Here is a 57,671-nt window from a genome sequence, read left to right on the forward strand (position 1 = left end):
CTTTCGGTCCACCTGTGGAACATGCCAGCGCTACCAGTTTCTTTCCCGCTGCTACTGCTGATTTAGATGCGGAAACACTTTTTGTTATTACTGTTTTCGCTACCGGTTTTGCTGGTGCTGTAAAACTCTTTTGTGCATTTCCACTCTTCAATACAGCTTGTAGAACACTTAACAACTTTTGTTTGAAATCTTCGCCTTTGGCCTCTATGATATTATATGGTTTGGCAACAAAATCAACCGCTCCACGTTCCATTGCAAGCATGGTCACTTCTGCATCTTCTGTCGTAGTGGTGCTTACCATAATAACGGTTGCGTTAATATGCTCTTGTTGCAATTTTTCTAGTAATTCCAGTCCATCCATTCGCGGCATATTTACATCTAAAACAACTGCATCGTATTTCGTTGTTTTTAATTTTTCGTATGCCTCCAAGCCATCTCTACATACGTCATTTGCCTGAAATATACTATCTGTGTTTATTATATCACATATAACCCTTCTCATGAGTGCAGAGTCATCGACAACCAAAATATTCTTCTTCATATTATCATCCTTTTTGCCTATTTTTGCGCTCCTGTTCAAAAATATACTTTATGATTGCTTCTCGTTTTTTCTGATCTCTTGTTAAAAATTGTACTCGGTATTCATATTTTTTCTTCCCCCTGTCTCCCTCTACTCTATTACAGGAAAGTACTCTTCCTGCAATTTCCAATAACTGATTATTATCCAAACTTCTCAATAGCATACTGATAAACAGATATTCGCCCTTTTTCCCTTCTTCTTCTGCCATAAATCGAATCCCACCACCACTTAAATCTACAGCAATCGCATGGTTTATTTCCATTTCCGGTTCATATTCTTTATGATGACGTTTTAATTCTTCTATTTCTTCTATTTTTGCTTCATCTTCTGTGATTTTATAATATTCAATATCCATGGCACATTCAAAACGAAAATACTCTCTTCGCTGGAACTTCTCTAATGGACTTTTAGGCTCCAATAAAAGCATGTACAGTCCATCCACTTTATAATGCTCCTTCACCTGAGCAACGCAGCGGTATAGTCCGTTTTTTGTATAAAAAATGCATTCATAGCGAATTCCAACAGAAAGTATTACCATCTTCCCTGCATAAATCGGCATAGATACCTCTAACAGATTATCTTTTTTGATATTCTGTACGCGGCTTTTATAAACTTTTGCCATAATACCTTCGTTCTTTTCTTTTTCTACCTGTTGTAGAATTCGAATATCAATTTTATCTCCTATGTTAATAAGATTGGAAACCATTTCACACCTCTATTTTACTTTCTTCTATGAAGCAAATTGGAAAATAATCGTGCAACTCCTTTTTTCATTTGAAATTGAACATCTTTTTCTTCCAATAAATTTTCAGTCAATACTGCAAAAGCTTTGGATACATTCGCCTCTGGATAAGAAAGAACAACAGGCTGTTGTTGCCTTACTGCTCGTTCTAACATAGCATCTTGTGGAAGTACTCCTAAATATTCTAATTTTCCATTCAAAAACTGCTCTACTACTGTATTTATCTTATTAAATATTGCAGTGCCTTCCTCAACGGAATCCACTCGATTGGAAATCACTTTAATTCTTTTTTCATTCCATTGAAATTCGGGATTTCGATACAATACCTTCAATAATGAATAAGAATCTGTCAGAGAACTTGGCTCCGGTGTTGTTACAAGTATAATCTCCGGACTTGCCAATACAAACTCCAAAACGCTATCTGAGATTCCCGCTCCTGTATCAATAATGATAACATCTGCCATTTGATCTAATTCTTTCATACTGCTAATCAAATAATCAATTTGGTCTTTTGTAAGATTATTTACCCCTGTAATTCCAGAACCCCCGGATATAAATCCAATTCCCATTGGTCCTACTGTTATAATATCACGAATATTCTTACCGTGGTAGATTAAATCTCCAAAATTATATTTAGGAATTGTTCCAAACATAACTTCTACATTTGCCAATCCAAAATCTGCATCAACAATAATTACTCGTTTTCCGGATTTTTGCATCTGAATTGCCATATTTACTGCTATGTTTGATTTTCCAACTCCCCCTTTTCCGCTGGTAACTGTAATCACTCTTGCACTAGGTACAAGCTGTTGATTTTTTTGTTTTACAATATTTCTTAGCTGCTCTGCCTGATCCATATATTATTTTCCTCCAAGCAGAATCTTTACTATTTTCTGCATATTGAAAACTTCTATATCCTCCGGCACATTCTGTCCATATGTAACATAAGATAAATCTGCCCCAGTATATAATTTCATATTCAGCATATTTCCATAGCAGTTTGTTTCATCCAGCTTTGTAAATATCAATTTGAATTTAAACTCTTTTTGATATACATCTACAATATCTTTTAAATCGCGATATTTTGTAGTAGCACTTAACACTAAATAAATTTCCTTTTCATACTCTTCTGATGCGCCTGTAATTAAATTTTTAATATCATTACGCTGTTCTTCATTCTTATGGGATAATCCTGCCGTGTCTATCAGAATCAAATCATAATCTTTCCATTCTTTTAATGTATCATTTAATTCTTCCGGAGAATAAATAACCTTAATCGGAGTATCTAGAATATTGGCATAAGTTCTAAGCTGATCAGCAGCCGCAATACGATATGTATCCGCTGTTAACAATGCTACTTTTTTCCCTTTTTCCACTTTAAATCTTGAAGCAATTTTAGCGATTGTAGTTGTCTTTCCTACTCCCGTAGGTCCTACAAAAAATACAAGTTTTGGTGCATTTTCCGCTAATTCTATTGGCTGGGGTTGCCCAAACTTTAATATCATTTTTTGATAAATGCTGGAAAGCATATGATCTACACTGGAACCTTTTTTTCTTACGGTTTCAACTTCATCTATAATCTGATTTACATATTTTTCATCTACTTCATTTTCTAACAAAACACTGTAAATCATTTTCATGAATTTAAAGCCTTCGTCTTCTGGTTCTTCCGGTAATTCTTCCTTTTTTGTCTCTTCCGGTGCCAATTTCTTTTCCAAAAAGTTCTGTAAGCTTTCTAACTTTTCTTCTAAATTATTTTCAGCTGCTACTTCCTTCTTGGTTTCATTTTTCATTTTTTCTTCTAAGGATGCCCACATATTTTCTACGGTTTGTGAGGTTTCCTTTATTTGCTCTTTAGGTTCTTCTTTTTTAACCGGTTCAGGTGCAGGAATTCGAATTGCTTCATCCGCTGAAACATCTATTTTCCCAACTTTAGGCATTTCCGGTGCCTTTACCTGAGCAGTCTTCTCATTTTCTTCTATTGCAGCCGTTACCTCGTAAGTACTGTTCTTGAATGCTTTAAAAAGCCCCTTCGGTTTTACTTCTTTTACATTCATGATAACGGTTCCTACACCTAATTCCTGTTTTGCCTTTAAGGTCGCTTCTTCTTCTGTTTTTCCCTGAAATTTCTTTATTGTCATGAAAGGCTCACCATCCCTACTGATTGTAATTCAATGTTAGACTCGACTTCATTGTAGGAAACAACTATTAAGTCTTTAAAATAATCTTCTGTTAACTTCTTAAAGTACATTCGCACAATTGGCGATGTAATAATAATGGCATTTTTTCCGAGATTTTCCAACTTTGCAATTTCTGTTTCCAGTGAAGCCATAATTGCTTTTGTCTTTTCCGGATCTAATGTCAAATATGCGCCTTGTTCTGTCTGTTTTACAGATGCCATAATTTCCTGCTCTACTTTAGGATCCAATGTAATTACACTGGTAACTTCATTTGCAGGGAAATACTTACTGGAAATTGCACGTTTCAAACTTTGTCTTGCATACTCCGTTAATACATCGGTATCTCTTGTAGTTGCAGCATGGTCTGATAAAGTTTCCAAAATTGTAAGCAAATCTCGTATTGAAATACCCTCACGCAACAAATTCTGCAAAACTTTTTGTATTTCACCAATTCCTAATAATTTTGGTATTAACTCATCGATTAATACAGGATTATTTTCTTTTACGTTATTAATCAAATTCTGTACATCCTGTTTTGTTAATAGTTCATCCACATGACTTCGGATAACTTCTGTCAAGTGAGTTGCAATAATAGATGGTGGGTCTACAACTGTATATCCCAAACTCTCCGCACGTTCTCGCTGACTTTCTGTAATCCATAATGCTGGTAAGTGGAAAGAAGGTTCAAAGGTTGGTATACCTGATATTTCTTCTTCTACAAACCCTGGATTCATAGCCATGTAGTGGTCGAAAAGAATTTCTCCTTCGGTTACCTGTATTCCCTTAATTTTAATAATATATTGATTTGGATTTAACTGAATATTATCTCGCAAACGAATAATCGGCACTACCATACCTAATTCTAAGGCTATCTGCCTTCGAATCATAACTACACGATCTAGTAAGTCTCCTCCTTGGCTAACATCTGCCAACGGAATAATACCATATCCAAATTCTAATTCGATTGGATCTACTTGTAGTAACGAGTTTACATTTTCTGGTTTTCGAATTTCTTCTGCCTGTTCTTCTGCCGTATCAACTTCCTCTTCTATAGATTCAATGGCAATATTCTTTTCTACGCTCTTACCGGTTACAATAAATGCAACACCTAATGCAAGGAATAATTTCCAATCCAATGGTGTGGTAATTCCTAAGAAAATTAAAACTGCTCCTACTATATACAATACTTTCGGTATTCCAAAGAGCTGTTTTACCAATACCTGACTGAAATCAGCTTCCTTAGATGCCTTGGTTACAAGAATACCTGTTGCTAATGAAATTAATAAAGAAGGAATCTGGCTGGATAATCCATCACCAATTGTAAGGATTCCATACTGACTTAACGCATCCCCAATTGCAAGTCCCTGACGTACCATTCCCATAGCAGTACCACCCACTAAGTTGATAAAGGTGATGATAAGACCTGCCATGGCATCTCCCTTTACATACTTAGTAGCACCGTCCATAGCTCCAAAGAAACTTGACTCCTGCTGTATCTTTTCACGTCGTTCCCTTGCTTGTTTCTCATTAATAATACCTGTATTTAAGTCTGCATCAATTGCCATCTGTTTACCTGGCATTGCATCCAATGTAAATCTTGCTGTTACTTCTGCTACTCGCTCAGAACCTTTATTAATTACTACGAACTGAATAATTAATAAGATTACAAAAATAATTGCACCGATAATTAAATCATTTCCACCTACGAACTCACCAAAAGTTCGAACGACATTTCCCGGATCTCCCGTATTTAAAATCAAACGTGTAGAGGAAACATTTAACGAAATTCTAAAAATGGTGGTAAACAACAATAGTGTTGGAAAGAACGACATGTCCAACACTTCCTTTACAAATAATGCATTTAATAATATTACTAACGCAACTGCAATATTAAAAGCCAGCATAACATCTAATAAAATAGAAGGAATGGGAACAATAAAGAAAATGACGGCTGCCAATATATATATAGCCACTCCCAAATCTGCCTTTTTCATGCTTTTTCCTCCTCTGTCTTCTTTATTAATCATTTATTCTTCAAACTGTATACAAAAGCTAACACTTCTGCTACCGCTTGATATAACTCTGGTGGAACTTCTGCTCCTATATCTACATTCGCATATAACATTCTCGCCAAAGGCTTATTTTCTACAATTTCAATATTATTTTCTCTTGCAATTTCTCGAATCTTCATTGCAAGGAAATCTTCTCCTTTTGCAATTACAATGGGGGCTGAATTTTTATCTGCATCATATTTAATTGCCACTGACAAGTGTGTCGGGTTTGTAATAACGACATCAGCTGTCGGAAGATTTTGCATCATACGTCTTTGAGAAGCTTCACGCATCTTAGAGCGTTGACGACCTTTTATTTCCGGATTTCCTTCTGTATTCTTGTATTCATCCTTTACTTCCTGCTTGGTCATCTTCATGTCTTCTTTAAACTTATGTTTTTGATATAGCCAATCCACAATACCAACCACCAAATAGACGATTGAAATTTTTAATCCTGCATCTATTACGATGCTTCCAATTAAAATAATAACCTGCATTAAAGGTATATCATATAGCAAAAATAAATCGTTCTGATGGTCTTTTACTGATGTATATGCCACATAAGCAATCAAAGCAATTTTAGCAATTGATTTTACCAATTCAAAAAGGGATTCTTTGGAAAAAATTCTTTTAAATCCACTCATAGGATTTATTTTACTAAACTTAGGTTGCATGGGCTTTCCTGTTACTTTCCACCCTACCTGCAAAATGTTAATCAAAACACAACACGTTACACCTATGGCAAATACCGGTGCTAAAATTTTCAAAATAACCAACATTACATTATTTACTACGGTTGTGACCGTGAAGACGGATAACCCACCTGCACTATTATTTATAATATCCGGCATTTTATGATAAATGACCGGGAATACACTGATAAGATTTTCACCAATGTAAGAAACAAAAATTTTTAACACTAAAAATAATGCTATCAATTCGACAGCAGCACTTAATTCCTTACTTTTTGCTACCTGTCCTTCTTTTCTGGCATCTTGTAATTTTTTTGCAGTTGCCGGTTCGGTCTTTTCCCCACCTTCACCGTCTTTTGCAAACCACTGAAGATTATATTCCAAAAAAAAATATGTTTTTTCTTCCACGCTAATACATTCCTTCAATTATTGAAACTATCATTTTTTTCATTTCTGTAAATATAAAGTTTGAAATATTAGGTAATAACCCAACCGTAACAAACATAATAGTAAGTCCCACCAAAAGCTTTAATTGTATCCCCACCGCAAACATATTCATCTGTGGTGCAACTTTTGCCATAACTCCCAAAATACAATTTAATATCATACTTGTTGCAAATACCGGTAACACGATTCGGAATCCAATAACCATTAAATGTGTCATATAATCTGTCATTGACCCCAGTAAGTGATTCCATTGAAAAACGGTTCCGTTTACAGGTATTACCTGATATGAATCTACCAATGCTCGCAAAATGTAATAATGCATATTGGTTACTATTAACAATAATAAAATCAAGTAGTTATATAACTGTGCTGTGATTGATACTTGTTGATTAGAAGATGGATCAAAAACATCTACCATAGCAAGTCCAATCTCCATATCAATCATTTTACCTGATAATAAAACAATGGAATTACAAATATTTGCTGCAAACCCAATGAGCAATCCTGTAATTCCTTCCTTCAAGACGATGATGGCGAACTCTATTACTCCGGAATATTCCAGTGGATTTTTCGGCATAATCAATTGATATATAATCAAAGATGTAAATACCGACAATCCGATTTTTATGCGGTTCGGGGTGTTATTCATTCCAAAAAACGGTGCAATAAATACGAATGATGCAACCCTTACCAATATCATCAGAAAATATTCAAATGTATATATTGAAAATCCATAGTTTACCATAACTGTCGTCAACCTATCGCAAATACAGGCTGAAGCTATTCCATAATTCTGTCATAAAGCCTGTTATATTTTCTAACATCCATCCACCTACAAGCATCATTCCTAAGAACACTGCTATAATCTTTGGCACGAATGTTAATGTTTGTTCCTGTATAGATGTAACTGTCTGAAAGATACTAACAATTAAACCTACAATCAAAGAAATTAAAAGCAGAGGTGCTGACGTTTTAATAATAAGATACAACGCCTCTTTTGCTATATCCAGAACCTGTCCTTCTGTAATCATATCTGTTCACCTCTACTTAATAAAATGTCTTTACCAGACTGCCTATTACCAAATCCCAACCATCTGCTAAAACAAATAGCAACACTTTAAACGGTAGGGAAATTGTTGTAGGCGGTAACATCATCATACCCATAGACATAAGCACTGATGCTACTACCATGTCAATCACAATGAACGGGACATATATCAAAAATCCCATAATAAATGCTGTTCGCAGTTCGCTTAAAATAAAACTCGGAATAATAATTGTCATAGAAAGTTGATCTACCTGCGCTTCATCGCTTGTATCAATATCATCGATTCCTGCGATATCGCAAAATAAATTCAAATCCTTTTGCTGTGTTTCTTTATACATAAACTTTCTTAACGGCTTTGCGCCTTCTTCCAACGCCTGCTCTTGTGTAATTTCGCCAGCATCAAATGGTTTAATTGCATTTTCATTAATCTCTGTAAAAACAGGATTCATAATGAATAATGTCAGAAATAATGCCAATCCAATCAATACTTGGTTTGGTGGGGCTGTCTGTGTACCAATTGCATTTCTCACAAAGTGTAACACGATGATAATCCTTGTAAATGAGGTCATCATAATGAGAATTGATGGTGCAAGTGATATTACAGTAAGTACTAATAAAATTTTAATATTTCCTGAAACATCCCCATTTTCATTATTCCAAGTTACATGCAGCCCATTTGTATTATCTGTAGTTGCTTCTTGGGCATGTTTTTGTGTACTGTCATCCAACTGTCCAACTTGACTTGTTGTCTGATCCGTCAAATCCTGATTAGCTCCCGTAGCATGTACACTGCGTCCAAGACACAGAACCAATGCTAAAATCAAGGTAATCGTTCCAAAGGCAAAGGAAAAGCCACAATATATTTTTTTTCCTCTATTCATCACTCTTTGCCTACTTCCTAGGGAATTTTCCCTTTAGTTTTTCCAAAATCTCCTGAAAATTCGGAGCTTTCGCAGCTGTTGTTTCATCTTCTGTTGGAAGCCATGTCAATTGCTCTTTTGTCAACTCTGTTAAAACATTAATGCTATCCTTACAAATGGAAATTGCCAAATACTTTTCTCCCACTTGAATAATCTGAATAAACTTATTATTGTTCACTCGAAAGCTTTCAATAACCTTAATGTTCTTATTCGACATTGTTCCTTTCTGGTAACCGGCAATCCACTTCGTTGTAAAATATGTGATTGCCAGTACAAACAGGAAGATAAGTAATACACCGATTAGTTGAAAAAAACTATCCCAACCAGAAGATATCTCCATTAAAATCATATTAGCCAACTACTTTTTTCACTGCTTCTAAAACACGTTCTGCCTGGAATGGTTTTACAATAAAGTCTTTTGCTCCGGACTGAATTGCTTCAATAACCATAGCCTGCTGTCCCATTGCAGAACACATAATAACTGCTGCGGATGGATCTGATACTTTAATATCTTTCAAAGCTTGAATTCCATCTTTTTCCGGCATAGTAATATCCATAAGTACAAGATCTGGTTTTGTTTCATTGTACTTTTCTACTGCCTTTACTCCATTTTCTGCTTCTCCAGCAATTTCATAACCATTTTTAGTTAAAATGTCCTTAATCATCATTCGCATAAATGCTGCATCATCACAAATTAAGATACTCTTTGCCATCTGTTTTTCTCCTTAACTTCTTTTTTCTTAGTTGTTTATTATCTCTGTAATACGGATACCAAAACTTTCTTCAATTACCACTACTTCTCCTTTGGCAATATATTTTCCGTTTACTAGCACATCAATAGGTTCCCCAGCAATCTTGTTCAATTCAATGATTGTTCCTGGTGCAAATTCCAAAATATCTTGAATGGATTTGCTTGTTCTTCCTAATTCTACAGTTACTTCCAACGGTACATCCATAATCAATCCTATATTTTCTTGTTGAGTAACTGGATTAACACCTCCAGTAAATGTCTGGAATTGTGCCGGCTGTACATTTACCGGTTGCTGTGTATACATCTGTTGTGTCATATTGTTATCCATAGGCGCTCCCATTATTGATTGTCCCATCATCGGTTGTGCTTGTACTTGTGGCTGCATCTGTGGAGCCGGTTGCGGCACCGCTCCTCTTGCAGCTTGCGAAGCTGTTTCAGTAGAAGACGCATCTTCCTCCATTGTTTTCGCAACTCCCGCGCACATTTCTTTTGCAAAAGAAAATGGGAACAACTGCATTATTTCACTGTTTACCAAATCTCCAATTTCCATTTTAAAGGAAATTTTAACGAATTCTCCTGTTAAAAACTCTGCTATATCTGCTTCATCCACAGAATCTTTTAAATCAATCAAATCCGCTGATGGCGGGCTAATGTCAATCAACTTATTCAACATTGATGACAATGATGTGGCCGCTGAACCCATCATCTGATTCATCGCCTCACTAATCGCGCTCAAGTGCAACTCGCCTAACTCTCCATCAGTATTAGTGCCATCGCCTCCCATCATCAAATCGGTAATTACCTTAACATCTCCCTCTTTTAAAACTAAGAGGTTGCTTCCATCCAACCCTGTAGTATATGCAATTCGTATAAACACACAAGGTTTTTCATAGGAATCTACAATATCTTCCCACCGTGCAAATGTGACAACCGGTGTCGAGATATCAACCTTACGATTTACTAATGAAAATAATGTTGTAGCAGCAGTACCCATGCTAATATTAGAAATTTCTCCAATAGCATCCATTTCTTCTGTTGTCAATCTTCCTTCATTATCCTCTACTGTCTTTACAGCATCTTCACTAGCATCATTCTTCAACAGCGCTTCAATTTCTTCTTGTGACAAAACACCGTCCATCTTCTCACTGCTCCTCTCTGATTACTGATGTAACTCTTACTGCGTATTGTTCTCCCGAAGCTCCGGGCAGAGCAGTAAATTTTTTGATATTACCAACATATACATCTAATTCTTGATCTACCTTCGTATCAAGCCTGATAATATCTCCTACTTGTAGATTAATGAAATCATTGACTGAAATACTACTATTTCCCAATACAGCCTTTACCGGCATTGGTGCTTTCGCTATCATGGCTTCGATTGCCGTTGTATATTCTTTTTCATCGCGCTCCTGCATTGTAGAGTACCAATACTTTGTATTTAATTTGTCCATAATATCTTCCAAAGTCATATATGGAAGACATACATTCATTAATCCTTCAACTTCTCCAATTTTTAAATTAATAGTAATAATTGCTATCATCTCACTTGGAGAAATAATTTGTGCGAACTGTGAATTTGTTTCTATTCGTTCCAATCGTGGATGAATATCTACTACATTTTCCCATGGTTCTCGTAACAAATTGATACACACATTCATGATTCTTTCAATAATCAATAACTCGATTTCTGAAAAATCTCTTGTTCTCTCCAATGGTACTCCCGTACCACCTAACATGCGGTCAACCATTGCATATCCTAAATTTGATGCCAGCTCCACAATAATATTTCCCGGCATCGGTGCAAAGTTTACTATTCCAAGAAGCACCGGATTGGATAAGGCATTTGAAAATTCCGAGTAAGTAACTGCTTCAGAATTCATCACCTCTACCTGGATATTTTTTCTCAAATACACCGGAAGATTGGTAGATAACAATCTTCCATAATGTTCAAAAATAATCTCCATGGTTCTAAGATGTTCTTTGGAAAACTTCGCAGGTCTTGCAAAATCATAATTCTTTACTTGTTTTTCCCCGGTGTCCTTCATCTCATCTACGTCCAGTTCACCAGTGCTGAGCGCATTCAGAAGACTGTCTATTTCATTTTGCGATAAGACCTCGCCCATTTTCTTTCACCACCTGACATTACACTTTTTTTCTTCTCTATTGATAATTTATATCCGAGAATACTACGCTAACAATAAAATCAGAATCATACATCTTGCGAAGGCTCTTTAAAATTTCATTTTGGATTCCTTTTGTATCATTTCTCATATCATCAATGGTATGACCTGATACAATTTTGTTAATTTCATCCTTAATAATGCCTTCTTTATCAGAAATTACAGTTGCATCTGTATAATCCTTGTTCTTAGTATCTAACGCAAGAGAAACTGACATCATTACATAATGATCTTTTCCATCTGTGTTTTTCAAGTTGATTGTCATTTTTTCTCCATCAGAAAGTTTTACTTCCTCAATCTGACTCATAGGAACATCAATAGCTCCTTCTTCTTTTCCACTCTCTAATTCCAAATCAATTGCTGAGCACACTTTTGTAATTAGCTCATTTGCTTTTTTTGACTGCGGTACTACAGAAATCATAAGAATTGCTGTTAAAATAAGATTTGCAAGTACCAATGCCAGGATTAAAACACTCATTAAATTCTTTTTCATACTGTTTGTTTCCTTTCTAATTAGAATTATAGGAATTATATATTTTAATTTCTACCCGTCGGTTTCTTGCTCTTCCTTCCGGTGTAGAATTATCTGCAATCGGATTATATTCACCACATCCAGTTGCCCGAATCTTTGAAGGATCCAAGGTTGTCTTGGACAATATATAATCTTTTACAGACTGTGCTCTATAAGACGAAAGAATATCATTGCTCTCATACTTACTATTATGTATTGGCACATTATCTGTATGCCCTTCGACATAAATGCTATTACTATTATAACTTTGTAATATGGTTGACAATTTATCTACTAACGGTATTGCATCTTCACGAATTTCTGCCTTTGCAGAATCAAACAGCAACGCTCCATTTAATGTCAGCATTACATATTGTGCATTGGAATCCACTTCTACCTGGTCACCAATTTGAAGCTGTGCTAACTGTTGTTCGATAGACTCAGCCATCTGTTCAGACTCTTTCAATGATGCTTCTTCATACTCTGCTTTCAAATCATTTTCTGTCTGTTGTTGTTCTTCCTGATCCTGATTACTTTCTTGCCCTTCTTCTTGTGAAGAGGAATTAGCACCCTCATTATAATATGTATCCAAGAATTCCAATTGGCTTACCCCAGAAGATACCATCATACCATCTCCAATAGAGGCTCCACCAGAAGGGAAAATACTAAAACTATTTTGCAATGATGCAACTAACATTTCAAACTTCTCCGCATCTACCGTAGACATAGAGAAAAGCAGTACGAAAAAGCACAATAACAAGTTCATCAAATCGGCAAAAGTATTCAGCCAGCTGGCACCACCGCCTTGTGGCTCTTCCTTTTTTCTTCTAGCCACTATGCTTCACCTCCGGCCTGTTCATCAGACATGCTTTCTCTCATTTTCGGTGAAAGGAATGACTTCAGTTTTTCTTCAATAACACGCGGATTTTCACCTGCCTGAATTGATAAAAGTCCCTCTACCGTTACTTCTTTAATCATAATTTCTACATTGTTATTTACTGTTAATTTATTTGCAACCGGACCACATAACCAGTTTGCAAGCAAAGAGCCGTATAATGTAGTAACCAACGCAACCGCCATATTCGGTCCAATGGTAGATGGGTCTGATAACTTCTGTAACATATTAATCAAACCAATCAACGTACCAATCATACCCCAGGCAGGACCTAACTCAGCCCATTTTTGCCAGAATCCAATTACTGACTTATGCCGTGATTCGATACAATTCAAATCCGTCTCCAAAATGCCCCTAACCAACTCCGGATCAGTACCATCCACAACAAGCATAACACCTTTTTTTAAGAATTCATCTTCTATACCGTTTGCTGCTTCTTCCAACGCAAGGAGACCTTCTTTTCTTGCTATATTTGATAAATCAATTATATTCTTAATCACTTCTTCAACATTCGCTTTTGGACTTTTGAAAATCATTGTAAAACTTTTGATTCCTTTCAAAAAATCCTCAAGTGTGTGTGATGCCAATACACCTGCTAATGAGCCACCAATTGTAATTAGTACGGATGCGGGATCCCAAAAGTTTCCCAACGCACTGAATCCATCATCACCACTGGCAACACCGAAAACAAACATTCCGACACCCATGATAAAACCAACTAAAGACGCTATATCCAACTTAGCCACCTGCCCTCTTCATCCATGAAATATATTTTTGTTAATGAGAAATCCGCTCCTTGACTCCTCATTCTAACTGTTCCTTATTCTGGTTTGTTTCTAACCATCCAGGTCCAGTCGTCATAAAATCTCTCTTATATAATATTACTAAATTTTTAATCTCTTGTCTACTTTCTTTTACAATTATCTTCTTTCCTGTGACAAAAGAAATGACTGTATCTGGTGTTTCCTCTACTGATTCGATTAATTCTGCGTTTATTAGCACTTTACTACCGTTTAACTTTGTTACTTCTATCATAGAGCCCACCTCTTAACATAAATTATAGCACATTTTGGGGAATAGTGTCATATAATTCCCCAAAATGTAGCATAGAATTTTAATTTTAACGTTTCAAGTTAATTAATTCTTCCAATAATGTATCGGATGTTGTAATGATTCTGGAGTTTGCCTGGAAACCTCTCTGTGTTGTAATCATTTCAGTAAACTCAGTAGAAAGGTCTACATTTGACATTTCCAAAACCCCACTGTTCATCTTACCACCATCTGCTGTGATATCCTGTCCGATTCCATCAAACTCTCCAGAGTTCAATGTCTTCTGATAACAGTTATCTCCTACTTTTTCCAGACCGGATGGGTTAGAGAATACAGCAACTGCAATCTGTCCTAACAGTACGGTATTACCATTGTCATAGCTTCCGTAAATTTCTCCGTTTTCAGCCACCTGTAATCCGGTTAAAGCACCTAACTTTTTACCTTTTCCCTGGGTACTGTCATTAACATTACCGGTATCAATATCCATGGTACACTTTCCTGCATTATCCATGTTCTTTACAGTTGTAAAGTCTACATTGATATTTTTGAAATTGCCACCTAATGCTGCCATCTTTAAGAGTACGCTTTCCCCACCTGCTGCTCCAATGTAATTGAAAAGTCCAGTATTCTCATCAAAGTCAAGCTCATAGGTATAAGCTGTTGTATCATAGCTATAAGTTGCACTGTTTGCACCAGATGCTGTAACATTTGCCGGATCAAAGTTCTGTGCTTCTGCATCACTTAATCCAAACATACTTGCAACAGTATATTCTGTACCTGTTGCTGTAGTATACTTATGGTTTACTCCATCGTATGTTAACGCGTCACCATTGGCATCTGAAAATGTAGTACCATTATAAGTAAATCCTGCTGCTAAGTTATATGTATGTGTTGTAGTAGTAGGGTTACCGAATAAATCTGTCATTGTTCCACCATTATTTAAATAATCTGTTAAGATGGAATGGTTTGTAGAATCCAAGATATCGGAAAGTTCTACTGTATATGTTTTTGTATCTGCATTTACTGTTTTTACTGCAAACTTAGCTGTATAGCTATATCCTAATGCATCATAAAAATTCAAGTTCATGGTATAACCATCTGCACTGGTAACATTGGTATTATTAGCATCCAAAATACCACCACAAGTTGCTTCTGTTGTAGCTTCCGGGGAAGATGTTAAGTTCTTCTCCTGCATAATTCTAAGTGCAGATACAGTATCTTTTTTAATTGTTCCGGTTGCCGGATCTACTTGCCATCCCATTACATTATAACCGTTTGCCTTTGTCGCAAGGTTTCCAGCTCCGTCAATATAAAATGCTCCAGCCTTTGTGAAAAGATTTTCTGTACCATTATTTACAATAAAGAAACTATCGCCTGTTATCTTTAAATCAAATGCATCTCCTGTAGTCTGAGTTGCTCCCGGAGAAGTAATGTTTACAGATGTAGATCCTGTAGTAACACCAAGACCAATCTGTTTTGCATTGATACCACCCTTTGTCTGGGTTGCACCTGATGCGCTTGAAATTGTCTGATACATAATCTCGCTGAATGTTGTTGAGGATGATTTGAAGGCAACGGTATTTACGTTTGCAATATTGTTACCAATTACATCCATTTTTGTCTGGTGTGTTTTTAATCCTGATACACCAGAATACAATGATCTCATCATAGTGAAATGACCTCCTATACTTGTGCTGTATGGTCTTATCTGTCATTCAAAGACCTTAGCTTCCTTACGGTCCGGCTATATAATTACAGCACCATCAATATTTGTGTAAATGTTTTCTTCTGATTCGCTTTGTTCCATTGCTGTTACCACTGTTTTACTTGGCACATTTACAATAAAGGAATACGAATCTACAATCACAAGGGATTCTCTCATTCCCTTCGCTTCTGCCTTTTCCGCACCTGTCTCTAAGCGTTCTTTTTGCTCATTGGATAATTCAATATTTCTACTTTGTAAACGCTGTGATGCATGTTTGGAAAATTTCAATGTAGAACTTTCATTAACAGCCTGCTTCTGTTTTAATATTTCTCCAAAAGACAAATCCGAATAATTATTAACGGAACTTCTATTGTCCTTTTTCAGATACCGGTCTGTCACCTGTTCTATGGAAGAGAACTGATTTGAAATTTTATTCATAGCAATCTCTCCATTCTATGCTTGGGTAGTATCTCCTGTTGTATCTCCAGAAGCATCGCCCTCTGTATTGTCACCACTTCCGCTGTTGGAATCAGCAAGCATTTTTTTCAATTCTGCCTCCAAAGCTTCTAATTTTTCCAGATATGCCTTATCCAGATTATTCTGAATGTATTGTTTCTGGTAATCTGTTAAACTGTCATAGTAGTTTCGAGCTGCTTCCACTTTGTCTTTGTCTGACAATGATAATCGATTTACATTTGGTAATTTTGCTATCATATACTGGAATGCTGTTGCTGCGTTAGTTGCATCCAAATAATCTGCATCTACAACTGTATCTAAGTCATCCAAAGAATACAATCCGTTATTTATAGACAGATATGTGTTTCCATTTTCTCTTACAATATAATCTACCGGACCAGTCACATAAGTAGTTTCACCGCTTGCACTGGTTACTTTCATAATAACTGTTTTTCCTACTAAATTCGTTGCCTGTGATGTTTCCATGGTAGAATTTAAGTTTTGCATTTCTTCTAATGATGAGAAAGTTGCCAACTGTGAAATATACTCTGTGTTTGAGGTAGGTTCCAATGGATCCTGATACTTCATCTGCGCTACCAATAACTGTAAAAATGCTTCTTTATCTAAGGAACTGTTATCGGATTTTGTTACATTGGATAAAGACTGACTGGAAGCTGATGTATCCACAACTTTACCATCCTGTACTGCCTGTATAATTGCCATATTTTCTCCTTTCCTATGCAGTCAAATCTACACTGTTACCGTTATCCTGCATAATTTTTGCTACTAATGATTCTTCTTCGGACATAAGCCCTTCTAATTCATCCAACTGATTTAAATTGATACTTCTTCTGGATGTTTTCTGTGCTTCTTGTTGCTGGCTAGATGCGTGTTCCTGTTTTCCTTCCAGATTCTGTTCAAACTCATGACTTGCAATGGTAACTTCAATTGCTTCCACCTTCATTCCCTGCTGATTCATATTTTCTTTCAGCACAGCTATCTGGCTTTCCAACACCTGTTTTACTGCTTCATTCTGTGCAGCTATCTGTGCAGTAATTGCTCCTTCTTTTGATACAACCTGTAAATAAACTTTACCTAGATTTTCAGGATTCAACTGCATTTCAATGGATGATTGCGCCTGAGTTACACTGATTTTTGTCATTTGACTAATCTGACGTAAAATGTTTTCCACATCCACCTGTGTCTGTGTTACAGTCTGAACTACTTCTACTGTCTGTCCATTGTTTACCGTCTGTGTAGTTGTCTGGTAACTTACCTGTGTCTGCTGCTGACTTTTTGTTTCTGTCTGGGATTTTACTTCTGCCCCCTCAGTTTTAGAAGCACCTGTTTCTTCTTTTTCCTGACCAGTACTGTCATTTGTTTGATTGTCTGTTGTCTCAGTGGCTTGCTTTACTATTGCCTCTGTATCTGTTTGCTCTGTTGTATCATTCACTTCATTTACAACGTCAGACCCATTTTTCGCTTCTGTCTTTACAGTACTTTGCGCTTCTGTTCCCTCTGTTTCTGTTAAGGCAACATTATCCTGCACTTTTACTTCCGGCTGTAGCTGATTGTCCTCTGGTATTTGCTCTGTCTGTGACTGTTCTGGATTTTCTACAGATATATTTTCTTGTAAGGTTTCCAACTGCTCAGACAATTGCTGCATCTCTTCCGGGGTCAAATTCAGTCTTTCCTCTAACTGTTGAAACAATTCTTGCACCTGATTGGTTAATGCTTGAAAATCCGGATTTAATAGCAATTCACTTCCATCCTGACTTCCGGTCAATTCCATAACCAACTGTGTTAATTTGGTCGGGTCTGTCAAATCCAGCATATTGATTCCCAACTGCTCCATTGCCTGTACCAGCTCTTCTTCCGATACATCCAACTTGTCTTTCAACACATCTTTTATTTCATTGGTGATTGTGTCTATCTGTTTGTTGGCATCTTTTGGCAATTTACTTACAATATTGGAATTACTTTGTTTTACAAAGCTGGTACCCTTGAAGTTATTTTGTGCTGTTTCTTTTTCATAAACAACCTGATTACTTCCAGTAGAAACCGTATTATTGCCAATCTGACTTGTCCATGCATATTGCTGTTCATAGCCTTTGCTGGCAGTTTGTGCTAACATTGTTCCAAATGCAGCTTCTGTTGTTTTTGAAGTCCCGTTTGTAGAGGACATCCCTTGCAATCCCTGCAACATTGCTGATAATTGTGCAACTTTCGTATCTGTCACTTCTTTTCCTCCTTTCTTCTTTATTTTATTTATTCTTAAGGTTCCATGATTTTTGTGATTCGGGCTGCTATCTCCGAATCCATGGCTCCCAGAATAGCACTTCTATCGGCAGTTTTCATATTTTGTAAAATTTTTGCTACTAACTCCAGATTATCTGTCATCTGTTCCATAATAGCTGCTGCCTGTTTTGGTTTCATTTGAGCATAAGTATCTGCATACTCCTGAATCTGGCTGTCTGCCTGTTCCTGCTCTACTACCTGTTTATACAAACTTTCCGCATTTGCCGGATCAATACTTTCGTAATAAGCTTTATACTCACTAATGTCTGGCGCTTTGTCTCCAAAAACAACTTCTTGATAAAACTTTGTTTTTTCTTCTTCAAAAGCCGCTTGCTGTTCTTCATAAGTTTTCAGTCTTGCCACTTCTGCTTCTAAATCTGCCACATTATCAGAGCTTGCATTAGTCTGTGATTGTGCATCTGCTAATTGAACTTCCAGTTCTTTAATTCTTGCGATTGCTTCATCCAATGTTGTATAAGGATATTGTGCATCCACTGTTTCTTCTTTTGCTGTATCCGGAAGAATTTTATTGATATATGGAACGTCTTTTAAAATCGGTTGCAGTACCGTAGAACCAAATCCTCCAATATCAGCCTTGATTACAAGTGCCAGAATTCCAAGCCATACAACAATGAAAGCGATTGTAGCAATAACAACTGCTATCCGACTTCCGCCACTTTCTTCTTCGCCGTCCTCTTTTTCTTTCTTTTTTGCCTTCTTTTCCTCTTTTTTTCTTGCTTTAGCGGCTTTTTTTCCTTCTTTTTTATCTACTTCTACGTTATCTTCTTCCTGTTCCATTACATCTTCTGCTGCCATGTTGCTCACCACCCTATTTATTTTCGGCATGATTATGGGTAAAACTTACCAGTTCATCCACTGCCTTGCTTTCTTCTTTTTCTATTTCTTTTTTAAATTCATCAAAAGCCTTTTCTTTTAACTTTTCATGGGTTTTTCTTTCTATCATTACTTCCTGTAAATGTTTTCTTGCACTTTCCAAATTTCTTTGTGCAATATGTACTGCAAGTGTCTGGCTTCGTATGGCCCCCTTCATATTTTCGATTGCTGCACGATTCACCTTGATTGCCTGAAAATTAAGTCTATCCTTTACCAGCTCTCGTGCTTCCTCTTCATAACTCAGTTTTCGCAAGTTTAATTCCGCCAGCTTTTCTTCTTCTTTATTTAAGTTGGCTGCTGCGATAGAAAAAGAGGTCTTTGCCTGAGTTTCCAGCTTATATTTAACATCAAGAATATTTTGCATTCTATATATAAACTTTGCCATATGTCACTTTCCTTATCATTTTTCCCATTTTAAAACAAGGCTTCTAATTGCTCCAAAATTTCTTCAAAGGAGAATTTTTCATGTGTTCGCTGTAATAAAAACTCATTTACACTATCTATTTTTTCAATAGCATAATCAATGTTGCTATTTGAGCCTTTTTTATAAGCACCAATATTGATTAAGTCTTCCGCTTCCTGATAGGTAGCCAGTACATTTTTCAATTTTCCTGCTGCTTCTTTATGTTCTGAATCTACAATAGAACTCATAACACGAGAAATACTTTGTAATACATCAATTGCCGGATAATGATTTTTATGTGCCAACTTTCTATCTAACATAATATGACCGTCCAAAATACTTCTTGCTGTATCCGTGATTGGTTCGTTAAAATCATCTCCGTCTACTAATACTGTATATAATCCGGTAATGGAACCTTTGTCCGAAGTACCGGCTCTTTCCAAAAGTTTAGGCATTTCTGAATATACACTTGGTGGATATCCTCTGGTTACCGGTGGTTCCCCGGAAGCCAACCCAATCTCTCTTTGTGCCATAGAAAAACGTGTTAAAGAGTCCATCATTAAAAGAACATCTTTTCCTTGGTCTCTGAAATATTCCGCTATGGCAGTAGCTGTTTTTGCAGCTTTGTTACGAATCAATGCCGGTCTATCCGATGTAGCAACAATTACAACGGAACGTTTCATTCCTTCTTCGCCCATATCTCTTTCGATAAATTCTCGAACTTCTCTTCCGCGTTCTCCAATCAATGCAATTACATTGATATCCGCTTTCGTATTACGAGCAAACATACCAAGCAACGTACTCTTACCTACACCAGAACCAGCAAAAATTCCTATTCTCTGCCCTTTTCCTACCGTAATAAGTCCATCTACTGCCTTTACTCCCAGTGGAAGCGCTTCATCAATAATCTTTCGTGCCATCGGGTCCGGCGGGGCAGCTTCTACCGGATATTCGCTTCTGGTAAGTAATTCATCAACATCTGTCGGTCTTCCCATACCATCAAGTGTATGTCCTAACAATTCCTCTCCTACCGGAATAGTTAAAGGATGTCCCGTATTTTCAACGATACATCCTACTCCCAGACCTTCCACATTATCATACGGCATAAGGAGTAAACGCTTATCACGAAATCCAACCACCTCTGCCATTACAGAAATATCTTTTTGTGAATCAATGATAATGCGACATAAGTCGTTTAATTTTGCGCTTGGTCCTACCGACTCTATTGTAAGACCTACAATCTTTACAACTTTTCCCAAATTTTTGTAAAACTTATTTTCTGTTAACTGATGATATTTCTCGATATTATATTCCACGCTATCTATCCTCGCAAACTTAAGCTTCGTAACGCCTTAATCAGATTTTCAAGTTGTACATCTCTTCCACAATCAAAAATGCCTGCATCTGTTTCAATGATACATTGTCCATCTTTCATATTGGCATCTGTCATAAGTTCTACTTTTACCGAAGAACCTACTTTTTCTCGAATTTCATCTATATGTTTCTCTAAAAAGTCAGCATCTTCTTCTCCAACTTTTATTCGAAATTCTTTTGCATCTTCAATCCCCAGAATAGTCTTTTGTATAAGATAAATTAAAATATCTTTCTTGTCATCAAATTGCACATGAAATACTTGTTCAAACACATCTGCAATTACATCTACCAATTTTGGTTCTAATCCCTCTAACTGGCGTTGATAATCTGCCTGCATTTCTTGTTTTTCATTTTCTATTTGGTGGCGAAGTTCGCTTAACTCTTCCTGTGCCTGTTGTCGTCCTTCCGAAAGTCCTTGTTGATGTCCTTCTTCCTGTGCTTGATTGCGAATTTCTTCTGCCTGGCTCTTAGCGGTATTTAAAATTTCTTCCGCCTGTTCATTGGCTTGTTTGAGAATTTCTTCTACTTGAACCGTTTTTTGTTCTGTCGTTTCTTCTGTAGAAGATACTTCTTCCTTCGGGACTACTTCAACCGCTTCCATGTTCAATCCTGCCACAAATCCATCATTTTCTGGCAACGGTTGGAATTCTTGCTGCTTCGCTAATTCTTCTAGTTTTTCCTCTATCAGCGCATTAGAATTAATAATTCTTGCATTTTTCTCGTCAGTCACCACATATCTTTGCTTGTACAAATTAGACAACGATTTCGTCACCTCCACCTCTGGAGATTACAATTTCTGCTGAATCTTCCAGTTTACGGATAATACCAACTATCTTCTGCTGCGCTTCTTCCACGTCTTTCATTCGTACAGGACCCATGAATTCCATATCTTCTTTAATCATAGCCGCCAAACGTTTCGACATGTTTTTAAAGATAACATTTTGTACTTCTTCATTTGCCGCCTTTAATGCAACTCCTAAATCATTGTTATCCACATCGCGAAGTACACGCTGGATTGCTCTGTCATCCAAAAGAAGAATATCTTCAAATACAAACATCTTCTTACGGATTTCATCTGCCAATTCAGGTTCTTCAATTTCCAGAGATTCCATAATGTGTTTCTCAGTTGCTCTATCTACTGTATTCAAAATACCTACAATAGCATCTACACCGCCCACAATGGTGTAATCCTGATTTACTAAAGAAGAAAGTTTTCTTTCCAACACTCTTTCCACTTCCTTGATAACATCCGGTGATGTACGATCCATCAATGCGATACGTTTTGCTACGTCCGCCTGTTTTTCCGGTGGTAACGCACCAATAATCATTGCCGCTTGTCCGGCAGAAAGGTAAGACAAAATCATTGCAATCGTCTGTGGATGTTCATCCTGAATAAAGTTCAACAATTGACTTGGTTCTGTTTTTCGAACAAACTCGAAAGGTCGTACCTGTAAAGATGCTGTCAGTTTTGAAATGACGTTTTGAGCTTTTTCTTCTCCCAACGCTTTTTCCAGTAATTCCTTCGCATAACCAATACCACCTTCTGCAATATACTGTTGCGCCAAGCATACTTGATAAAACTCATTTAAAATATCTTCTTTTGTCTGAGGAGCCACACTTCTGGTATTGGCAATTTCCAGTGTCAACTCTTCAATTTCTTCTTCCTTCAGATGCTTAAAAATAGAGGCTGACTTTTCTGGTCCTAATGTAATCAGCAATATTGCCGCTTTCTGAACTCCGTTAAATTCTTCTGATTTACCTGCCATTGCTTATTCCCACTCCTCGTTTAACCAGTTTCTAAGTAATGAAGCTGCTGCTTCCGGATTTTCATCCACAAATTTTTCTATTAAAATACGCGTTTCAGACTTTTCTGCAAATCCAATATCTTCCAGTGTATCCTGTGCTTCCTTTGTAGAAGAAAGTAATGATTCTACAGAAAGTTCCGGTTCTACTTCTTCCAGTTTTTCTTTTCTTGTACTTCTAAATACTACAAACCCAAGCATCAGCATAATTAGTGCCGCAATAATTACCGGAAGGTAATCCATGATACCTTTTCCGCTATTATCTGAATAATTAAAGAACGGTACTTCATATGCTACAATTTTAATATTATCTTCCGAAAAGCCTGTTGCTCGAGATACCATTTCAATAAAGTCCTGATCCACATCCAGTTTCTTCTTGTCACGATTCTGAGCCACAAATTCATCAAATGTCATGTTATCCAGTTCACCACTTGCTTTCAGGGCATCCTCGTCATAAACATGATACTGTGTTGCTACTAATGTCAAAGAAGAAGCATCATAATCAATATTTCCAATTGCTCCTTTGGTATCTGTGATTTTCTCACTTGTTTTATACTGTCTGGTCTGATCTGTGGTAGTTGATGATTCTACATTGTTATCTTGAATCATGTATGTTGTACCATCATTTGAATCGGTTCCAGGCACTCCACCGGAGCCACCAGTTGTCTCATTTTCATAATTACTTTCAGAATCAATCGGTCCGTGTTCCTCGCCATCTTCTGTATAGTACTGATGATCCGTTGTGTTGGTCTGATTGAAACTCATAACCAAATTTGGTGCTACTGACACATTATCATATACACTTGTTCCAAGTACAACTTCTTTTACTTTGGACTTCAGCATATTTTCTGCTTTACTCTGATAAGAAAGTTGAGAAGTAGCCGTTCCCAATGTACTACTGGAATCAGCTCCCATAAACAATGTATTTCCTGCTGTATCCATAATCGAAACATTGTTAGTGTCATCATCTCCGATTGCTGTTGCAATCCATTTTGCAAGTCCGGCTGCTGTTTCCTCATCAATTGCATTTTTATCTGTTAAAGTCAAAGTAACTGCAGCATATGTATCTTGTTCATTTGCCAAAATCGTCCCATCATCTACCGGCATATTTAATTTTACTTTTGCCGTTTTAACCGCATCCTGTGCCTCCAATTGTTCTGCAATCTGCTCTTCCAGATAAAGCTGATACTTTTTAGACTTATCCGCTTCCGTCGTACTAAAACCACCATCGAACACATTACTCAATTCGTATGTTGTTGCAGGAATTCCGTTTTCACCAAGTAAAATTGCCGCATCTGCCTGATCTTTTGAGCTGACTTTGAATATCAATCCATCATCTGATGTTTCGTAGCTAATTCCTTCATTGGACAGTAAATCTTTTACTTGTCCTGCTTCTTTTGTGTTTTCACATTCTCTGATTGTAACCATCGTAGGTGTTGTAACAACTTTTCCCACAATAACTAATCCGATAATAACAAATACTGCTATACTGGCAATCAATGTTTTTTGTTTTACTGAAAATTTGTTCCACCATTCCAATACTTTCTTTGGAATTTCTTTTATTTTATCCATTTGCTTCTCCTACTCACTTGTTGCATAATTTTATATCTGCATATTCATAATTTCCTTATATGCTTCCAACATTCTATCACGCACTGCGATTGTATAATTTAATGCAATATCTGCCTTTTCCTGAATATTCTGCAAATCATGAGTATTCGTTGCATACCCTAACATAAACTGCATCTCTGCTTCTTCTGCCTGGTTTTGTAAGCTACTCGTTTCATTCAGCATGTCCTTTGCCGACTGTAACACGCTGCTAAAGCTCGTGTCCTCTGTCTTAAGGTTTTGATTTTCAATTGCCGCATTCTTAATGTAGCTGGAATCAATTCCTGTTAATGATGCTATATCCATTTAAAACGCCTCCTAAAAATTATTTTCCAAGTTCGAGTCCCTTTAATGCGATAGCCTTACTTGTCTGGAACGCAGTCACATTTGCTTCATAAGACCGGCTTGCATCTATCATATTTGTCATTTCCGTTACAATATTTACATTCGGATATGACACATATCCGTCTTCATCCGCATCTGGATGTGACGGATCATATTTCTTTATGTAATCAGATGTTGTATCTTCTCTTACACTGGATACTTTTACACCATTTCCTAAATATGATTCTCTCGTATTATTCAGTACTTTACTGAACGGAGTTACATCCTTTTCCTGGAAAGTAACAATTTTTCTTCTGTATGGAGTTCCATCTTCTGTTCTCGTGGTATTTACATTCGCAACGTTTTCTGAAATAACATCCATTCGGAAACGTTGTGCTGTCATACCTGATGCATTAATATTAAAAGATTGAAATAATGACATTTTAAATTCCTCCTAAAACCATATCATCTTACTTATTTGCTACTTAATTACACTTTTAATTCTGGCATATTCACTAGACATACTGTTAATCAAAGCTGTATAGCGAATCTGTGTGGATGCCAACTCTGCATATTCCTGATCCGGATCTACATTGTTTTCATCCAGTCGATAAGAATAATTAGATGAATCTGTATAGGTCTCAACATTTAAATGATTCATATGTAAATTTTTAACTTTGTCATCCAAGGATGTGTATTTGGACTTATTCAATTCTCTTTCAAGAGTTCCTTCAAAATTCACATCTTGTCTTTTGTACCCCGGTGTACTCTGATTGCTTATATTATTACTAATAGCCGTCTGTCTTAACCATGTAGCATCTGCTGCTTTATCCATAACATTAATATAGTTGTAAATATCACTGCTAAACATCCCTCTTACTCCTTTCATCTTTTAGTACTATAAACCTATTTTTATTATAAATTATCTATACAATTTTGCAAGTATTTTTTTCGTTCTTTTTGTTTTTTTTTACATGATATTGTAGTATTTTGTCGATTTAAACACAAGTCGCAGTAAATTATACTCCATACATTTTCTTTTATCTACTATGGAGCTCCATACATATTTATATGGAGTATGGTATGGATTGTATTATGGAGTGAGATATGGAGTATCTTTCAAAGGCTAAAGAATCCTCTTGTCAGACTCTTTTGCACCCCAGCGGTGTTATTTATGACTAATTTCTTCTCTGCGCGGTGTACTTTCTTAGGGGAACGTTTTTTATGCAATAGGACGCAATTTCCTATTGCATAAAAAAGGAGATTCACAGCTATGCCATAAATCTCCAGTCAACACTAATTATGTTTCATATTTTGCTTTTTTACTTTTTCTAATTCATCAAATACTACGTCATTCAATACCTTTATATAAGTACCTTTCATACCTGATGAACGTGATTCTATCACGCCTGCGCTTTCAAACTTACGCAATGCATTTACAATTACGCTTCGGGTAATACCTACACGGTCTGCAATTTTACTTGCTACCAATATTCCTTCCTTACCATCCATCTCGTCAAAAATATGGGTGATTGCTTCCAATTCAGAAAACGAAAGTGTACTAATAGCGGAACGTACAATCTGTACTTTTCGGCTCTCTTCTGCACTCTCTTCATTCACAGAACGCATCATTTCCAATCCCACTACTGTTGTACCATACTCACTTAAAATAATATCATCAATATCATACTGTTTTTCTAAACGATATACAAAAAGAGTTCCAAGTCGTTCTCCCGCAATATCTATCGGTGTAATAATTGCACGATATTTTTTTACATCTTCGGATACAAATCCCAAAGTCTCTAAATTTACATTTTCTTTTGTAGATAAAATTCCAAGAAGACGTTCATTTAATAACGGATCAATAAAGCCGCCTACCTCATCTGCAATCAGCTCTGTAATTTCCTCTGTTCCGTCACAGACACTGGTTCCTAACACTTTTCCTTTCTTACTTATCACTAAGATATTAGAATCCAAAATCTCTGTTAGCACTTCGCAAATATCATTAAATACCACTTTCGAGGAATTATTATTGTGCAACAGTTTATTTATCTTTCTTGTCTTGTCCAACAACTGAACGCTCATAATACACCTCCTATTTGTCATTATAAAGCTTTAGACTTTTTTGTATTTTACCACCTTTTCCGTGGAAATTCAATAAGTTTTCTAACTATTTCTGTTTTTCTTTTTCTTTTTCTTTCACAAATCCGCATTGTGCATCTGCACACACTAATTTATTTCCTTTTTCTACCATGTAGCCACCACACTCCGGACACTTTTCTTTGGATGGTTTCTGCCATGACATAAAGTCACATTCCGGATTTGCTTCACAACCGTAATATTTTCTTCCTTTTTTCGTTTTCTTCAATACTACTTCTTTTCCGCATTTCGGACAGCTTACACCGATTTTTTCTAAATACGGTTTGGTATTTTTACACTCCGGAAATCCCGGACACGCCAAGAACTTACCGTGTGGTCCATATTTTACTACCATATTTCTGCCACATAATTCGCAGATAACATCGGTTACTTCATCTTCTATTTTAACTTTTTCTAAATCTTTTTCTGCTGCCTGTACTGCATGTTCCAAATCAGGATAGAAATTGCTGACAACTGTTTTCCACGGTATCGCACCTTCTGCTACTTTATCCAATAACGACTCCATATTAGCAGTAAATCGCTCATCAACAATTTCCGGAAATGCTTCTACCATAATATTATTAACTGCCTCACCCAGCTCGGTAATATAAAGATTTTTATTTTCTTTTACAATATAACGCCTTGCCAACAATGTGGTAATGGTCGGTGCATAGGTACTTGGTCTTCCGATTCCCAGTTCTTCTAATGTTTTTACCAGAGACGCCTCTGTAAAATGTGCCGGCGGCTGTGTAAAATGCTGTTTTTCTTCTAAATCTTTTAATTCCAGCTTTGTATCAGTATCTACCGACTTCAACAACAGGTTATTTTCGCCCTTTTCGTCTTCATCACTGGTATATACTGACATAAATCCTTCAAATACGATTTTAGAAGCGGACACATGAAAACGATACTCTCCTGCTCCGATTTTAATAGATGTGGTTTCATATACGGCACTGCTCATTCTGCTTGCTGCAAATCGTTTCCAAATCAACTGATATAAACGGAACTGGTCTCGACTTAATGATTCCTTTACCATAACCGGTGTTCTTGTAATGTCAGATGGTCTGATTGCTTCATGGGCATCTTGAATCTTCGCATTGGACTTTTTCGCATTTTCTTCGTTTTTCGCAGTATACTTTTCACCATAAGCATTGGTAATGTACTCTCTTGCAGCTGCATCTGCCTCTTCTGAAATACGCACGGAATCTGTTCTTAAGTAAGTAATCAAACCTACGGTTCCCTGTCCCTTGATATCAATTCCTTCGTACAACTGCTGGGCTAAACGCATTGTTTTCTGAGTTGAAAAATTTAATGCTTTTGCTGCTTCCTGCTGTAAGGTACTGGTAGTAAATGGAAGTGGTGCTTTTTTCACACGTTCTGATTTTTTCACATCTACCACCTGATATTTTTCCTTTTTCAGGCTTTCTACAATTTTGTCCAGCTCTTCTCTTGAACTTATGTCCATTTTCCCTTTTTCATTGCCATAGAACTTGGCTGCCAACAGCTTTTTTTCTCCCGGTATTGCGAACTGTGCGTCCAAACTCCAGTACTCTTCCGGGATAAATGCATTGATTTCTTCCTCTCTATCGCAAATGATTCGAAGTGCCACTGACTGTACACGACCTGCACTTAATCCACGTTTTACTTTTGCCCATAATACCGGACTGATTCGATATCCCACCATACGGTCTAACATACGTCTTGTTTGTTGCGCATCTACCAGATTCATATCAATATCTCTTGCCTGTTTTAAAGATGTCTTTACCGCATTCTTGGTAATTTCATTAAAGCTGATACGATATACATTTTTATTTTCTTCTAATTTCAACGCCTTTGATAAATGCCATGAAATTGCTTCTCCTTCACGGTCGGGGTCCGTTGCCAGATAAATTTTATCAGCTTTTTTTACTTCTTTACGCAATTTTGCCAATATATCACCTTTTCCTCGAATGGTAATATATTTTGGTTCATAATCGTGCTCTACATCAATTCCAAGCTGACTTTTCGGTAAGTCGCGGACATGCCCGTTAGACGCTGCTACTTCATAGTTTTTTCCTAAAAATTTTTTAATAGTCTTCACCTTTGCCGGTGACTCCACAATTACAAGATATTTCGCCATGTGCCTACTCCTTTATATATTGCCCCCTTTATTTCATTCAGACTTCAATCTCGGTCCGCACAAAATAATTTTTATATACTTCTGAAATACAGCCCATTTCCCTTAATGTATTAAGAATTGTTATTAATTCTCCCAAAGGCAAGCCTGTATTTTCCATTAACGTTTCCAAACTTCTCGGGGTTAAATCCACACAACTATACACCAACCTTTCTAATTTTTCAAGTGTCTTTCCTGTTTTTTTTGCTGCATTTCCATCTTGTACTGTTAATTTTTTCACATTTTGCAGCATTTCCTGCACACTTGTAAAAATCCCTGCGCCCTGCTGAATCAAGCGATTGGTGCCCTCACTCAACTTATCTCCAACTCTACCCGGTACTGCATAAATTTCTTTTCCCTGTTCTAACGCAAAATCTGCTGTAATAAGAGAACCGCTCTTTTTTCTCGCCTCCACGATAAGCACAATATCTGCCATCCCACTGATAATCCGATTTCTATTTGGAAAAAATATAGGTCTTGGTGTTGTTTTGGGACAATATTCACTGATAATCCCTCCGCTTTGTGGTATTCTCTCATATAAATCCTGATTTTGCTTCGGATAGCAAACATCTACTCCGCACCCTAAAATTCCGTACGTTTTTCCTTGTGCTCTCAGTGCTCCCCACTGCGCCGCACCATCGATTCCCGCAGCCATTCCGCTAATCAGTTCCACTTCCATTTTTCCTAAAACATATCCTATCTGCTTTGCCACATTTCTTCCATATTCCGAGCAAACACGCGCCCCTACTATGGCAACAGCGCATTTATCTTCCTCGGGCAATCTTCCCCGATAAAACAGTCCATATGGTGCCTGATAAATATTTCTCAAACGACTTGGGTACTCCTCTTGGCGAAATGAAACGAAAGAGATTCCTTTTTCTATTTGTTTTTCCTGTTCCTCTTTGGGATTCTTCTTTTGATATTGCTCCAGAATTTCACATTCATTTTGTGTTAAAAATTTTATTTTTTCTAACTTACTTTTATTCATATAATATATTTCTTTTGCTCCGCCTACCTGTTCTTCCAAAGCTATCTTTTTCGCTGCCGATATTCCCGATATTCCTCCTAACCATCTTTTATACATCACTGCCTGTCCATCCTTTTCCATCAATATTTCGATACATAAGGCTCTCCGCAATATGAGAACTGCTAATTTTTTCTTTTCCTTCCAAATCTGCAATTGTCCTTGCTACCCGAATCACTTTATAGTAACCTCTTACACTTAGCTCTAAACTTTCAAAAGCTTCTGCCAACATGGCTTGTGCTTCTTTTTCCATTGGACAAAAATTTTCTATTTGTTCTCCGGGAATTCTACTGTTATAACGAATATTACTTTTCTCATATCGCATATCCTGTAGCCTTTGCACCTCTTTTATGCGCATACTTATTTCACGAGAGGATTCTTCTTTTCCTTTTCCTGTTAATTCTAATATTCCAGGCTTTTGTACCTCTACACATAAGTCAATTCTATCTAAAAGCGGACGACTGATTTTTTGTAAATGACGACGTATCATCGCAGGGGTGCATGTACATTTATTTCGATTGGGATAATAGCCGCAATTACATGGATTCATTGCCGCCACCAGCATAATATCCGCCGGATAACTATATGTTCCCTGGTTACGCACCAGATGTATCATGCCTTCTTCTAATGGTTGACGTAACACTTCTAATGCCGCCTTTTGAAATTCTGTCATTTCATCTAAAAACAGCACCCCATTATGTGCCAGACTGATTTCTCCGGGTTTCGGAACCTTTCCGCCTCCTGCCATACCTGCCACACTTATGGTATGATGGGGATGACAAAATGGTCTTTTTCTAAAATTTTCTTCTCTTTTTCCGAACATTCCACTTACACTATAAATTTTCGCCAGTTCCAATGCCTCTTCTTCTGAAAGTTCCGGAAGAATTCCCGGAATTGCTCTTGCTGCCGCTGTTTTTCCGCCACCCGGTGGCCCTAACATTAAAAGATTATGTCTTCCTGCTGCGGCAATTTCACAGACTCGTTTTAATACTTTCTGCCCTCGTATTTGCTGGAAATCATATCTGTTCTCTTCTTTTTTTGATTCTGTTTCTTCTATATTATTGTGGTAATTTACAGTAACTTTACAATTGTTTCTATTCTGTAATATTGGGATAAGCTGTTGTAGATTTTCCGCCGGTAATATCTGAATGTTTCCTACCATACCAGCCTCTTTGGCATTCGCCTTTGGAATGCAGATACACTTTTTTCCTGCTTCTTTTGCTGCTATGGTCATTGGTAACACCCCGTCTATGGGGTGAATATCGCCGTTTAGACTGATTTCTCCTGCAAATACAATATCTTCTAAGCTTTTACTGCTAATATGTCCATATGCGGCTAATACAGCCAATGCAATCGGTAGGTCAAATCCTGTTCCGCTTTTTCGAAGTTCTGCCGGATATAAATTAATGGTAATACGTTTAGGCGATAGTCGGATTCCTGTATTTCGAATAGCGACACGAATCCGCTCCTTCGCCTCTTTTACTTCGTTTGAAAGTTCTCCAACCATCTCAAATACAGGCATACCATCACATACGTCTGCCTCTACCTGCACTAAAACGCTTTCAATTCCGCAAACACTTGCGGTTGATACAATACTGTACACAATTCCTCCTTTTGTGCCAGCTTATGGGAATCATGGGCTGATATGCCCCAGATAAAAAGATGGATTTATCATACCATGCTTTCTCCCTTTTTGCAATGCATTTGTACCGGAATTACACTTTTTCAAAACAGACCCTTAGTTTTTCCAATGCCTTTTTTTCGATTCTGCTGACATAAGAGCGCGATATTCCCATCTTATCTGCAATTTCACGTTGGGTTATTGGCTTTCGATTATACAAGCCATAGCGCATTTCGATAATTTCACGTTCCCGTTTTCCCAGTACTTTCGGTATCATCTCATAAAGTCTCTTACTGTTTCCCTTCAACTCGATTATGTCAAAAATATCCTTTTCCTGACTTTCTACCACATCCATAAGATTAATCTGATTTCCTTCTTTATCTGTCCCAATCGGTTCATATAAGGAAACTTCTCTGGAGGTTTTCTTTTTTGCCCGAAAATACATGAGTAACTCGTTATCAATACACCTTGCAGCATAAGTAGCCAAACGATTTCCTTTTTCGTATTTAAAGGTGGATACCGCTTTTATCAGCCCTATGGTTCCTATAGAAATCAAGTCTTCTGTATCTTCCTCTGCGCTCTGATATTTTTTTGCGATATGTGCTACCAAACGTAAATTCCGTTCAATCAAAATATATTTAGCCTCAAGGTCGCCCTCTTTCATTTTTTTCAAATAATATATTTCTTCCTCTGCATTTAATGGCATTAAAAAAGTTTTCAAAAAAAGCACCTCTAAGCTGATTTATTACATTCTATGAAAAATCAAGCTTTGAAGTGCCTTTCCCATATGAAATTCTTTGCTTTTCTTGAAAACTGCCTGTATTAAGAGTATACTTATGCATACATGAAAAATCAGATACACAAGGAGGCAATTATGCAACAGATACCAAACGACCCTGTAATGCTGTTAAGCTATATTAACACCCAATTAAGAGATTTTTACCCTAGCTTAGAAGAACTTGGCAAAAGCCTTGATATTTCTGTCTCAGAGCTTACCGATAAATTAGCATCCATTGATTACTTCTATGATGCCAAGAAAAATCAATTTATATAATCAATAATCTTTTTGTTTCAACAATACGTTTTTAATATAGGAGAATGTCTTATCTTCTCCTTCTTCCGCTAACATGCGCAGGAGCTTTTCTAATAGTTTCTGCGTATCTTTATGAATCATATAGTGTCCTCTTCCTTGCGCATAATATTCCCAGGGACTGTCATCCCGATACTTTTCTTTTTGATAGTTTTTTGAAGCTGCTACTCGGTCAATAAACATTTCTACCACATATTTTAATGGCATTTTCATTCCTACCATACTTTTATCTTTCCCCACGCCATAATCAATCCAGTATTCTAAATGATGTTTATTTCTTCCTTTATGATGTAACCATGCATTAGAATATCCTTTCACTTCTCTTTCACGGTTATTTGGGCTGGCTGTTCCCTGATAATATTTACATCCCACCAAAAATTCCGTAGGGGAATATTTGGACAAATCGTGCAAAAGCCCCTGCTTATAAAGTCCTACGCGAAAGCATCCTTTCATAACCAGATACTTGTGGTGATTAATTGTCTTAAAATGTTGCCAGGCTTTCATTTATTTTCACTCCTATTTCAATACTTTAATTTCAATGCTTTATCTAATAATTAAATATAAAATTAATAAATGCACCGGGTAAAACAGGTAAAAGAAATATTTCATTTTCGGTCCCTGTTTTCCGTTATACCGTAACATTGGAATTGTCGCCAATGCTGCGTAAGCCTGCACTCCAACTCCAAAATACAGTAAATTCAATCCGGCAAAAACAACTTGCTTTAACAACCTTTGTTCACGCAAGAAATAAAAACATGCGATAATCATGATTCCACCTGCGCCATAATCTGTTTCTAACAGTTCTGCTATCATGATTGCAACGATAAATGTTCCAAAGGGAAAATTTCCTGCCTTTCCGGACTGAATGACATCTATCATCACAAGCCCTATGAAAAGTGTAAAAAATACATTTTGGTGTTCTAATGTTAATTTACCGAAGAATGCATAATCAAAGGGAATTTCAGATATTAGTGCAAACACTAACAACCGTATTTCGTACTTTCGGATATTACCGGTATGTACTGCTCCTTCTACCAATAAGAAACAAAATATGGGGAACGACATTCTTCCTATGATTCGCAAGCATGTATACTGTGGATACAAGGTGGCACCAATATGATCTATGAGCATGGTAATAATTGCAATCCATTTCAGCGTAAAACCATTAATTCCGATTCTGCTTTTTCCCATTCTTATCTGCTTTTTCCTTTCCTGTTCGTTCTTTTCCTGTCAGTAATAAAATGGTATTTTCCGCTACTTCTATTTCTCCTGTAACCTTGGACTTTTTCTGTTTTTCGCTTCCTGTATCAAATACGATTGACCATGAAATTTCTCTTGGCAGAGCCATCTTTTGAGATTCGTTTTGAAAGTTATATGCAAGATACAGATGTTCTTTTCCGCCATAGGCTCCGCAATAAAACATGCCGATAAAACCTCGATTCCTTTCAAAATCTACCTGCCATCCATCTTCCCCATGGTACGACAAATCCGGGTACCCCCGATTCTCATAATCCATCATTTGATAGGGTTTGGAACGATGCAGTATCGGATAGGATTTTCGAAGTTGTAAAAGTTCTTGCAGATACGCTACCATTTCTCGACTAAGCTTTGTATTCTTCCAATCTTTCCAACCGATTTCATTATCCTGACAGTAGGCATTATTATTTCCATTCTGAGTATTTCCACATTCGTCTCCCATCCATATCAAGGGAACTCCTTGAGAAAATACTGTTGCTGCCAAGGCATTCTTTACCTTCTGCTCGCGCTGTCGAATAATATCTCTTCGCTTTGTAACTCCTTCCTGTCCGCAATTACTACTGTAATTCCAATCATTTCCATCTCGATTGTCTTCTCTGTTTTCTTCATTATGCTTTCTTCCATAAGAAAATGCATCCCAAAGAGTAAATCCATTGTTTTCTGCCACAAAGTTTACAAATCCCTGATGTTCCTGCTGTCGCTTCATCTGGCAGGAAAATTCATAAATATTTCCTCCCTGATGATTTAGCAACCGGCGCACCTGATACATAAATGCATCATTGTAAGTATATAACTCCGGACCAAAACGCCACTTTGCAGATGCTAATTCTTCCGAAAAACCATCATAAAATATTTTACAACCGGAAAGTAATGCATCCTTTGCCACCAATTCCGCTACTGTGTAATCTCCGATAATTCGGAATCCATCAACATGATATTCCCCTTTCCAATAACGCATCGCATCAATTATTAAATATGGATTTACTTTTTTATCAAAATAGAATTCTGCCATAAATTCCATATTCAGTTGATGCATTTTATAAATCAGTCTCTTTAAATTATCCGGATTGTTTTCTTCTCCCAGATAAGACGCTTTGGGTGCAAAATAATTTCCTGTGGTATATCCCCAGTAATTCAGCATATTTACCGGATGTTCTTCCCGCTTGTCCTTATCTAATAACAAAAATTCTTCAAACTCATAGATTGGCATAAATAAAAGACTGGTAATTCCAAGTTCTTTTAGATAATCCAGCTTGCGTTCTACCATTTCAAAGGTTCCTTTTTGGGAACTTTCTGTTTTCATCCCCATAGTAAACCCTCTGGCATGCAACTTGTAAATCACCATATCTTCTTTTCTTATTTTGGGATTCTTGTCGTTTTTCCAATCAAATTCAGAAAAATAAAATCCACTTTTAATTTTCTTTTGTTCTTGTTCTCTTAACTTTTTCTGCTGTTTTTTTATTTTTTCAGGCACAAACTTCTCTGTGTATTCTTCTCTTGGCTTACGTCTTTCTTCTGCCCAGGTTTCTCGTCCAATCACTTTTTTCGCATAGGAATCTACACTTTCTATGCCATCTATCTCAAAATTATAATCATATTCTTCCCATTTAAAATTTTGCAATCCTACGGTATAAACCGTAGGGTATGCCTCATCTTGTACCATGGGAATTCGATATACCGTTTCTTTTTCTTTTTCATACAACAACAAATTACAGTTGGCTTCTTCTCCTGTTTGCAAGGAAAATGAAAGGATGTCCTTGTCTTTTGTTACGCCAAATGTTTCATATTTTCCTTTACAAATGTTAAATTCCATATACGCCTCCTGTTTTTGCTTTCCTTTCTATTATATCAATTTCCATATCAGAAAAAAAGCCTAAAAGCAAAAAAACAGGAAGATTACTCTTCCCGTTTTCCTCTTAAACTGTCATATATCCTGAAAATTCTTTCATAATATCGGAAACATGCTCTATCTTCTTAGCTCGCCATGCATTTGCACCGCAAAAGATTAGTCCCTGAGATACTTTCCCTTTTACAGCGTTAATCAAGGCATTGGTGATACAATAGGGAATATCCTTCTGCTTGCAATGTTCTAAGCACTGCAAACACTTCTTGATTTTCACAGGTTCTTTTTCAGTTTCTTCTATAAATGCATTGTGAATTGCTCTTCCCGGCATTCCTACCGGACTCTTTACAATTTGAATTTCTTCTTGTTTTGCATCAATATATGCCTGTTTATAGGCATCGCTGGCATCGCACTCATAGGTTGTTACAAAACGTGTTGCTACCTGCACTCCATCTACACCAAGCTCCATGGCATGCTTCATATCCTGAACATCGTAAATTCCACCTGCGGTTACTATGGGAATATGATAGTCATACTTTTCTCCAAAGGATTCTACAACCTGAATAATTCCCTTTATTTCGTCCTCATACTGCTCCTGTGTAATTGTCTGCAATTCTTCATAAGAAAAGCCTAAATGCCCGCCTGCTTTCGGTCCTTCAATGACAACTAAGTCCGGGCAACGTTTGTACTTTCTGTCCCACAGCTTACAAATTACATTTGCTGACTTAATGGAAGACACAATCGGTGCGATTTTTGTTTTTGACTTTTCTACTAATTCCGGTAATCGGGTTGGCAATCCTGCACCTGAAATAATCAAATCCACACCAGCTTTTACTGCTGCTTTTACATATTCCTCATACTTCTTGGTTGCCACCATAATATTTACGCCTACCACACCGCCCTGGGCAATTTCTTTTGCTCTCTTAATATGCTTTTCGATTGCCTTTAGATTGGTTTCGATAGGATGTTCCTCAAATCCTTTTTCCTGGTATCCTATCTGTGCAGTAGAAATAATGCCTACTCCACCACATTTCGCTACATTTCCAGCCAGTTTTGATAAACTTACACCGACTCCCATTCCACCCTGTATCACAGGGATTTTTGCTACTAAATCTCTAATTACTAACTTGCCCATGTCTGCTTTCCTCTCTTACATATTACGGAATCTTTCATAACGCTGATTTGCAAGTTCTTCTTTCCCCATACCCAGATATTTGTGAAGAAATCTTCGGATTTCTTCTTGCATTTTACCTGCAATATATTCTACATTTTCTGGATTTGCCGGTTCTGGCTCATATATAATTTTCTCGATAATGCCAAGTTCTTTTAAATCTTTTGCCGTTACTCGCATAACTTCTGCCGCTTTCGGTGCCTTGGAAGCATCTTTCCATAAAATAGATGCAAATCCTTCCGGTGATAAAATGGTATAGGTTGCATTTTCCATCATCCATACTTCATTACCGACAGCCAGTGCAAGCGCCCCACCGCTTCCACCTTCACCGATAACAATACTTAATATCGGCACTGTCAAATCCGACATTTCGAACAGGTTTCTTGCAATTGCTTCTCCCTGTCCCCGTTCTTCTGCTTCCATGCCACAGAAAGCCCCAGGCGTATCTACAAAGCAAATAATCGGTCGCTGAAACTTTTCTGCCTGTTTCATTAAACGTAATGCCTTACGATATCCTTCCGGTGACATCATACCGAAATTACGAATCAGATTTTCCTTGGTATTTTTTCCTTTTTGCTGTCCGATGACAGTTACCGGACAACCATCTAAATATGCAATTCCACCAACCACGGCTCCGTCATCTCCACAGTGACGATCTCCGTGAAATTCTGTAAATTCCTTGAAAATCTCCTGAATATAATCCATTGCCACAGGACGATCTGCACTTCTTGCACGAAGTACTCTATCCCACGCGGATACTTTTTCCTTTTTCTCTTCGTTTTCTACTTCTTTACAACGATTCGGTATCAGTGCTTCTTTTTTATCTACCGGACGATGCATTACAATCAGTTTTGCTAATGTATCTTTTAAATCTTCTCGTTCTACAATGCCATCTATCAATCCATGCTCTACCAAAAACTCTGCCCTTTGGAATCCTTCCGGCAATTTTTGACGAATGGTTTGTTCTATTACTCTCGGACCTGCAAATCCAACCAAAGCTCCCGGCTCCGCTAAGATAATATCACCAAGCATTGCAAAACTTGCTGTCACACCACCGGTAGTCGGATCTGTTAATACGGAAATATACAAAAGTCCTGCCTCGGAGTGACGCTTTAACGCTGCTGAAGTTTTTGCCATCTGCATCAAAGATACCATACCTTCCTGCATTCTGGCTCCACCGGAACAAGTGAAAATAATAACCGGCAACCGTTCTTTTGTTGCACGCTCTACGGCTCTTGTGATTTTTTCTCCTACAACATAACCCATGCTTCCCATTAAGAATCTTCCATCACACACACACACTACGGCTTCTTCCCCGTGAATGGTACATTTTCCGCAGGTAACCGCTTCATCAATTTTACAACGTTCCTTAAGGCTTTCTATTTTCTCCAGATAATCCGGATAATCCAGTGGATTTTCATTTTCCAGTCCCTCATCCCATTTTTCATAACTTCCCTTATCTGCTACCATTTGAAGTCTTTTTTTGGTGGTAAGGCGAAAATATTTTCCACATTTATAACAAATATAGCGGTTTGCTTTTACGTCTTCTTTATAAAGCATTTCTCCGCATGCTTCACATTTTATCCATAATCCTTCCGGTACTTGAGGTTCTTTTCCCTGTACCGCAATGTAATTGGTCTTTTTAAATTTCAGCATTTTTTCTCACCTTTCCGTCAAATCATTCAAAGTAATCCGGGATAAAATGTGTATTGGTCTTTCCCGCTACAAATACCGGATGACTTAAAATTTCATACTCAAAATCCAGATTGGTAACAATTCCTTCTACTACCACTTCTCCTAATGCACTTTGCATCTTGCGTATTGCATCCTGCCTGTTCTCACCATGTACAATCACTTTTGCCACCATGGAATCATAATATGCTGGAATGGTATAGCCATTATACAAAGCCGATTCAATTCGTACACCATTTCCTCCCGGGAAATGCAATTCTTCTACGGTTCCCGGACAAGGCATAAAGTTCTTCTCCGGATTTTCTGCATTAATACGACATTCTATCGCATGTCCCCGCAATATTACATCTTCCTGACGAATATGCAATGGTTCTCCTGCCGCAATACGAATCTGCTCTTTTACCAGATCAATTCCGGTTACCATTTCCGTCACGGGATGTTCTACCTGAATTCTGGTATTCATTTCCATGAAATAGAAATTTTTGTGCTTATCTAAGAGGAATTCTATGGTTCCGGCATTCTCATAATTTGCCGCTTTTGCTGCCCGTACCGCTGTATCACCCATACGCTTTCGTAATTCTTCATCCATTGCAGCGCAAGGGGACTCCTCAATCATCTTCTGATGTCTTCTTTGAATGGAACAATCTCTTTCCCCTAATTGAATCACATTTCCATATTTGTCTGCTAAAATCTGAAATTCGATATGTCTTGGCTCTTCAATATACTTTTCAATATACATAGTATCATCGCCAAAAGAATTGATAGACTCTTGCTGTGCCAGATTGAAATTTGCTTCAAAATTTTCCGGTTCAATTGCGATTCGCATACCTTTTCCGCCACCGCCGGAAGATGCTTTAATCATAACCGGATATCCGATTTCTGCGGCAATCTTAGCTCCTTCCTGTGCTGTGTATACAGGCTCTTTGGTTCCGGGAACTACCGGAACTCCAGCTTCCATCATTGTAGCTCTTGCATGAGATTTATTTCCCATTTTTCCAATAATTTCACCGGAAGGACCGATAAATACGATTCCGCTCTTTGCACACATTTCTGCAAAATGTTCATTTTCTGATAAAAAACCAAATCCCGGATGAATTGCCTGCGCCTTCGTTGCAATAGCTGCACTTAAAATTCTTTCCATATTCAGATAACTGTCGGAAGAAGGTGCTTTTCCGATACAGACCGCTTCATCTGCAAGCTGTGTATGAAGTGCATCACGGTCTGCTTCTGAATAAACTGCTACCGACAAAATTCCCATTTCACGACAAGCTCGAATAATTCTTACTGCAATTTCTCCTCGATTTGCAATCAATATTTTCTGAAACATAATAAAATGCTCCTTTAACTTTTACATTTTACCCAATAGCAAAGGTAAGTTCTGCCTGCGTTACCACTTTCCCGTTTACCGTTGCAGTTGCTTTTCCTATTCCAATTGGTCCTTTTTCTTTGATGATTTCAAGTTCCAGCATCAGTACATCTCCCGGTACTACTTTTTGCTTGAATTTTGCGCTATTAATTGCACCAAAATATGCTGTCTTTCCCTTGAACTCCGGTTTACTTAAAATTGCCACAGCACCTGCCTGTGCTAAAGCCTCGATAATCAGTACTCCCGGCATAACCGGTTCTTCCGGAAAATGCCCTGCAAAAAAAGGTTCATTATAGCTAACACATTTTTTTGCCACAGCTCTTTTTCCCGGCTCTAACTCCTCAATGGTATCAATCAATAAAAATGGTTGACGATGAGGAATAATCTCCATAATTTCCTTTGTTCCCATTAATGACATAAGCTTCTCCTAACCGATAACAAACATTGGCTGTCCATACTCTATCACATCTTCATTGGATACTAAAATCTTCTTTACGGTACCATCATAGTCGCTTTCAATCTCATTCATCAATTTCATTGCTTCTACAATTCCCAGTACCTGCCCCTTCTTCACGCTGTCGCCAACCTTGATAAAAGGTTCTGCATCCGGTGAAGAAGATGCATAAAAGGTTCCAACCAATGGAGAAGTCACAACGTTACCTGCCACCTTATCTGCTTCTTTTTCTGCTGTTGGTGCAGCGTTTTGTTCCATAACAACCTGAACTTCTTGTGGTACTCCATTTACAGTCACCAATTTTTCTTCTTTTTCCTTGCGCATCTGAATCACAGTCCCATTTTCTTCATAGGAAAAACGGGTAAGTTCTGAATCCGATACTGCTGTAATTAATGTAATAAGCTGTTCAAATTCCATGTTCTTACTCCTCATATTTTTTCAAAAGCAGGCTTGCGTTATGTCCGCCAAAGCCAAGTGAATTTGTTAAAGCATAATTAAACTTCTTCTCTATTCCTTTTCCTTGTACATAATCCAAATCCAGTTCATCATCGGGCTGTTCCAGTCCAACGGTCTGATGAATGTAATTGTGATTCATCTGAAGAATACATGCAATCACTTCTACGGCTCCTGCTGCTCCTAACAAATGTCCTACCATGGATTTTGTAGAATTTACTTTCATGTCATATGCATGTTTTCCAAAGGCAAGCTTAATTGCTCTGGTTTCAAATAAATCATTATGATGTGTTGCTGTTCCATGAGCATTAATATATTCTACTTCTTCCGGTGCAATTCCAGCTTCTGCTACTGCATTTTTCATAGCGGTTGCTGCTCCCATTCCATCTTCTGCCGGTGAAGTAATGTGAAATGCGTCATTGGTACATCCATATCCAACTACTTCTGCTAAAATCTTAGCTCCACGCTTTTTGGCATGTTCTAAGTCTTCCAAAATTACCACACCTGCTCCTTCACCCATGGTAAATCCACTTCTATCCTTATCAAATGGGATAGAACAACGGTGAATATCATTGCAGGTAGACAACGCTGTTAATGCGGTAAATCCACTTACTCCTACCGGTGTAATGGAACTCTCTGTTCCCCCTGCTACCATAACATCTGCTTCTCCGTGTTGAATGGAACGGTATGCTTCTCCTATAGAATTGGTTCCAGTAGCACAAGCTGTTACTACATTTAAGCTCTTTCCTTTTAATCCAAACTGAATTGCAACATTTCCTGCTGCCATGTTTGTAATCATTAATGGAACCATCAACGGATTGATTCTATTTGGTCCTTTTTCCAACAGCTTGGTATGTTCTCTTTCCATTGCCTGAAGGCTTCCGATTCCGGAACCAATGGCACAACCAAATCTATATGGCTCTTCCTCTTCCATATTGATTCCGGACTGTTCTAACGCTTCTTTGGTTGCTGCTACTGCATATTGGCAAAACAACTCCATACGTCTTGCTGATTTCGGGTCCATATAATTTTTGCCATCAAACCCTTTTACATTTCCTGCAATTTTCACTTTATAATCCGTAGTATCAAACTGGGTAATTTCACTGAAACCTATTTTTCCTTGCTGGATTCCATCCCAGAATTCTTCTACATTTAGTCCGATTGGAGTAATTGCTCCCATACCGGTTATTACAACTCTCTTCATGAAATCTCTCCTGTTCCTATTTGTTTTGCCTGAATTTTCGTCACTTTACATTCCCATACCACCATCAACATGCAATACCTGACCTGTAATATAGGATGCATCCTCTGACGCTAAAAATTTTACTGCATTCGCAACTTCCTTTGGATTTCCAAATCTTCCAAATGGAATCTGTGCCTTTCCGGCTTCCACTACAGACTCTGACAATTTTTCTGTCATATCTGTTTCGATAAATCCCGGAGCAACTGCATTCACTCGAATTTCTCTGGATGCTAATTCTCTTGCTAAAGACTTTGTAAGACCGATTACTCCGGCTTTAGATGCTGCATAGTTCGCCTGACCTGCATTTCCCATTACTCCGGAAATAGAAGAAATATTTATAATACAACCAGACTTTTGTTTTAACATTTGTCTTGCTACCTGCTTAGAAGTATTAAAGGTTCCCTTTAAGTTAATTGCAAGCACGCTGTCAAAATCTTCTTCCTTCATTTTCATAATTAAGTTGTCTTTGGTAATACCGGCATTGTTTACTAAAATATCTAATCTGCCATGTTTTCCAACAACTTCTTTTATCATTGCTTCTACCGCTGAAAAATTCGAAACATTGCATCCATAGCTTTCTGCCTTGCCACCTTGGCTTGTAATCTCTGATACCACTTGTTCTGCTGCTTCTTTAGAACCGTTATAATTTACAACTACAACAGCTCCCTCGGCAGCCAATGTCTTTGCAATTTCTTTTCCGATTCCTCTGGAAGCACCGGTTACCAATGCTATTTTTCCTTGTAAGCTCATCCCAATACCTCTACTAATTTTTCTAAATCCGCAATTGTTTCTACATTATATCCTTTTGCTTCTGGTGCTATCTTTCTTAAGAACCCTGTTAATGTCTTCTTTGGTCCAATCTCAATAAATGTATCTACACCATCTTTTACCATACGTTCTACGCTCTGCTGCCAACGCACTGAAGATGAAATCTGACGTTCCAATAAGTCTTTTACCTGATTTTTATCTGTCACATAATCAGCAGTCACATTGGTAATGTATGGAGTTTTAATTTCTTCCACTTTTACCTTTTCAAGCTCTTGCGCCAGCTTCTTTCCTGCCTCTTCTAACATCTTAGAGTGAAATGGTCCGCTGACTTTTAACGGAATACAACGCTTTGCACCTGCTTCTTTTAACTTTTCTGCTGCTTTATTCACTGCCTCAACTTCGCCGGTAATTACGGTCTGTCCCGGACAGTTATAATTTGCTACTGAAACAATTCCTTCTGCTTCGCTACAGACTTTTTCAATTACATCATTGGAAAGTCCCATAACTGCTGTCATAGCTCCTCCTGTGGGAACTGCTTCCTGCATAAACGCTCCACGCTTTACTACTAACTCTAATGCATCATGTACAGACAATACTTCAGAAGCTACTAATGCACCATATTCTCCAAGACTAAGTCCTGCATTTACTTCAGAATAGATTCCCTTTTCCTGTAACACTTTCAAGATTGCAATTTCTACTGTCAGCATTGCTACCTGTGTGTATTTTGTAATATGAAGATTCTCATTTTCCTGAAAAATCAATTCTTCCATAGACAATCCAGATACTTTGTTGGCAATTGCAAATACTTCTTTGGCTCTGTCATAATTTTCATAAAAGTCTTTTCCCATACCGGTATACTGTGCACCCTGTCCCGGAAAAACAAATGCAATTTTACTCATAACGTGTTCCTGCTTTCTGTAACAATTCTGTTGTTTCTGACATCAGTTCTTCAATCATTTCCTTACAGGTCTGTTCTTTTTTTATCATTCCTGCAATCTGACCTGCCATTACGGTTCCGTTTTTCACGTCACCTTCTACTACTGCATTTCTCAATGCACCTACTGTTAGAAGTTCTAATTCTTCAAATGGTACACCATCTTTTTCCTTCTGAAGGTATTCCTTTGTCATTTGATTTCTCAACTGACGAACCGGATGCCCATGTGTTCTTCCTGTAACAGCAGAATCAATATCTTTTGCCTTAATAATTCTGTCTTTATAGTTCTGATGACAGATAGATTCTTTTGCTACCACAAATCTAGTACCCATCTGAACGGCATCTGCGCCTAACATAAATGCTGCTGCCATTCCTCTTCCATCACCAATACCTCCGGCTGCAATTACCGGAATCTTTACTGCATCCACGACCTGAGGAACCAATGTCATTGTGGTAGATGCTCCAATATGTCCACCTGATTCTGTTCCTTCTGCGATTACTGCGTCCGCACCGCCTTTTTCCATCATTCTTGCCAGTGCCACACTTGCTACTACAGGAATCACTTTACTTCCATTACGTTTCCACATATCCATGTATTTTCCCGGATTTCCGGCACCTGTTGTAATGACCGGAATGTTTTCCTCTACTAATACCTGTGCTACTTCATCAGCATATGGGCTTAACAGCATGACATTTACACCTATAGGACGATCTGTTATTTCTCGCGCCTTATGTATTTCCTGTCTTACCCACTCTGCCGGTGCATTTGCTGCACCGATAATTCCAAGACCGCCTGCATTTGACACAGCCGCTGCCAGATTATGTTCTGCAACCCATGCCATACCGCCCTGGATAATTGGGTATTCTATTTGTAATAATTCTGTGATTCTTGTTTTCATTTTTATTCTACACCTTTGTCTTTTAAATAATTTACAACATCTCCTACTGTAAGTAACTTTTCTAAGTCTTCGGAAGGAATTTCTACAGAATATTCATCTTCTAATGCCATCACTAATTCAAATAAATCTAAGGAATCTGCTCCTAAATCTTCTTTAAAAGAAGTCTCCATTTTAATTTCTTCTGCCTCCACGCTTAACTGCTCCGCAATAATTTCTTTCATTCTTTCTAACATCTCTGTAATCTCCTTTATATTTTGATTTGCAAATAGTTTGATAGTCAAAGTATATCACAAAATACTACTTTGTCAACAAAAATATAGTATTTTTTTTTCAGTTATGATATGATAAAAACATGAACACAGATATTAAAATTTTATGAAAACGGGGTGTGTTAAAATGGTCAGAACTACTATTAGCAAATTAAAACCCGGAATGTTTACGGCAGCGCCGGTATACAGTGCTACCGGACAGTTAATTCTGCCGGAACATTCTATTTTAACAGTACAGCAAATTTCTCGTTTGGAATTTTACGGTGTAGAGTGGGTTGCTACTATTCCAGAAGAAGAATTGCGTGATTCTGCTATTGAAGAACTTTCTGAAAGTGAGCATGAGGAAATTATCTCTTACTCACAAAAGATTCGCCGTAGTAAATCTTTTCATTTATTTAAAGTTGATTACAATAAAAAATTAGCGATTTTACAACAATCTATGAATGATTTACTAAAGAAAAATGTTCCTGTTGATACTACTACACTTTTAGAGCAAGTCAGTAGTCTTTACACAAATAATCTGACGACCCTTTCTATTTTTGATATGTTACATAACATGCGTCAGATTGATGATTCTACCTACGCACACTGCCTGAATGTTTCTTTGATTGCACGCATGCTGGGAGAATGGCTTGGATTATCTGAGGATGATTTGGACATACTAACCCTTTCCGGTCTGCTTCATGACATTGGAAAATGTATGATTCCTCCGGAAATTCTAAATAAACCTGCAAAACTTACTCCTGAAGAGTATGAAGAAGTGAAAAAGCATGCTCGTTATGGTGCTGAAATTCTGGAAAAGCAGCCAATAGACAAACGTGTTATCCGGGTTGCTCTTATGCATCACGAACGTTGTGACGGAAGTGGATACCCTATGGGATTAAAGGGCGACGAAATTGATGATTTTGCTAAAATTATTGCTATTGCAGATGTCTATGATGCTATGACTGCTAATCGTTGCTATCGTAAGGGGCTTTGTCCTTTTGAAGTAATTGCAACATTTGAAAAAGAAGGTCTTGTAAAATACGATTCTAAGTATATTCTTACTTTCTTAAATCGTATTATCGATACCTATATTTGTAACAGTGTACTTTTAAATGACGGTACCTGCGGAAAAATCGTATTAATGAATCAAAAGGCTCTCTCACGTCCTGTAATTCATACGATAACTAACGAGTATATTGATTTAACCAAACATCCTGAACTTTACATTCAGGCAATCATATAACAAATTAAGAAAGAATGAGGTATTTTATATGAACGAAAATCAAACGAACACCCCTATGGAAGATGATGACGAAGATATGCGTGTTACCTTATCACTGGATGACGGTTCTGACGTAGAATGTGCAATTCTTACTATTTTCGATGTGAATGAACAAGATTATATTGCACTCCTTCCTTTAGATGAAAATGGAGAAGGAAATGAGGACGGAGAAGTATACATCTATCGCTATTTTGAAGATAATGACGGAAATCCTTCCTTAGAAAACATTCAGGATGATGATGAATATGAAGCTGTGGCAGATCGTTTTGATGAACTTTTAGACGAAGAAGCCTTTGATGACATGGAATAATCATACAATACATTTATAAAAGAACTGGCTTATCCTTATCTATAAGCCAGTTCTTTTATATTATATGAAATATCATGCTTCCTGTTTTTCAGACATTTCCCCTATAAATCGTGACAGTTCTACTTCTTTTCCATTGTATTTCTTTACACTATTAATATAAAGTGCCTCTTTTGCTCTTGTAACTCCGACATAAAACATTCTGCGTTCTTCCTGCAAGTCTGCATCTAAGACAGCCTTTTTATAAGGCATAATTTCTTCATTTACATCTATGATAAATACAACAGGATATTCTAACCCTTTGGAACTATGTAAGGTGGCAAGAGCTACACAATCCTCCATTGCCTCCTGCTGTTTCTTTTGCTCCTTTAATTCCTGGGTATATTCCTCCATATGATCAAACCATGCACCATATGTTTTAAATTCCTTTGAGGCTTCCTGAAGTTCATCTAAGACTTCAATCAAATTATCTTCACTGATTCTACGAAAGTCTGCGTATTCCTTTAGATACTCTTCATATCCGATAGAATGGCGAATATAGTTAATTGCTGCATAGGGTGAAATTCTACTGATAACGCGTAAGTCTACTTCTAACTGTTCGATGCGTTCCGCTACCCAGGGTTGTTTTTTCTCATAAAAATATTCTGCCCATGCATCAAATGCAATTACTTCCTCATCAACGCTTTCTCTGGTAATATATCGTTTTGGACGATTCATAATCTGAAGCACATCTCTTCGTTCACGTCCGCCCATTGCCAGTCTGATATACGTTAAAATATCTCTTGTAATCCAATGCTCGTAAAGATTCGGTATATTATCCTTGGTTCGGAACGGAATATTATAGGTCATCATCTGCTCCATAAGATTTCGCGGTTGTGTATTGGTACGAAATAAAACTGCAAAGTCATTATAGCTATATCCTCTTTCACAGCCATCTAAGATAGCTCTGATAATTGCCCTGCTTTCTTCTATAGGACTTTCATATACCTGATAGAACACACCCTTGGTACTAGGTCGGTTGGCATGAATCTCTTTTGGAAATCTTGCTTCATTATGGGCAATCAGCCGTAAGGAAGATGCTACAATTTCTTTTCCGGAACGATAATTCACATCCAGTAAAATTCGCTTTGCCCTGGGATATGATTTTTCAAATCCCAACATAATCTCCGGCTTTGCCCCTCGGAAACGATAAATAGACTGGTCATCATCCCCTACGATAAAAAGATTGTTTTCCGGTTCCGCTAACATTTTTATAATATCGAATTGTATCTTATTAATATCCTGAAACTCGTCAATCAAAATGTATTGAAACTTTCTCTGCCATGCCGCCAAAATATCCTTACGTTGTAAAAAAAGTTCATAACAATACACCAACATATCATCAAAGTCAATCAATCGTTTCTGTCTCATAGTGCCCTCATAACTTTGATATATCTGCTCAAACACTTCTTTTCCGCAATTCTTGGAATAATAGTGTTCTAACGGCACTCCCGAATTTTTTACCAGACTGATTTCTCCTAAAATATCGCTGATGAACTCATTTTCATCCTCATATTCTAAATGCATTTTCGTAATAATTTCCCGTATCAAGAGAAAACGCTGTTCTTCCTTTATAATATTGTCTGCCCGAAATCCATAGGCATGTTTTAAAATACTGAAAAATACTGCATGAAACGTACCAAAAGTAACCGGATATTTCTTTCCTCCCATTAATCGGAAAAAACGTTCTTTCATTTCCATTGCTGCTGCTTTGGTAAACGTAATAACAAGAATGCGAGATGGGTCTACGCCTTGACTGACAATTAAATTCTTTGTCCTTTCTGTGATAACAAGAGTCTTGCCGGACCCGGGACCTGCCAATACAAGCATTGGTCCTGTCCCATGTCCGATAGCCTCTTTCTGAGATGTATTAAAACTCATATATGATCCTTCTTATGCTGGAATCTCTGCTTCCAACTTTGCAATTGCTGCCTTGATTCGTGCAACAGATTCTTCCTTACCAAGCACCTCCATCAGTTCGGTTGCTCCACCTGGTGTCATCTGTTTTCCTGAAACTGCTGTACGCACCGGCCACATTACATAACCATTCTTGCAGCCTTTCTCTTCTACATATTTACAAAGCATTTCGTACAATGCATCATTGGAATAATCGGTCTGTGCTTCTAATCTTGGAAGTAATTCCTTTAATACTTCTAAGGAAGTTTCCGGGGTTGTCTTCATCTTCTTATGGGCATACATAGAGATATCATAATCCGGTACATTTTCAAAGAAATCAATGTGTTCTGCAATATCCGGGAAGATTTCGATTCTGGTCTTAACCATCTGTGCAATCTTCTTTAAGTCATAATCCTTTGTGATTACCTTCTTGATATAAGGCTCTGCCATCTCGTAGAACTCATCAAAATCCATTGCCTTTAAGTATTCACCATTCATCCATTTTAACTTTACAATATCGAATACTGCCGGTGATTTACTGATTCTATGATAATCAAATTCTTTAATTAACTCATCCAGTGAAAATATCTCTCGATTGTCCTCCGGGCTCCATCCCAATAATGCAATATAGTTTACAACTGCCTTAGTTAAGAATCCCTGATCAATTAAGTCTTCAAAAGAAGCATGTCCGCTTCTCTTAGAAAGCTTTTTATGATTTTCATCTGTAATAAGTGGTAAATGAATATAAACCGGTGACTCCCATCCAAAAGCATCATATAAACGCTGGTATTTCGGAGAGGAAGACAGATATTCATTTCCTCTTACCACATGTGTAATATTCATAGTATGATCATCTACTACGTTTGCAAAATTATAAGTCGGATATCCATCGGACTTAATCAGTACCATGTCGTCTAATTCTGCATTTTCTACAGTAATATCTCCGTAAAGCTCGTCATGGAAGGTAGTTGTTCCTTCGTTTGGAATATTCTGACGAATAACAAACGGCTTTCCTGCTGCCAGATTTGCCTCTATTTCCTCTTTGGAAAGACGTAAACAATGTTTGTCGTACATCATGATTTCTTTTCCGTCAATCTCGGTCTTTAAGGTCTCTAAACGTTCCTTATCACAGAAACAATAATATGCTTCACCTTTTTCTACTAATTCTTTGGCATATTTCATATAGATTCCGGTTTTCATACGCTCACTCTGAACATATGGACCATATCCACCATCCTTATCAGGACCTTCGTCATGCTTTAATCCTGTTTCTTCCAAAGTACGGTAAATAATCTCCGTAGCTCCTTCTACAAAACGTTCCTGATCTGTATCTTCTATACGAAGCATGAAATCTCCGCCTGCATGCTTTGCAATTAAAAATTCATACAAAGCAGAACGTAAATTTCCTACATGCATTCTTCCGGTTGGACTTGGTGCGTACCGTGTTCTTACTTTACTCATAACTTTTCTCCTTCTATTTCTCTTTTCCTATATTTCGGAGTAAACCGCTATGTGCTATTATATACCAGCCGATGAAATTTTACAAGATTTACCTTACTGCTACTTTACCTTATGTACCCCTCCTTAGATTGAAATTTTTTCAATCTCCGAATATTTCTCCACCAATTTTGCCAACTGCATCAGCTCACTTCCCTTTGCAGTTCGCACCATCACTTCCAAACGAATACATTCTTCTTTCCTTCTTGTCTGAAATCTTAAAATTTTGCATTTATAATTGGATTCCAATTCGTTCTTTACAATCTCCGCTATTTTCGTATTATTTGTCTCTGATGGTGTATATTCTACAGCTATCTGATATACCTGTTTCATAATATGTGAAAGTTTACCACCGCGTCCGATAAATATCTCTACCAGAACTACAATAACTGTTGTGGCAATTCCAATGACATACATTCCGGCGCCTACTGCCATCCCTACGCCAAGTGTTGCCCAAATTCCGGCAGAAGTTGTTACTCCACTTACATTTTTATTTCTGGAAAAAATAATTCCGGAGCCTAAAAATCCGATTGCAGTAACGGTCCCCGCTGCGATTCGGGAGGGGTCTACTCTGACATACTGTCCTAACACATCGTTGAAACCATATTTCGATAATACAATCATCAGTGCTGCCGATACTGCAACAATCACATGAGTACGAAGTCCTGCCGTTTTTTTCCGGCTCTCACGTTCATATCCGATGGCTCCTCCACAAACTCCGGCTAATATAATTCTCACCATGAATTCTAATTGCTGTATAACTAATGGCATATTGATATTTTTTACCATAGGCACATATCATCCAATTCTATAAAAAATGATTGGATTCTTCCTTTCTCCCAGGCTCTTCTGAGTTATTCCATTCTTATCTTATTCTATACTTTCTTTCATTATTATACGTTCTTTTCCCCCTAATGCCAAGTGCTTTGTCTGTGCATTTACAGGAACATATTCTACAAAAAACAAGAGTCCGACAAGCGGACTCTTGCACAATTTAATATAACGCAGTATTTTTTCTCTTTTTATTCTATTGCAATATATTTCTTTTCTTCCACTGCTTTTGCTTCTTTTTTCGGAATTGCCATCTTCAATACACCATTTTCAAATCCTGCTTTAATATCATTCTGAGTAATATTTTCACCTACATAGAAGCTTCGCTGACAATATCCGGTATAACGTTCCTGACGTACGAATTTTCCTTTTTCATCTTTCTCGTCATTTTCTTCCTTATGCTCTGCTGAAATGGTGAGATAGCCATCCTTCAAATCTGCCTTCAAATCTTCTTTCTGATATCCCGGCAGTTCCATTTCTAGCTGATAATAATCTCCCATATCCTGCACATCTGTACTCATTAAGCCCATTGTTTCATTCTGATTATACGGTGTACGGAACATTTCCTGAAACATATCGTCAAATGAGTTTCCAAAAAAATCATCTACAAAATTTCTTCCAAAAATACTAGGTGCTAACATAAGTCATTCCTCCTTAAATCATTCCAATGAATTTTACAATATCTTGCACTATATTATGCTATCTGAATATTTCCTTCATGCTGCTCTGTTTTCTTCGCTTTCTTAGGAATCTGAATCTTTAATACGCCAAAACGATACGTTGCTTTTAAATCTTCTTCTGAAATATCTGTTCCAATATAAAAGCTTCGCTGATAGTTACCATAATAACGTTCCTGACGAATCCATTTATGATTCTCCTTCTCTTTTCCGCGTTCACGCAAAGCCGATACAATCAAATATCCATTCTGAATATAGGCCTTTATATTTTCCTTATCAAATCCGGGAAGGTCAATTTCCAACACAAATCTATCGTCCCTTTCTCTGATATCACTTTTCATTGGATAACGTTTTCCTGTTGCCTTCATAGGTCCTTCCTCCTTTTCTTCTTCCTTTGTTCTAGTTGTACTATAACGCATATTATTAGCACTGTCAAGAGGTGAGTGCTAATTTCACAAAAAGTTCACATTTTTTTGTCAATGATTTTTCTTCCACATTGCAAGATTTTCCTGTGCAGGTCCACGCAATAACTTTCCTTCTTCCGTAAATCCCGAACCATGACAAGGGCATTCCCAGGTTCCTTCATCTGCGTTTTTTTCAAGACGGCAGCCCATATGACTACACTTGGATGGAACCTCTCCCTGACTCAATAGCTGCTTCGATAATCCTTTCACTGCTTTTGCTGTATTTTCTGCTAAATTTCCGGACATTGCTGTTACTGGAAAACGTTGCGGTGCAAAAACTTCTTCGTTTTCGTTCTCTCTTCCCAATATCATGTCTGTAATAATTTCTGCCGCTACCATAGAACTTGTCATTCCCCATTTTCCAAATCCGGTTGCCACATACCAGTTTGGAATATCCGCAGAAAAATATCCGATATACGGAATCTTATCTAATGGCATACAATCCTGCGCCGACCAGTGTGCCAGTTCTTTATGTTCTGGATAACACTGATTTGCCTTGCTTCGTAATAAATCGTATTTTCCACCCTCTATATTTTCTCCGGTACGATGACTCCCTCCCCCTAATAAAATCATATGTTTTCCTTCTTCTTCCGCTCCTCGAAAAGAATATCCTTCTTCATCTATCCCAAGATACATTCCTCCCAGTTCTTTCTTGGTTTCTAACGCAATCACATAACTTCGCTCCTGATGCATTCTAAGAAAATAATATCCCGGTGTCAGAATCCATGGATAATGGCTTGCGAATATTACATGCTCTGCTTCTATCATTCCATGTTCTGTAAATACACAGTGATCTTCTAAACGTATGACACGAGAATGTTCGTAAATCATAAGTTTCTCTGATATTTTTTTCACAAACTCCAAAGGTTGAAACTGCGCCTGCCCCTGAAATCTCACAGCCCCTTCCACCGAAAATGGCAATTCGGTTTCTTTAGTAAATTCTGCATCAATTCCACATATTCTTGCTGCCTGTACTTCGTTTTCTATTTCTGCAACACGCTCCGGCTGTTCTGTATAAAGATATGAGGAACACCGGCGAAACCGGCAATCTATGTTTTCCTTTTCCACAATTCGCTCGTATTCTCTGATTGCCTTTTCATTGGCTCTTGCATACTGTATGGCTTTTTCTTCTCCAAATTTTTCAATTAAATAGGCATAAATCAAATTATGCTGAGAAGTAATCTTCGCTGTGGTTCCTCCTGTCTGACCGGAAGCAACTGTCTCTGCTTCTAATATTGCCACTTCCTGTCCCTGCTCCTGCAACAAATAGGCAATTAGAATTCCTGCCATTCCTGCTCCAATTACTACATTTTTTATATGCACATTCTCTTCCAGTCTCTTTCGTTCCGGTAATTTTAACTCCTGTTTCCATATAGACTCCATGCTGTTTCCTCTTTTCTAATAAATTATATTTCCTATTGTATAATAAAGAGTCCGCCTGGCAGACTCTTTCGCGCCCGAGCGGTGTCATTCACCACTAATTTCTTATTACATGAAAAAGCCTCTTAATCTTTCGATTAAGAGACTTCTTTAACATTCATTATTCTGCCTTTTTGAATTTTTATTCTTATTTTGAAAACATAACTTTTTCACTATTAAACATCTTAGTTAAAACAAACACACCAATTCCTGCATAACAGAAGTTTGCAATTACCGTTACAATAATATTGGTAACATTCATATTTAAGGAGAATACCCCATTCATACTCTGTACACTGTTGTAAAGTGGAATCAAATACCAAACCGGTTCTGTCTTACACAGACTGTCAATCATAGAGGTAATACCGATTAACATGGAAATCAACATAATCGGTGTGACCCATCCGGTTGCTTCTTTCACACTTTTTGCAAAAGCTGATACAATCGCAATTACAGAAACAATTACCATAACCGTGGAAATGATAATGAAGAATAACATTACATAATCTTTTACTCCATACACATTTGCACTTATATCTCCTGCACCTCCCATTAAGTTAGGTAAGGATAACATAGTTCCAAGGAAACTGGAGCAACCACTTAAAATAGCAATCACACTAAGGCTTAAGATTTTACCAAGTGCTAAATGACTACGTTTCATTGGAGTAACAAGCAATGTAGCAATGGTTCCACGTTCCTTTTCTCCTGCAATAGATTCCGGTGCTACTGCCATACATCCACTAAACAGGAACATAATCATAAGCATTGGAATCATCATAGAAAACATTTGTGCTGTCATATCTTCCTCAGATGCAAGATCATACTCACCGTTTCCTGCATTGATATCAAATTTATTTGCCATAGCAGATTCGATTTGATCTAACACACTTGTCATTAAGTTATATGCTGTACTGGAATCTGTCTCGGTAGAATTATAATATAATTCTACATTTGGTGCCTCCTCTCCGCTCTTGGAATCATATGCTGCAATTTGAGCATCAAAATTTTCTGGAAATACTGCCAGTAAATTGTAATTTTCATCTCCATCGGATATTTTTTCTTTTACATCTTTTACATCTTTTTCATTGGAAACTTCTTTCAGCTCCATCAAATCTCCCTGAGATACCACTGTTTTTACAGACTCCGGAAGATTTTCTACATATACCGCCGGTTTAAAATCTTCTGACTGTTCCAACTGACCGGAAAGTCCACTTCCCATAAAAGTATATAACAAATAAATCATAATTCCCGGAAGAAAAATCGTAGTAAGTACCATTCTCTTATCTGTAAAAAAACGTGTAAACTCTTTCTTCATCACAGTTAATATATTATTTTTCATTGTACTCACCTACTCTTTCTGCATAAATATCAAAGAACTTATCTTCCAGACATTTGTCTTTTGTTAAATTTTCTAATGTATCACAGACTACCATATTTCCGTCAATAATAACTCCTACTCGGTCACAAATCTTTTCAATCAAGCTGAAAATATGTGTTGATACGATAATGGTCTTACCTTTTTGTTTTAACTCCAACAGGAAATCAGTTACTACCTTTGCGGTTAAAACATCCAATCCGTTCGTAGGTTCATCAAAAATAATGATGTCTGGGTCATGCACTAAGGATACCACCAGAGACACCTTCTGCTTCATTCCGGTAGACATATCTGCTACCTTTACTTCTGCAAACTTTGAAATTCCGAAACGCTCAAACATCTGTTCTTTTCTCTTTGTTGCTGTTTCCTTATCTACACCATAGAGTTCTGAAAAAAAGTCGTACAGGTAATTTGGTGTAAAGAATTCCTCTAACTTTAATTCACTGGTTAAAAACCCAATTTTACCTCGTACTACTTCCGGATTCTTCACTACACTTGTACCTGCTACTAAAATATCTCCTGCATCCGGCTTAATCAATGTTGCCATCATACGAAGTGTGGTGGTCTTTCCTGCTCCATTGGGTCCTAACAAACCAAATACCTCTCCTTCATATGCACAAAAAGATAACTGGTCTACCGCTACTTTGATCCTTTCTTTGGTTTTTTGTACTTTTTGCTGCTTCGCAGAAACTTTAAATGTCTTTCGCAAATTCTGCACTTGTAACAATTCTTTCATAACCTTTGCTTCCTTTCTTCCCGTTCTCTTGTACTATTTATTTAATACAATAATACAATTATATCTTTTTGTCAAGATATAATTTGTTGCTTTATCTTTTTTATTTTCCATGTGGTCTTTACAATTCCCACAATAAATACCATAACTATCAGATACATAATACACAATAATGCAACATCTACCTTATCACCTGCATCTTTTATAAAGAGCAGTGTATTGTTCGCCGTAAGAAAAACTTCAAAACAACCTACCCATACAAATAATTTTCGAATTCTTTTATACAGTGCAAGCTGTGATTCACAATCAGTATACAACTCAAAGGCTCCCTTGGAAGCTTCTTTGCGAAAAATTGACCACCAGAACCAATCACAGACATGTTCTGCACCAGTCTCTTCTACAAGCTCAATATATTGCTTTCTTTTCTCTTTTAGTCGTCCCTTTCCAATCTCTGCCGGCATATCAATGCGATACACATATTCTCCCGGCTGACATGGTTTAAATGTATATATACCCATGAAAAACTTCGTCATAGCCCAGCCACTTTGGCACATGTCATTTAGCCATTTTTCTTCCTTATCTTTATCAAAATAAAATCTAATCTTTTGCATGACTTCCGCCTTCCTGTTGCTGCATTTCCCTTTTTCCATTTCGAAGCAACTCTTCTAAGCGTGATATTTCCTGTTCCAATATCCTTCTACCTTCCGAGGTAATTACATACTGTTTCTTCTTTCTGGATGACTTATCCTCGCTATAAAGCTCTATCCATCCCTTATCTAACAATGTATTAATAGCTCCATAAAGTGTTCCTGCTCCGATTTCAACTCTTTCTTCCGTCATCTCCAACGTTTTTTGAATGATTCCATATCCATGATTGGGATTTAAAACAGAAAGCAAAATATAATACATACTTTCTGTTAATACAATATGCTTTTCCATTCTATCACCTCGCAATATATCGTTTGCCGATATATTCAATATATCAGATGCCGACATATCTGTCAACGTTTTTCCCTGTGTGGTTTACGCCCCCTTTCCTAATAACTAATTTTATCTCCGCGAGGCGTACTTCCTTAGCGGAGCGTTTTTATGCAATAGGACACATTTTCCTATTGCATAAAAAATAGGAACTATTACTCCAAACTTAGAATAATAGCTCCTATTTTTATCATTTATTCACTTAGTCTAACTCAATTTCTCTTAATTCTTTTGGTGGTAAAGATTTACTTGATGCCTTTACTGCCTTGTCAACTTCCTGTTTTGCTTTATTTACAGGAATATTGGTACCTGCTCCGGCAACACATCCACCCGGACATCCCATTCCTTCAATCAGACATCCATTCATCTTACCTGCCTTAGCAAGCATCAATGTTTTCTTACACTCTGCAAGTCCTTCCACATGCTCAATCTTAACTTCTACATCCGGATAGTACTCTTTTACACACTCGGTAACTGCCCTTGCGACACCGCCTGCTACTGCGTAACCACGACCTGCTCCTGTTGCATCGTGCATAGCATCCTGTGCTTCGATAGTCTGAGGATCAATATTTTTTGCCTCAAACATAGCACTTAACTCTTCAAATGTAATAACAAAATCTACATCACTTCTAACACTGGTTCTCATTGCTTCTAACTTCTTAGCTGCACATGGTCCGATAAATACAACATGTGCGTTTGGATGCTTTTTCTTAATACTTCTTGCTGTTGCAACCATCGGTGTTAGTTCTGATGATACACTCTCAATCATATCCGGAAACTGTGTCTTTGCAAGCATAGACCAAGCCGGACAACAAGAAGTCAATAAGAATGGAAGTTCTCCTGTTGCCACATGATTTGCAAAATGGTGTGCCTCTGCAACTGCTCCAATATCTGCACCT

The 57,671-nt window shown here is 37.4% G+C and carries 62 protein-coding genes (2 of these 62 cut by a window edge); 3 read left to right on the forward strand and 59 right to left on the reverse strand.

The window, feature by feature from the left end; all coding sequences use genetic code 11:
- The 35 genes from KQI83_RS05185 to sigK all read right to left on the reverse strand — a co-directional run.
- Positions 1–541: the 5' portion of a protein-glutamate methylesterase/protein-glutamine glutaminase gene (locus tag KQI83_RS05185; RefSeq protein ID WP_216555213.1), read on the reverse strand. Its footprint begins 536 nt before the window's first position; 541 of the gene's 1,077 nt are visible here — the first part of the coding sequence; the start codon lies at positions 539–541; its stop codon lies off the left edge, out of view.
- Positions 542–545: 4 nt separating this feature from the next.
- Positions 546–1,286 carry a flagellar brake protein gene (locus KQI83_RS05190; RefSeq protein WP_216555214.1) on the reverse strand — a complete coding sequence of 247 codons (741 nt, stop codon included), beginning with the start codon at positions 1,284–1,286 and terminating at the stop codon, positions 546–548.
- 14 nt (positions 1,287–1,300) lie between these two features.
- Entirely contained in the window at positions 1,301–2,179 is an 879-nt protein-coding gene (locus KQI83_RS05195; protein WP_216555216.1) for a MinD/ParA family protein, read from the reverse strand.
- 3 nt (positions 2,180–2,182) lie between these two features.
- Positions 2,183–3,463: a flagellar biosynthesis protein FlhF gene (gene flhF / locus KQI83_RS05200; RefSeq protein WP_216555217.1), complete on the reverse strand. Its 1,281-nt coding sequence runs from the start codon at positions 3,461–3,463 to the stop codon at positions 2,183–2,185.
- Positions 3,460–5,496, reverse strand: a complete 2,037-nt coding sequence (gene flhA / locus KQI83_RS05205) for a flagellar biosynthesis protein FlhA (RefSeq protein WP_216555218.1) — start codon at positions 5,494–5,496, stop codon at positions 3,460–3,462. Before flhA ends, flhF begins: the two co-directional genes overlap by 4 nt.
- A gap of 29 nt (positions 5,497–5,525) precedes the next feature.
- Positions 5,526–6,653 carry a flagellar biosynthesis protein FlhB gene (gene flhB / locus KQI83_RS05210; protein WP_330622310.1) on the reverse strand — a complete coding sequence of 376 codons (1,128 nt, stop codon included), beginning with the start codon at positions 6,651–6,653 and terminating at the stop codon, positions 5,526–5,528.
- Between the two features lies 1 nt (position 6,654).
- Complete coding sequence (gene fliR, locus KQI83_RS05215) at positions 6,655–7,437, reverse strand: flagellar biosynthetic protein FliR (protein ID WP_216555219.1); 783 nt, start codon at positions 7,435–7,437, stop codon at positions 6,655–6,657.
- 13 nt (positions 7,438–7,450) lie between these two features.
- A complete protein-coding gene (gene fliQ, locus KQI83_RS05220; protein ID WP_216555220.1) occupies positions 7,451–7,723 on the reverse strand; it encodes a flagellar biosynthesis protein FliQ in 273 nt (90 codons plus the stop codon).
- A gap of 16 nt (positions 7,724–7,739) precedes the next feature.
- The gene (gene fliP / locus KQI83_RS05225; protein ID WP_216555221.1) at positions 7,740–8,621 is read right to left on the reverse strand and encodes a flagellar type III secretion system pore protein FliP; all 882 of its coding nucleotides are present in this window, start codon (positions 8,619–8,621) and stop codon (positions 7,740–7,742) included.
- A 10-nt stretch (positions 8,622–8,631) separates the two neighbouring features.
- Positions 8,632–9,009, reverse strand: a complete 378-nt coding sequence (locus KQI83_RS05230) for a flagellar biosynthetic protein FliO (RefSeq protein WP_216555222.1) — start codon at positions 9,007–9,009, stop codon at positions 8,632–8,634.
- 1 nt (position 9,010) lies between these two features.
- The gene (locus tag KQI83_RS05235; protein WP_216555223.1) at positions 9,011–9,373 is read right to left on the reverse strand and encodes a response regulator; all 363 of its coding nucleotides are present in this window, start codon (positions 9,371–9,373) and stop codon (positions 9,011–9,013) included.
- Positions 9,374–9,400: 27 nt separating this feature from the next.
- The gene (fliY, locus tag KQI83_RS05240; protein WP_216555224.1) at positions 9,401–10,549 is read right to left on the reverse strand and encodes a flagellar motor switch phosphatase FliY; all 1,149 of its coding nucleotides are present in this window, start codon (positions 10,547–10,549) and stop codon (positions 9,401–9,403) included.
- A gap of 4 nt (positions 10,550–10,553) precedes the next feature.
- Positions 10,554–11,534 carry a flagellar motor switch protein FliM gene (gene fliM, locus KQI83_RS05245; protein ID WP_216555225.1) on the reverse strand — a complete coding sequence of 327 codons (981 nt, stop codon included), beginning with the start codon at positions 11,532–11,534 and terminating at the stop codon, positions 10,554–10,556.
- A 37-nt stretch (positions 11,535–11,571) separates the two neighbouring features.
- Entirely contained in the window at positions 11,572–12,084 is a 513-nt protein-coding gene (locus KQI83_RS05250; RefSeq protein WP_216555226.1) for a flagellar basal body-associated FliL family protein, read from the reverse strand.
- A 16-nt stretch (positions 12,085–12,100) separates the two neighbouring features.
- On the reverse strand, positions 12,101–12,937 hold the full coding sequence (locus KQI83_RS05255; protein ID WP_216555228.1) for a flagellar motor protein MotB: 837 nt from the start codon (positions 12,935–12,937) through the stop codon (positions 12,101–12,103).
- Positions 12,937–13,734 carry a motility protein A gene (locus tag KQI83_RS05260; protein WP_216555429.1) on the reverse strand — a complete coding sequence of 266 codons (798 nt, stop codon included), beginning with the start codon at positions 13,732–13,734 and terminating at the stop codon, positions 12,937–12,939. Before KQI83_RS05260 ends, KQI83_RS05255 begins: the two co-directional genes overlap by 1 nt.
- Positions 13,735–13,801: 67 nt before the next feature.
- Positions 13,802–14,032, reverse strand: coding sequence for a flagellar FlbD family protein (locus KQI83_RS05265; protein WP_216555229.1), 231 nt, complete (start codon positions 14,030–14,032; stop codon positions 13,802–13,804).
- An 85-nt stretch (positions 14,033–14,117) separates the two neighbouring features.
- Complete coding sequence (locus tag KQI83_RS05270; protein WP_216555230.1) at positions 14,118–15,716, reverse strand: flagellar hook protein FlgE; 1,599 nt, start codon at positions 15,714–15,716, stop codon at positions 14,118–14,120.
- 75 nt (positions 15,717–15,791) lie between these two features.
- Positions 15,792–16,190 (reverse strand): TIGR02530 family flagellar biosynthesis protein, encoded by a 399-nt coding sequence (locus KQI83_RS05275; protein ID WP_216555231.1) that lies wholly within the window; start codon positions 16,188–16,190, stop codon positions 15,792–15,794.
- A 15-nt stretch (positions 16,191–16,205) separates the two neighbouring features.
- Positions 16,206–16,931 carry a flagellar hook assembly protein FlgD gene (locus KQI83_RS05280; RefSeq protein WP_216555232.1) on the reverse strand — a complete coding sequence of 242 codons (726 nt, stop codon included), beginning with the start codon at positions 16,929–16,931 and terminating at the stop codon, positions 16,206–16,208.
- A gap of 13 nt (positions 16,932–16,944) precedes the next feature.
- A complete protein-coding gene (locus tag KQI83_RS17040; protein ID WP_216555233.1) occupies positions 16,945–18,447 on the reverse strand; it encodes a flagellar hook-length control protein FliK in 1,503 nt (500 codons plus the stop codon).
- Between the two features lie 35 nt (positions 18,448–18,482).
- Positions 18,483–19,322, reverse strand: coding sequence for a MotE family protein (locus KQI83_RS05290; protein WP_253295492.1), 840 nt, complete (start codon positions 19,320–19,322; stop codon positions 18,483–18,485).
- A gap of 13 nt (positions 19,323–19,335) precedes the next feature.
- Complete coding sequence (fliJ, locus tag KQI83_RS05295; RefSeq protein ID WP_216555234.1) at positions 19,336–19,785, reverse strand: flagellar export protein FliJ; 450 nt, start codon at positions 19,783–19,785, stop codon at positions 19,336–19,338.
- Positions 19,786–19,814: 29 nt separating this feature from the next.
- Positions 19,815–21,119 carry a flagellar protein export ATPase FliI gene (gene fliI / locus KQI83_RS05300; RefSeq protein ID WP_216555235.1) on the reverse strand — a complete coding sequence of 435 codons (1,305 nt, stop codon included), beginning with the start codon at positions 21,117–21,119 and terminating at the stop codon, positions 19,815–19,817.
- Between the two features lie 5 nt (positions 21,120–21,124).
- A complete protein-coding gene (locus tag KQI83_RS05305; protein WP_253295493.1) occupies positions 21,125–21,937 on the reverse strand; it encodes a FliH/SctL family protein in 813 nt (270 codons plus the stop codon).
- Positions 21,930–22,943: a flagellar motor switch protein FliG gene (fliG, locus tag KQI83_RS05310; RefSeq protein ID WP_216555236.1), complete on the reverse strand. Its 1,014-nt coding sequence runs from the start codon at positions 22,941–22,943 to the stop codon at positions 21,930–21,932. The genes KQI83_RS05305 and fliG overlap by 8 nt, the downstream gene beginning before the upstream one ends.
- Before the next feature lie 3 nt (positions 22,944–22,946).
- Positions 22,947–24,551, reverse strand: a complete 1,605-nt coding sequence (fliF, locus tag KQI83_RS05315) for a flagellar basal-body MS-ring/collar protein FliF (protein WP_216555238.1) — start codon at positions 24,549–24,551, stop codon at positions 22,947–22,949.
- Positions 24,552–24,581: 30 nt separating this feature from the next.
- Positions 24,582–24,893, reverse strand: a complete 312-nt coding sequence (locus tag KQI83_RS05320; protein WP_216555240.1) for a flagellar hook-basal body complex protein FliE — start codon at positions 24,891–24,893, stop codon at positions 24,582–24,584.
- Between the two features lie 19 nt (positions 24,894–24,912).
- Positions 24,913–25,353, reverse strand: a complete 441-nt coding sequence (gene flgC / locus KQI83_RS05325) for a flagellar basal body rod protein FlgC (protein ID WP_216555241.1) — start codon at positions 25,351–25,353, stop codon at positions 24,913–24,915.
- 39 nt (positions 25,354–25,392) lie between these two features.
- Positions 25,393–25,782: a flagellar basal body rod protein FlgB gene (gene flgB, locus KQI83_RS05330; RefSeq protein WP_216555242.1), complete on the reverse strand. Its 390-nt coding sequence runs from the start codon at positions 25,780–25,782 to the stop codon at positions 25,393–25,395.
- A 425-nt stretch (positions 25,783–26,207) separates the two neighbouring features.
- Positions 26,208–26,996, reverse strand: a complete 789-nt coding sequence (gene codY, locus KQI83_RS05335; RefSeq protein ID WP_216555243.1) for a GTP-sensing pleiotropic transcriptional regulator CodY — start codon at positions 26,994–26,996, stop codon at positions 26,208–26,210.
- Between the two features lie 85 nt (positions 26,997–27,081).
- Positions 27,082–29,169 (reverse strand): type I DNA topoisomerase, encoded by a 2,088-nt coding sequence (gene topA, locus KQI83_RS05340; protein WP_216555244.1) that lies wholly within the window; start codon positions 29,167–29,169, stop codon positions 27,082–27,084.
- 37 nt (positions 29,170–29,206) lie between these two features.
- Positions 29,207–30,289, reverse strand: a complete 1,083-nt coding sequence (gene dprA, locus KQI83_RS05345; protein WP_253295522.1) for a DNA-processing protein DprA — start codon at positions 30,287–30,289, stop codon at positions 29,207–29,209.
- On the reverse strand, positions 30,282–31,832 hold the full coding sequence (locus KQI83_RS05350) for a YifB family Mg chelatase-like AAA ATPase (protein WP_216555246.1): 1,551 nt from the start codon (positions 31,830–31,832) through the stop codon (positions 30,282–30,284). The genes dprA and KQI83_RS05350 overlap by 8 nt, the downstream gene beginning before the upstream one ends.
- Before the next feature lie 112 nt (positions 31,833–31,944).
- Complete coding sequence (gene sigK / locus KQI83_RS05355; protein ID WP_216555247.1) at positions 31,945–32,571, reverse strand: RNA polymerase sporulation sigma factor SigK; 627 nt, start codon at positions 32,569–32,571, stop codon at positions 31,945–31,947.
- Between the two features lie 153 nt (positions 32,572–32,724).
- Here sigK and KQI83_RS05360 point away from each other — a divergent pair, with 153 nt between their 5' ends.
- Positions 32,725–32,904 (forward strand): DUF4250 domain-containing protein, encoded by a 180-nt coding sequence (locus tag KQI83_RS05360; protein ID WP_216555248.1) that lies wholly within the window; start codon positions 32,725–32,727, stop codon positions 32,902–32,904.
- On the opposite strand, the gene KQI83_RS05365 is transcribed toward KQI83_RS05360, so the two are convergent.
- From KQI83_RS05365 to acpP, 13 genes are all read right to left on the reverse strand, one after another.
- Positions 32,905–33,444: a DUF5662 family protein gene (locus KQI83_RS05365; RefSeq protein ID WP_216555249.1), complete on the reverse strand. Its 540-nt coding sequence runs from the start codon at positions 33,442–33,444 to the stop codon at positions 32,905–32,907. It abuts the gene before it with no gap.
- 39 nt (positions 33,445–33,483) lie between these two features.
- Positions 33,484–34,131, reverse strand: a complete 648-nt coding sequence (locus KQI83_RS05370; RefSeq protein ID WP_216555250.1) for a TraX family protein — start codon at positions 34,129–34,131, stop codon at positions 33,484–33,486.
- Complete coding sequence (locus tag KQI83_RS05375; protein ID WP_216555251.1) at positions 34,106–36,010, reverse strand: alpha-amylase family glycosyl hydrolase; 1,905 nt, start codon at positions 36,008–36,010, stop codon at positions 34,106–34,108. The genes KQI83_RS05370 and KQI83_RS05375 overlap by 26 nt, the downstream gene beginning before the upstream one ends.
- A gap of 103 nt (positions 36,011–36,113) precedes the next feature.
- Positions 36,114–37,175, reverse strand: coding sequence for an NAD(P)H-dependent flavin oxidoreductase (locus KQI83_RS05380; RefSeq protein WP_216555252.1), 1,062 nt, complete (start codon positions 37,173–37,175; stop codon positions 36,114–36,116).
- 15 nt (positions 37,176–37,190) lie between these two features.
- Positions 37,191–38,867 (reverse strand): acetyl-CoA carboxylase carboxyltransferase subunit alpha, encoded by a 1,677-nt coding sequence (locus KQI83_RS05385; RefSeq protein WP_216555253.1) that lies wholly within the window; start codon positions 38,865–38,867, stop codon positions 37,191–37,193.
- 22 nt (positions 38,868–38,889) lie between these two features.
- Positions 38,890–40,230, reverse strand: coding sequence for an acetyl-CoA carboxylase biotin carboxylase subunit (locus tag KQI83_RS05390; RefSeq protein WP_216555254.1), 1,341 nt, complete (start codon positions 40,228–40,230; stop codon positions 38,890–38,892).
- A gap of 28 nt (positions 40,231–40,258) precedes the next feature.
- Positions 40,259–40,687, reverse strand: coding sequence for a 3-hydroxyacyl-ACP dehydratase FabZ (gene fabZ, locus KQI83_RS05395; protein WP_216555256.1), 429 nt, complete (start codon positions 40,685–40,687; stop codon positions 40,259–40,261).
- A gap of 9 nt (positions 40,688–40,696) precedes the next feature.
- Positions 40,697–41,140 (reverse strand): acetyl-CoA carboxylase biotin carboxyl carrier protein, encoded by a 444-nt coding sequence (gene accB, locus KQI83_RS05400; RefSeq protein WP_216555258.1) that lies wholly within the window; start codon positions 41,138–41,140, stop codon positions 40,697–40,699.
- Between the two features lie 4 nt (positions 41,141–41,144).
- Entirely contained in the window at positions 41,145–42,380 is a 1,236-nt protein-coding gene (fabF, locus tag KQI83_RS05405; RefSeq protein ID WP_216555260.1) for a beta-ketoacyl-ACP synthase II, read from the reverse strand.
- 45 nt (positions 42,381–42,425) lie between these two features.
- The gene (gene fabG, locus KQI83_RS05410) at positions 42,426–43,169 is read right to left on the reverse strand and encodes a 3-oxoacyl-[acyl-carrier-protein] reductase (RefSeq protein ID WP_216555262.1); all 744 of its coding nucleotides are present in this window, start codon (positions 43,167–43,169) and stop codon (positions 42,426–42,428) included.
- Positions 43,166–44,086: an ACP S-malonyltransferase gene (fabD, locus tag KQI83_RS05415; RefSeq protein WP_216555264.1), complete on the reverse strand. Its 921-nt coding sequence runs from the start codon at positions 44,084–44,086 to the stop codon at positions 43,166–43,168. The genes fabG and fabD overlap by 4 nt, the downstream gene beginning before the upstream one ends.
- Positions 44,079–45,020: an enoyl-[acyl-carrier-protein] reductase FabK gene (gene fabK, locus KQI83_RS05420; protein ID WP_216555265.1), complete on the reverse strand. Its 942-nt coding sequence runs from the start codon at positions 45,018–45,020 to the stop codon at positions 44,079–44,081. Before fabK ends, fabD begins: the two co-directional genes overlap by 8 nt.
- A 2-nt stretch (positions 45,021–45,022) precedes the next feature.
- A complete protein-coding gene (acpP, locus tag KQI83_RS05425; protein ID WP_253295494.1) occupies positions 45,023–45,253 on the reverse strand; it encodes an acyl carrier protein in 231 nt (76 codons plus the stop codon).
- Positions 45,254–45,416: 163 nt separating this feature from the next.
- Between acpP and KQI83_RS05430 the strand changes: the two genes are divergently transcribed.
- On the forward strand, positions 45,417–46,517 hold the full coding sequence (locus KQI83_RS05430; RefSeq protein ID WP_216555266.1) for an HD-GYP domain-containing protein: 1,101 nt from the start codon (positions 45,417–45,419) through the stop codon (positions 46,515–46,517).
- A gap of 28 nt (positions 46,518–46,545) precedes the next feature.
- Positions 46,546–46,866: a DUF1292 domain-containing protein gene (locus KQI83_RS05435; RefSeq protein ID WP_216555267.1), complete on the forward strand. Its 321-nt coding sequence runs from the start codon at positions 46,546–46,548 to the stop codon at positions 46,864–46,866.
- A gap of 72 nt (positions 46,867–46,938) precedes the next feature.
- Here KQI83_RS05435 and KQI83_RS05440 read toward each other — a convergent pair whose 3' ends face one another.
- From KQI83_RS05440 to KQI83_RS05490, 11 genes are all read right to left on the reverse strand, one after another.
- Positions 46,939–48,783, reverse strand: a complete 1,845-nt coding sequence (locus tag KQI83_RS05440) for an ATP-dependent helicase (RefSeq protein WP_216555269.1) — start codon at positions 48,781–48,783, stop codon at positions 46,939–46,941.
- A 12-nt stretch (positions 48,784–48,795) separates the two neighbouring features.
- A complete protein-coding gene (gene gltX, locus KQI83_RS05445; protein WP_216555271.1) occupies positions 48,796–50,259 on the reverse strand; it encodes a glutamate--tRNA ligase in 1,464 nt (487 codons plus the stop codon).
- A gap of 123 nt (positions 50,260–50,382) precedes the next feature.
- Entirely contained in the window at positions 50,383–51,066 is a 684-nt protein-coding gene (locus tag KQI83_RS05450) for an MgtC/SapB family protein (protein WP_216555436.1), read from the reverse strand.
- Between the two features lie 251 nt (positions 51,067–51,317).
- Entirely contained in the window at positions 51,318–51,767 is a 450-nt protein-coding gene (locus KQI83_RS05455; RefSeq protein WP_216555273.1) for an Hsp20/alpha crystallin family protein, read from the reverse strand.
- Positions 51,768–51,820: 53 nt separating this feature from the next.
- The gene (locus KQI83_RS05460; RefSeq protein ID WP_216555275.1) at positions 51,821–52,171 is read right to left on the reverse strand and encodes an Hsp20/alpha crystallin family protein; all 351 of its coding nucleotides are present in this window, start codon (positions 52,169–52,171) and stop codon (positions 51,821–51,823) included.
- 108 nt (positions 52,172–52,279) lie between these two features.
- A complete protein-coding gene (locus KQI83_RS05465) occupies positions 52,280–53,650 on the reverse strand; it encodes an FAD-dependent oxidoreductase (RefSeq protein ID WP_216555276.1) in 1,371 nt (456 codons plus the stop codon).
- A 184-nt stretch (positions 53,651–53,834) separates the two neighbouring features.
- On the reverse strand, positions 53,835–55,025 hold the full coding sequence (locus KQI83_RS05470) for an ABC transporter permease (protein WP_216555277.1): 1,191 nt from the start codon (positions 55,023–55,025) through the stop codon (positions 53,835–53,837).
- Positions 55,015–55,797 (reverse strand): ABC transporter ATP-binding protein, encoded by a 783-nt coding sequence (locus KQI83_RS05475; RefSeq protein WP_216555278.1) that lies wholly within the window; start codon positions 55,795–55,797, stop codon positions 55,015–55,017. Before KQI83_RS05475 ends, KQI83_RS05470 begins: the two co-directional genes overlap by 11 nt.
- A 71-nt stretch (positions 55,798–55,868) precedes the next feature.
- The gene (locus tag KQI83_RS05480; RefSeq protein ID WP_216555279.1) at positions 55,869–56,405 is read right to left on the reverse strand and encodes a DUF2812 domain-containing protein; all 537 of its coding nucleotides are present in this window, start codon (positions 56,403–56,405) and stop codon (positions 55,869–55,871) included.
- On the reverse strand, positions 56,392–56,733 hold the full coding sequence (locus tag KQI83_RS05485; protein ID WP_216555281.1) for a PadR family transcriptional regulator: 342 nt from the start codon (positions 56,731–56,733) through the stop codon (positions 56,392–56,394). Before KQI83_RS05485 ends, KQI83_RS05480 begins: the two co-directional genes overlap by 14 nt.
- 241 nt (positions 56,734–56,974) lie before the next feature.
- A protein-coding gene (locus KQI83_RS05490; protein ID WP_216555283.1) for a 4Fe-4S dicluster domain-containing protein crosses the window boundary here: on the reverse strand, positions 56,975–57,671 show its end. It continues 806 nt past the right edge of the window; 697 of the gene's 1,503 nt are visible here — the last part of the coding sequence; the start codon falls outside the window, past its right edge; its stop codon occupies positions 56,975–56,977.

The organism is Roseburia sp. MSJ-14 (assembly GCF_018918225.1).
GTDB lineage: Bacteria > Bacillota > Clostridia > Lachnospirales > Lachnospiraceae > Petralouisia.

Bases quoted from the DNA above. Each gene is read 5' to 3' on its own strand.
- KQI83_RS05190 (WP_216555214.1), bottom strand. From the start codon at position 1,286: ATGGTTTCCAATCTTATTAACATAGGAGATAAAATTGATATTCGAATT.
- KQI83_RS05195 (WP_216555216.1), bottom strand. From the start codon at position 2,179: ATGGATCAGGCAGAGCAGCTAAGAAATATTGTAAAACAAAAAAATCAA.
- flhF (WP_216555217.1), bottom strand. From the start codon at position 3,463: ATGACAATAAAGAAATTTCAGGGAAAAACAGAAGAAGAAGCGACCTTA.
- flhA (WP_216555218.1), bottom strand. From the start codon at position 5,496: ATGAAAAAGGCAGATTTGGGAGTGGCTATATATATATTGGCAGCCGTC.
- fliR (WP_216555219.1), bottom strand. From the start codon at position 7,437: ATGGTAAACTATGGATTTTCAATATATACATTTGAATATTTTCTGATG.
- fliQ (WP_216555220.1), bottom strand. From the start codon at position 7,723: ATGATTACAGAAGGACAGGTTCTGGATATAGCAAAAGAGGCGTTGTAT.
- fliP (WP_216555221.1), bottom strand. From the start codon at position 8,621: ATGAATAGAGGAAAAAAAATATATTGTGGCTTTTCCTTTGCCTTTGGA.
- KQI83_RS05230 (WP_216555222.1), bottom strand. From the start codon at position 9,009: ATGATTTTAATGGAGATATCTTCTGGTTGGGATAGTTTTTTTCAACTA.
- KQI83_RS05235 (WP_216555223.1), bottom strand. From the start codon at position 9,373: ATGGCAAAGAGTATCTTAATTTGTGATGATGCAGCATTTATGCGAATG.
- fliY (WP_216555224.1), bottom strand. From the start codon at position 10,549: ATGGACGGTGTTTTGTCACAAGAAGAAATTGAAGCGCTGTTGAAGAAT.
- fliM (WP_216555225.1), bottom strand. From the start codon at position 11,534: ATGGGCGAGGTCTTATCGCAAAATGAAATAGACAGTCTTCTGAATGCG.
- KQI83_RS05250 (WP_216555226.1), bottom strand. From the start codon at position 12,084: ATGAAAAAGAATTTAATGAGTGTTTTAATCCTGGCATTGGTACTTGCA.
- KQI83_RS05265 (WP_216555229.1), bottom strand. From the start codon at position 14,032: ATGATAGAAGTAACAAAGTTAAACGGTAGTAAAGTGCTAATAAACGCA.
- KQI83_RS05270 (WP_216555230.1), bottom strand. From the start codon at position 15,716: ATGATGAGATCATTGTATTCTGGTGTATCAGGATTAAAAACACACCAG.
- KQI83_RS05275 (WP_216555231.1), bottom strand. From the start codon at position 16,190: ATGAATAAAATTTCAAATCAGTTCTCTTCCATAGAACAGGTGACAGAC.
- KQI83_RS05280 (WP_216555232.1), bottom strand. From the start codon at position 16,931: ATGGCAATTATACAGGCAGTACAGGATGGTAAAGTTGTGGATACATCA.
- KQI83_RS05290 (WP_253295492.1), bottom strand. From the start codon at position 19,322: ATGGCAGCAGAAGATGTAATGGAACAGGAAGAAGATAACGTAGAAGTA.
- fliJ (WP_216555234.1), bottom strand. From the start codon at position 19,785: ATGGCAAAGTTTATATATAGAATGCAAAATATTCTTGATGTTAAATAT.
- fliG (WP_216555236.1), bottom strand. From the start codon at position 22,943: ATGGCAGGTAAATCAGAAGAATTTAACGGAGTTCAGAAAGCGGCAATA.
- fliF (WP_216555238.1), bottom strand. From the start codon at position 24,551: ATGGATAAAATAAAAGAAATTCCAAAGAAAGTATTGGAATGGTGGAAC.
- KQI83_RS05320 (WP_216555240.1), bottom strand. From the start codon at position 24,893: ATGGATATAGCATCATTAACAGGAATTGATTCCAGCTACATTAAGAAT.
- flgC (WP_216555241.1), bottom strand. From the start codon at position 25,353: ATGTCATTATTTCAATCTTTTAATATTAATGCATCAGGTATGACAGCA.
- flgB (WP_216555242.1), bottom strand. From the start codon at position 25,782: ATGTTTAGCAGTGATATTTACAACTATATTAATGTTATGGATAAAGCA.
- codY (WP_216555243.1), bottom strand. From the start codon at position 26,996: ATGAGCGTTCAGTTGTTGGACAAGACAAGAAAGATAAATAAACTGTTG.
- topA (WP_216555244.1), bottom strand. From the start codon at position 29,169: ATGGCGAAATATCTTGTAATTGTGGAGTCACCGGCAAAGGTGAAGACT.
- dprA (WP_253295522.1), bottom strand. From the start codon at position 30,289: ATGTATAAAAGATGGTTAGGAGGAATATCGGGAATATCGGCAGCGAAA.
- KQI83_RS05360 (WP_216555248.1), top strand. From the start codon at position 32,725: ATGCAACAGATACCAAACGACCCTGTAATGCTGTTAAGCTATATTAAC.
- KQI83_RS05365 (WP_216555249.1), bottom strand. From the start codon at position 33,444: ATGAAAGCCTGGCAACATTTTAAGACAATTAATCACCACAAGTATCTG.
- KQI83_RS05370 (WP_216555250.1), bottom strand. From the start codon at position 34,131: ATGGGAAAAAGCAGAATCGGAATTAATGGTTTTACGCTGAAATGGATT.
- KQI83_RS05375 (WP_216555251.1), bottom strand. From the start codon at position 36,010: ATGGAATTTAACATTTGTAAAGGAAAATATGAAACATTTGGCGTAACA.
- KQI83_RS05380 (WP_216555252.1), bottom strand. From the start codon at position 37,175: ATGGGCAAGTTAGTAATTAGAGATTTAGTAGCAAAAATCCCTGTGATA.
- KQI83_RS05385 (WP_216555253.1), bottom strand. From the start codon at position 38,867: ATGCTGAAATTTAAAAAGACCAATTACATTGCGGTACAGGGAAAAGAA.
- KQI83_RS05390 (WP_216555254.1), bottom strand. From the start codon at position 40,230: ATGTTTCAGAAAATATTGATTGCAAATCGAGGAGAAATTGCAGTAAGA.
- fabZ (WP_216555256.1), bottom strand. From the start codon at position 40,687: ATGTCATTAATGGGAACAAAGGAAATTATGGAGATTATTCCTCATCGT.
- accB (WP_216555258.1), bottom strand. From the start codon at position 41,140: ATGGAATTTGAACAGCTTATTACATTAATTACAGCAGTATCGGATTCA.
- fabF (WP_216555260.1), bottom strand. From the start codon at position 42,380: ATGAAGAGAGTTGTAATAACCGGTATGGGAGCAATTACTCCAATCGGA.
- fabG (WP_216555262.1), bottom strand. From the start codon at position 43,169: ATGAGCTTACAAGGAAAAATAGCATTGGTAACCGGTGCTTCCAGAGGA.
- fabD (WP_216555264.1), bottom strand. From the start codon at position 44,086: ATGAGTAAAATTGCATTTGTTTTTCCGGGACAGGGTGCACAGTATACC.
- fabK (WP_216555265.1), bottom strand. From the start codon at position 45,020: ATGAAAACAAGAATCACAGAATTATTACAAATAGAATACCCAATTATC.
- acpP (WP_253295494.1), bottom strand. From the start codon at position 45,253: ATGTTAGAAAGAATGAAAGAAATTATTGCGGAGCAGTTAAGCGTGGAG.
- KQI83_RS05430 (WP_216555266.1), top strand. From the start codon at position 45,417: ATGGTCAGAACTACTATTAGCAAATTAAAACCCGGAATGTTTACGGCA.
- KQI83_RS05435 (WP_216555267.1), top strand. From the start codon at position 46,546: ATGAACGAAAATCAAACGAACACCCCTATGGAAGATGATGACGAAGAT.
- KQI83_RS05440 (WP_216555269.1), bottom strand. From the start codon at position 48,783: ATGAGTTTTAATACATCTCAGAAAGAGGCTATCGGACATGGGACAGGA.
- gltX (WP_216555271.1), bottom strand. From the start codon at position 50,259: ATGAGTAAAGTAAGAACACGGTACGCACCAAGTCCAACCGGAAGAATG.
- KQI83_RS05450 (WP_216555436.1), bottom strand. From the start codon at position 51,066: ATGCCATTAGTTATACAGCAATTAGAATTCATGGTGAGAATTATATTA.
- KQI83_RS05455 (WP_216555273.1), bottom strand. From the start codon at position 51,767: ATGTTAGCACCTAGTATTTTTGGAAGAAATTTTGTAGATGATTTTTTT.
- KQI83_RS05460 (WP_216555275.1), bottom strand. From the start codon at position 52,171: ATGAAGGCAACAGGAAAACGTTATCCAATGAAAAGTGATATCAGAGAA.
- KQI83_RS05465 (WP_216555276.1), bottom strand. From the start codon at position 53,650: ATGGAGTCTATATGGAAACAGGAGTTAAAATTACCGGAACGAAAGAGA.
- KQI83_RS05470 (WP_216555277.1), bottom strand. From the start codon at position 55,025: ATGAAAAATAATATATTAACTGTGATGAAGAAAGAGTTTACACGTTTT.
- KQI83_RS05475 (WP_216555278.1), bottom strand. From the start codon at position 55,797: ATGAAAGAATTGTTACAAGTGCAGAATTTGCGAAAGACATTTAAAGTT.
- KQI83_RS05480 (WP_216555279.1), bottom strand. From the start codon at position 56,405: ATGCAAAAGATTAGATTTTATTTTGATAAAGATAAGGAAGAAAAATGG.
- KQI83_RS05485 (WP_216555281.1), bottom strand. From the start codon at position 56,733: ATGGAAAAGCATATTGTATTAACAGAAAGTATGTATTATATTTTGCTT.